Source organism: Stenotrophomonas sp. SMYL20 (genome assembly GCF_036320045.1).
Lineage (GTDB): Bacteria > Pseudomonadota > Gammaproteobacteria > Xanthomonadales > Xanthomonadaceae > Stenotrophomonas > Stenotrophomonas maltophilia_A.
On the sequence record NZ_JAWIRT010000016.1, the window covers coordinates 57,253 to 113,762 of the forward strand.

General features: G+C 66.7%; 51 protein-coding genes and 2 tRNA genes (2 of these 53 only partly in view). 26 read left to right on the top strand and 27 right to left on the bottom strand.

The genetic code is table 11. The features are described 5' to 3' along the window. The 9 genes from V3B48_RS13525 to V3B48_RS13565 form a co-directional block, all read left to right on the top strand. On the top strand, positions 1 to 1,017 hold the 3' portion of the coding sequence (locus tag V3B48_RS13525) for an argininosuccinate synthase (protein WP_049401153.1). It extends 180 nt beyond the left edge of the window; the window shows 1,017 of its 1,197 coding nt (coding positions 181-1,197); its start codon lies off the left edge, out of view; it ends in the stop codon at positions 1,015 to 1,017. A 216-nt stretch (positions 1,018 to 1,233) separates the two neighbouring features. Then, the gene (locus V3B48_RS13530; protein ID WP_032129400.1) at positions 1,234 to 2,322 is read left to right on the top strand and encodes an acetylornithine deacetylase; all 1,089 of its coding nucleotides are present in this window, start codon (positions 1,234 to 1,236) and stop codon (positions 2,320 to 2,322) included. Between the two features lie 75 nt (positions 2,323 to 2,397). After that, positions 2,398 to 3,726 carry an acetylglutamate kinase gene (locus V3B48_RS13535; RefSeq protein WP_032129401.1) on the top strand — a complete coding sequence of 443 codons (1,329 nt, stop codon included), beginning with the start codon at positions 2,398 to 2,400 and terminating at the stop codon, positions 3,724 to 3,726. Positions 3,727 to 3,729: 3 nt separating this feature from the next. Next, the gene (locus V3B48_RS13540) at positions 3,730 to 4,332 is read left to right on the top strand and encodes a GNAT family N-acetyltransferase (protein WP_197616056.1); all 603 of its coding nucleotides are present in this window, start codon (positions 3,730 to 3,732) and stop codon (positions 4,330 to 4,332) included. Continuing rightward, a complete protein-coding gene (gene argC / locus V3B48_RS13545) occupies positions 4,329 to 5,282 on the top strand; it encodes an N-acetyl-gamma-glutamyl-phosphate reductase (protein WP_032129402.1) in 954 nt (317 codons plus the stop codon). The genes V3B48_RS13540 and argC overlap by 4 nt, the downstream gene beginning before the upstream one ends. 20 nt (positions 5,283 to 5,302) lie before the next feature. Next, complete coding sequence (gene argH / locus V3B48_RS13550) at positions 5,303 to 6,598, top strand: argininosuccinate lyase (RefSeq protein WP_197616055.1); 1,296 nt, start codon at positions 5,303 to 5,305, stop codon at positions 6,596 to 6,598. Continuing rightward, positions 6,598 to 6,861 carry a YciI family protein gene (locus V3B48_RS13555; protein ID WP_032129404.1) on the top strand — a complete coding sequence of 88 codons (264 nt, stop codon included), beginning with the start codon at positions 6,598 to 6,600 and terminating at the stop codon, positions 6,859 to 6,861. Before argH ends, V3B48_RS13555 begins: the two co-directional genes overlap by 1 nt. 11 nt (positions 6,862 to 6,872) lie before the next feature. Further along, positions 6,873 to 8,030, top strand: a complete 1,158-nt coding sequence (gene proB / locus V3B48_RS13560) for a glutamate 5-kinase (protein WP_049401148.1) — start codon at positions 6,873 to 6,875, stop codon at positions 8,028 to 8,030. Then, entirely contained in the window at positions 8,027 to 9,298 is a 1,272-nt protein-coding gene (locus V3B48_RS13565) for a glutamate-5-semialdehyde dehydrogenase (RefSeq protein WP_329893882.1), read from the top strand. Before proB ends, V3B48_RS13565 begins: the two co-directional genes overlap by 4 nt. A 138-nt stretch (positions 9,299 to 9,436) precedes the next feature. Here V3B48_RS13565 and pgaD read toward each other — a convergent pair whose 3' ends face one another. From pgaD to V3B48_RS13615, 10 genes are all read right to left on the bottom strand, one after another. Then, positions 9,437 to 9,907 carry a poly-beta-1,6-N-acetyl-D-glucosamine biosynthesis protein PgaD gene (pgaD, locus tag V3B48_RS13570; RefSeq protein ID WP_032129407.1) on the bottom strand — a complete coding sequence of 157 codons (471 nt, stop codon included), beginning with the start codon at positions 9,905 to 9,907 and terminating at the stop codon, positions 9,437 to 9,439. Continuing rightward, positions 9,904 to 11,160 (bottom strand): poly-beta-1,6-N-acetyl-D-glucosamine synthase, encoded by a 1,257-nt coding sequence (gene pgaC / locus V3B48_RS13575; RefSeq protein ID WP_010486660.1) that lies wholly within the window; start codon positions 11,158 to 11,160, stop codon positions 9,904 to 9,906. The genes pgaD and pgaC overlap by 4 nt, the downstream gene beginning before the upstream one ends. A gap of 1 nt (position 11,161) precedes the next feature. Next, a complete protein-coding gene (pgaB, locus tag V3B48_RS13580) occupies positions 11,162 to 13,048 on the bottom strand; it encodes a poly-beta-1,6-N-acetyl-D-glucosamine N-deacetylase PgaB (RefSeq protein WP_032129408.1) in 1,887 nt (628 codons plus the stop codon). 1 nt (position 13,049) lies between these two features. Continuing rightward, positions 13,050 to 15,077 (bottom strand): poly-beta-1,6 N-acetyl-D-glucosamine export porin PgaA, encoded by a 2,028-nt coding sequence (gene pgaA, locus V3B48_RS13585; protein WP_071229724.1) that lies wholly within the window; start codon positions 15,075 to 15,077, stop codon positions 13,050 to 13,052. Between the two features lie 343 nt (positions 15,078 to 15,420). Then, the gene (locus tag V3B48_RS13590) at positions 15,421 to 16,626 is read right to left on the bottom strand and encodes an MFS transporter (RefSeq protein WP_032129410.1); all 1,206 of its coding nucleotides are present in this window, start codon (positions 16,624 to 16,626) and stop codon (positions 15,421 to 15,423) included. Positions 16,627 to 16,848: 222 nt separating this feature from the next. Then, positions 16,849 to 16,925 (bottom strand) — tRNA-Pro (locus V3B48_RS13595). A 140-nt stretch (positions 16,926 to 17,065) separates the two neighbouring features. Then, a tRNA-Pro gene (locus tag V3B48_RS13600) sits at positions 17,066 to 17,142 on the bottom strand. Positions 17,143 to 17,198: 56 nt separating this feature from the next. Then, a complete protein-coding gene (gene cydX / locus V3B48_RS13605) occupies positions 17,199 to 17,312 on the bottom strand; it encodes a cytochrome bd-I oxidase subunit CydX (RefSeq protein WP_032129411.1) in 114 nt (37 codons plus the stop codon). A 54-nt stretch (positions 17,313 to 17,366) separates the two neighbouring features. Next, entirely contained in the window at positions 17,367 to 18,521 is a 1,155-nt protein-coding gene (gene cydB, locus V3B48_RS13610; RefSeq protein WP_329893883.1) for a cytochrome d ubiquinol oxidase subunit II, read from the bottom strand. A gap of 15 nt (positions 18,522 to 18,536) precedes the next feature. Continuing rightward, on the bottom strand, positions 18,537 to 20,120 hold the full coding sequence (locus tag V3B48_RS13615; protein WP_032129413.1) for a cytochrome ubiquinol oxidase subunit I: 1,584 nt from the start codon (positions 20,118 to 20,120) through the stop codon (positions 18,537 to 18,539). A 228-nt stretch (positions 20,121 to 20,348) separates the two neighbouring features. Here V3B48_RS13615 and cydD point away from each other — a divergent pair, with 228 nt between their 5' ends. Next, the gene (cydD, locus tag V3B48_RS13620) at positions 20,349 to 22,094 is read left to right on the top strand and encodes a thiol reductant ABC exporter subunit CydD (RefSeq protein WP_329893884.1); all 1,746 of its coding nucleotides are present in this window, start codon (positions 20,349 to 20,351) and stop codon (positions 22,092 to 22,094) included. Beyond that, a complete protein-coding gene (gene cydC / locus V3B48_RS13625) occupies positions 22,091 to 23,764 on the top strand; it encodes a thiol reductant ABC exporter subunit CydC (RefSeq protein WP_329893885.1) in 1,674 nt (557 codons plus the stop codon). Before cydD ends, cydC begins: the two co-directional genes overlap by 4 nt. 91 nt (positions 23,765 to 23,855) lie before the next feature. On the opposite strand, the gene V3B48_RS13630 is transcribed toward cydC, so the two are convergent. The 11 genes from V3B48_RS13630 to ccmA all read right to left on the bottom strand — a co-directional run bounded on the left by V3B48_RS13630 (position 23,856) and on the right by ccmA (position 32,273). After that, positions 23,856 to 24,200 (bottom strand): DUF1294 domain-containing protein, encoded by a 345-nt coding sequence (locus tag V3B48_RS13630; RefSeq protein WP_329893886.1) that lies wholly within the window; start codon positions 24,198 to 24,200, stop codon positions 23,856 to 23,858. Next, on the bottom strand, positions 24,201 to 25,313 hold the full coding sequence (locus V3B48_RS13635; protein ID WP_049423967.1) for a homoserine O-acetyltransferase: 1,113 nt from the start codon (positions 25,311 to 25,313) through the stop codon (positions 24,201 to 24,203). It abuts the gene before it with no gap. Between the two features lie 198 nt (positions 25,314 to 25,511). Beyond that, a complete protein-coding gene (locus V3B48_RS13640; RefSeq protein ID WP_121505071.1) occupies positions 25,512 to 26,501 on the bottom strand; it encodes a cytochrome C biogenesis protein in 990 nt (329 codons plus the stop codon). Next, on the bottom strand, positions 26,495 to 26,944 hold the full coding sequence (locus V3B48_RS13645; RefSeq protein WP_121505072.1) for a cytochrome c-type biogenesis protein: 450 nt from the start codon (positions 26,942 to 26,944) through the stop codon (positions 26,495 to 26,497). The genes V3B48_RS13640 and V3B48_RS13645 overlap by 7 nt, the downstream gene beginning before the upstream one ends. 4 nt (positions 26,945 to 26,948) lie before the next feature. Beyond that, positions 26,949 to 27,566, bottom strand: coding sequence for a DsbE family thiol:disulfide interchange protein (locus V3B48_RS13650; RefSeq protein ID WP_121505073.1), 618 nt, complete (start codon positions 27,564 to 27,566; stop codon positions 26,949 to 26,951). Positions 27,567 to 27,574: 8 nt separating this feature from the next. Then, positions 27,575 to 29,494: a heme lyase CcmF/NrfE family subunit gene (locus V3B48_RS13655; protein ID WP_121505074.1), complete on the bottom strand. Its 1,920-nt coding sequence runs from the start codon at positions 29,492 to 29,494 to the stop codon at positions 27,575 to 27,577. Continuing rightward, positions 29,495 to 29,956: a cytochrome c maturation protein CcmE gene (gene ccmE / locus V3B48_RS13660; RefSeq protein ID WP_100440627.1), complete on the bottom strand. Its 462-nt coding sequence runs from the start codon at positions 29,954 to 29,956 to the stop codon at positions 29,495 to 29,497. It lies immediately after the preceding gene. Further along, on the bottom strand, positions 29,953 to 30,141 hold the full coding sequence (locus tag V3B48_RS13665; RefSeq protein ID WP_032129786.1) for a heme exporter protein CcmD: 189 nt from the start codon (positions 30,139 to 30,141) through the stop codon (positions 29,953 to 29,955). The genes ccmE and V3B48_RS13665 overlap by 4 nt, the downstream gene beginning before the upstream one ends. Beyond that, a complete protein-coding gene (gene ccmC / locus V3B48_RS13670; protein ID WP_329893887.1) occupies positions 30,138 to 30,908 on the bottom strand; it encodes a heme ABC transporter permease CcmC in 771 nt (256 codons plus the stop codon). Before ccmC ends, V3B48_RS13665 begins: the two co-directional genes overlap by 4 nt. Before the next feature lie 43 nt (positions 30,909 to 30,951). Beyond that, entirely contained in the window at positions 30,952 to 31,647 is a 696-nt protein-coding gene (gene ccmB, locus V3B48_RS13675) for a heme exporter protein CcmB (protein WP_032129785.1), read from the bottom strand. Next, positions 31,644 to 32,273, bottom strand: coding sequence for a heme ABC exporter ATP-binding protein CcmA (ccmA, locus tag V3B48_RS13680; RefSeq protein WP_032129784.1), 630 nt, complete (start codon positions 32,271 to 32,273; stop codon positions 31,644 to 31,646). The genes ccmB and ccmA overlap by 4 nt, the downstream gene beginning before the upstream one ends. A 187-nt stretch (positions 32,274 to 32,460) precedes the next feature. Between ccmA and V3B48_RS13685 the strand changes: the two genes are divergently transcribed. From V3B48_RS13685 to V3B48_RS13695, 3 genes are all read left to right on the top strand, one after another. Then, positions 32,461 to 33,609: a pyridoxal phosphate-dependent aminotransferase gene (locus V3B48_RS13685; protein ID WP_164135957.1), complete on the top strand. Its 1,149-nt coding sequence runs from the start codon at positions 32,461 to 32,463 to the stop codon at positions 33,607 to 33,609. Between the two features lie 14 nt (positions 33,610 to 33,623). Beyond that, the gene (locus V3B48_RS13690) at positions 33,624 to 34,430 is read left to right on the top strand and encodes an amidohydrolase (protein WP_125894435.1); all 807 of its coding nucleotides are present in this window, start codon (positions 33,624 to 33,626) and stop codon (positions 34,428 to 34,430) included. A gap of 103 nt (positions 34,431 to 34,533) precedes the next feature. Then, a complete protein-coding gene (locus tag V3B48_RS13695; RefSeq protein ID WP_071229733.1) occupies positions 34,534 to 34,968 on the top strand; it encodes a hypothetical protein in 435 nt (144 codons plus the stop codon). Here the strand turns inward: V3B48_RS13695 and V3B48_RS13700 are convergent. After that, positions 34,955 to 35,248 carry a hypothetical protein gene (locus V3B48_RS13700; RefSeq protein ID WP_121505078.1) on the bottom strand — a complete coding sequence of 98 codons (294 nt, stop codon included), beginning with the start codon at positions 35,246 to 35,248 and terminating at the stop codon, positions 34,955 to 34,957. The two genes, V3B48_RS13695 and V3B48_RS13700, sit on opposite strands and share 14 nt — an antisense overlap. 352 nt (positions 35,249 to 35,600) lie before the next feature. Between V3B48_RS13700 and V3B48_RS13705 the strand changes: the two genes are divergently transcribed. Next, on the top strand, positions 35,601 to 36,008 hold the full coding sequence (locus tag V3B48_RS13705) for a hypothetical protein (protein WP_010486702.1): 408 nt from the start codon (positions 35,601 to 35,603) through the stop codon (positions 36,006 to 36,008). Positions 36,009 to 36,092: 84 nt separating this feature from the next. On the opposite strand, the gene V3B48_RS13710 is transcribed toward V3B48_RS13705, so the two are convergent. Next, on the bottom strand, positions 36,093 to 37,241 hold the full coding sequence (locus V3B48_RS13710) for an MFS transporter (protein WP_329893888.1): 1,149 nt from the start codon (positions 37,239 to 37,241) through the stop codon (positions 36,093 to 36,095). A gap of 90 nt (positions 37,242 to 37,331) precedes the next feature. Here V3B48_RS13710 and V3B48_RS13715 point away from each other — a divergent pair, with 90 nt between their 5' ends. Next, positions 37,332 to 38,120, top strand: a complete 789-nt coding sequence (locus V3B48_RS13715) for a helix-turn-helix domain-containing protein (RefSeq protein WP_197615988.1) — start codon at positions 37,332 to 37,334, stop codon at positions 38,118 to 38,120. 116 nt (positions 38,121 to 38,236) lie between these two features. Here the strand turns inward: V3B48_RS13715 and V3B48_RS13720 are convergent, their stop codons facing one another. The 3 genes from V3B48_RS13720 to V3B48_RS13730 are packed head-to-tail and all read right to left on the bottom strand — an operon-like array spanning position 38,237 to position 41,673. Beyond that, positions 38,237 to 39,886: a pseudouridine synthase gene (locus tag V3B48_RS13720; protein WP_049401107.1), complete on the bottom strand. Its 1,650-nt coding sequence runs from the start codon at positions 39,884 to 39,886 to the stop codon at positions 38,237 to 38,239. Beyond that, positions 39,879 to 40,754, bottom strand: a complete 876-nt coding sequence (gene scpB, locus V3B48_RS13725; RefSeq protein ID WP_329893889.1) for an SMC-Scp complex subunit ScpB — start codon at positions 40,752 to 40,754, stop codon at positions 39,879 to 39,881. The genes V3B48_RS13720 and scpB overlap by 8 nt, the downstream gene beginning before the upstream one ends. Positions 40,755 to 40,767: 13 nt before the next feature. Then, positions 40,768 to 41,673, bottom strand: a complete 906-nt coding sequence (locus tag V3B48_RS13730) for a ScpA family protein (RefSeq protein WP_006456456.1) — start codon at positions 41,671 to 41,673, stop codon at positions 40,768 to 40,770. Positions 41,674 to 42,048: 375 nt separating this feature from the next. Between V3B48_RS13730 and V3B48_RS13735 the strand changes: the two genes are divergently transcribed. The 10 genes from V3B48_RS13735 (at position 42,049) to V3B48_RS13780 (ending at position 55,927) form a co-directional block, all read left to right on the top strand. After that, the gene (locus V3B48_RS13735; RefSeq protein WP_032129789.1) at positions 42,049 to 42,348 is read left to right on the top strand and encodes a YciI family protein; all 300 of its coding nucleotides are present in this window, start codon (positions 42,049 to 42,051) and stop codon (positions 42,346 to 42,348) included. A 20-nt stretch (positions 42,349 to 42,368) separates the two neighbouring features. Next, positions 42,369 to 42,620, top strand: coding sequence for a BolA family protein (locus V3B48_RS13740; protein WP_032129775.1), 252 nt, complete (start codon positions 42,369 to 42,371; stop codon positions 42,618 to 42,620). 149 nt (positions 42,621 to 42,769) lie between these two features. After that, complete coding sequence (locus V3B48_RS13745) at positions 42,770 to 43,807, top strand: LacI family DNA-binding transcriptional regulator (RefSeq protein ID WP_032129774.1); 1,038 nt, start codon at positions 42,770 to 42,772, stop codon at positions 43,805 to 43,807. Positions 43,808 to 43,883: 76 nt separating this feature from the next. Continuing rightward, complete coding sequence (locus V3B48_RS13750) at positions 43,884 to 46,961, top strand: TonB-dependent receptor (RefSeq protein ID WP_329893890.1); 3,078 nt, start codon at positions 43,884 to 43,886, stop codon at positions 46,959 to 46,961. 251 nt (positions 46,962 to 47,212) lie between these two features. After that, positions 47,213 to 48,817 carry a glucoamylase family protein gene (locus V3B48_RS13755; RefSeq protein WP_032129772.1) on the top strand — a complete coding sequence of 535 codons (1,605 nt, stop codon included), beginning with the start codon at positions 47,213 to 47,215 and terminating at the stop codon, positions 48,815 to 48,817. A gap of 4 nt (positions 48,818 to 48,821) precedes the next feature. Then, the gene (locus V3B48_RS13760) at positions 48,822 to 50,162 is read left to right on the top strand and encodes a sugar ABC transporter substrate-binding protein (protein ID WP_329893892.1); all 1,341 of its coding nucleotides are present in this window, start codon (positions 48,822 to 48,824) and stop codon (positions 50,160 to 50,162) included. Continuing rightward, positions 50,159 to 51,040 carry a sugar ABC transporter permease gene (locus V3B48_RS13765; RefSeq protein ID WP_006378065.1) on the top strand — a complete coding sequence of 294 codons (882 nt, stop codon included), beginning with the start codon at positions 50,159 to 50,161 and terminating at the stop codon, positions 51,038 to 51,040. The genes V3B48_RS13760 and V3B48_RS13765 overlap by 4 nt, the downstream gene beginning before the upstream one ends. Further along, a complete protein-coding gene (locus V3B48_RS13770; RefSeq protein ID WP_006378064.1) occupies positions 51,037 to 51,873 on the top strand; it encodes a carbohydrate ABC transporter permease in 837 nt (278 codons plus the stop codon). Before V3B48_RS13765 ends, V3B48_RS13770 begins: the two co-directional genes overlap by 4 nt. Then, positions 51,870 to 55,037, top strand: a complete 3,168-nt coding sequence (locus V3B48_RS13775) for a discoidin domain-containing protein (RefSeq protein WP_329893893.1) — start codon at positions 51,870 to 51,872, stop codon at positions 55,035 to 55,037. Before V3B48_RS13770 ends, V3B48_RS13775 begins: the two co-directional genes overlap by 4 nt. A 2-nt stretch (positions 55,038 to 55,039) precedes the next feature. Then, positions 55,040 to 55,927: an endonuclease/exonuclease/phosphatase family protein gene (locus tag V3B48_RS13780; protein WP_329893894.1), complete on the top strand. Its 888-nt coding sequence runs from the start codon at positions 55,040 to 55,042 to the stop codon at positions 55,925 to 55,927. 329 nt (positions 55,928 to 56,256) lie between these two features. Here the strand turns inward: V3B48_RS13780 and rne are convergent, their stop codons facing one another. Then, positions 56,257 to 56,510: the final stretch of a ribonuclease E gene (rne, locus tag V3B48_RS13785; protein ID WP_329893895.1), read on the bottom strand. It continues 3,013 nt past the right edge of the window; only the last 254 of its 3,267 coding nucleotides appear in the window; its start codon lies beyond the right edge, outside the window — the gene reads right to left on this strand; its stop codon occupies positions 56,257 to 56,259.

The window sequence follows — 56,510 nt, forward strand, 5'->3', positions numbered from 1 at the left end:
GTCACCGTCAACGGTGGCCCGGCCATCTGGGAAGGCTTCGTCAAGCCGTTCGTGTGGGCAGGCGAAGGCTATCAGGGCCAGTATCCGCTGCTGGTCTCGGACCGCTACCTGATCGTTGATGCCGCGCTGAAGCGTGCCGCCGAACTGGGCACCAACATCATCGCCCACGGCTGCACCGGCATGGGCAACGATCAGGTCCGCTTCGACCTGGCGGTGAAGGCCCTGGGTGACTACCAGATCATCGCGCCGATCCGCGAGATCCAGAAGGAACACACCCAGACCCGCGCCTACGAGCAGAAGTACCTGGAAGAGCGCGGCTTCGGCGTGCGCGCCAAGCAGCAGGCCTACACGATCAACGAGAACCTGCTGGGCCTGACCATGTCCGGCGGCGAGATCGACCGTTGGGAAGCGCCGGGCGAGGGCGCCCGTGGCTGGTGCGCACCGCGCAGCGAGTGGCCGGAGCAGGCGCTGAACGTGACCCTGAAGTTCGTCGAGGGCGAAGCCGTCGAACTGAACGGCAAGGCGTTGCCGGGCGACCAGATCCTGGCCCAGCTCAACAAGCTGTTCGCCCCGTACGGCGTTGGCCGCGGTGTCTACACCGGCGACACCGTGATCGGCCTGAAGGGTCGCATCGTGTTCGAGGCCCCGGGCCTGGTGTCGCTGCTGGCCGCGCACCGCGCGCTGGAAGATGCCGTGCTGACCAAGCAGCAGAACCGCTTCAAGCCGGACGTGGCGCGCAAGTGGGTGGAGCTGGTCTACGAAGGCTTCTACCACGACCCGCTGAAGACCGACATCGAGGCCTTCCTGAAGTCCTCGCAGGCCAAGGTCAACGGCGAAGTGGTGCTGGAAACCCGCGGCGGCCGCGTCGATGCAGTGGCGGTGAAGTCGCCGCACCTGCTCAACACCAAGGGCGCCACCTACGCGCAGTCGGCCGACTGGGGCGTGGAGGAGGCCGAGGGCTTCATCAAGCTGTTCGGAATGAGCTCCACTGTCTATGCGCAGGTCAATCGCGGTTGACCTGTGACGGGGGTGCCGGCCGCTGGCCGGCGCCTCGCAACGTCAATGGAGGGTAGTGGCGGGGGGGGGGGGGGGGGGGGGGCGCGGGGGGGGGGGGGGGGGGGGGCGCCGGGGGGGGCGCGCGCCCGGCGGCGGGGCGGGGGCCCGGTGTTTTATTGGGGGCCCCGCCCCCCCCCCCGCCACTACCGATTTCGAACCCTACGGATATTCAGACACATGCTTGAACAGACGCTCGATCACCTGCAGGCCCTGGTGTCCTTCGACACCCGCAACCCGCCGCGTGCGATCACCACCGGTGGCATCTTCGATTACCTGCGCGCGAACCTGCCCGGCTTCAACGTCGAGGTGATCGACCATGGCGCCGGTGCGGTCAGCCTGTACGCCGTGCGTGGTACGCCGAAGTACCTGTTCAACGTGCATCTGGATACCGTGCCGGATTCGCCGCACTGGAGTGCCGACCCGCACGTGATGCGGCGTCTGGACGACCGTGTGGTCGGCCTGGGCGTGTGTGACATCAAGGGCGCCGCCGCTGCACTGGTGGCCGCGGCCAACGCCAGTGATGGCGATGCCGCGTTCCTGTTCTCCAGCGACGAAGAAGCCAACGATCCGCGCTGCATCGCCGCGTTCCTGGCCCGTGGCCTGCCATATGAAGCGGTGCTGGTGGCGGAGCCGACCATGAGCGAAGCGGTGCTGGCGCACCGAGGCATCAGCTCGGTGCTGATGCAGTTCGCCGGTCGCGCCGGGCATGCCTCGGGCAAGCAGGATGCGGCCGCCAGCGCACTGCATCAGGCCATGCGCTGGGGCAACCGTGCGCTGGACCATGTGGAATCGCTGGCCTCGGCGCGCTTCGGCGGCCTCACCGGCCTGCGCTTCAACATCGGTCGCGTCGAAGGTGGCATCAAGGCCAACATGATTGCACCGGCCGCCGAAGTGCGGTTCGGGTTCCGTCCGCTGCCGTCGATGGACATCGATGGCCTGCTGGCGACCTTCGCCGGTTTTGCCGAACCGGAAGCCGCACTGTTCACCGAAACCTTCCGTGGCCCCAGCCTGCCGGCCGGTGACATCGCCGAGGCCGAGAACCGCCGCCTGCTGGCACGCGACGTGGCCGATGCGCTGGAACTGCCGATCGGCAACGCGGTGGATTTCTGGACAGAGGCCTCGCTGTTCTCGGCCGGCGGCTACACCACGCTGGTGTTCGGCCCGGGTGACATCGCCCAGGCCCACACCGCCGATGAGTTCGTGACGCTGGAGCAGCTGCAGCGCTACACCGACGCCGTGCACCGCATCATCGCCGCCGGCGCCTGATCGACTCTACAACGCCTCCCGGCCCTGGCCGGGTGGAACTGCAACGCGGCGACCGCCGCCTGTGACGAAACCGAAATGTCTCCTGCCCTCCAGCCCCACCGCCAGACCCGCCAGACCATCGTGCGCCTGCTTTCCAGCATGGCCAGCGCGAAGGAGATCAGCCAGTACCTCAAGCGCTTTTCTCAGTTGGATGCCAAGCGCTTTGCCGTGGTCAAGGTCGGCGGCGCGGTGCTGCGCGACGATCTCGACGCGCTGACCTCTTCGCTGTCGTTCCTGCAGGAAGTCGGCCTGACCCCGATCGTGCTGCACGGCGCCGGCCCGCAGCTGGATGCCGAACTGTCGGCCGCCGGCATCGAAAAGCAGACCGTCAACGGTCTGCGCGTGACCTCGCCGGAGGCACTGGCGATCGTGCGCCGGGTGTTCCAGCAGTCCAACCTGCGCCTGGTCGAAGCCCTGCAGCAGAACGGCGCGCGTGCCACCTCGATCACCGGTGGCGTGTTCGAGGCGGAGTACCTGGACGTGGACACCTACGGCCTGGTCGGTGAAGTGAAGCGGGTCAACCTGGCGCCGATCGAGGCCAGCCTGCGCGCCGGCTCGATCCCGGTCATCACCAGCCTGGGCGAAACCGCGGGTGGCCAGATCCTCAACGTCAACGCCGACTTCGCCGCCAACGAGCTGGTGCAGGAGCTGCAGCCGTACAAGATCATTTTCCTGACCGGCACCGGCGGCCTGCTGGACGAGCAGGGCAGCGTGATCGATTCGATCAACCTGTCCACCGAGTACGACCACCTGATCGCGCAGCCGTGGATCCACGGTGGCATGAAGGTGAAGATCGAACAGATCAAGGATCTGCTCGACCGCCTGCCGCTGGAATCGTCGGTGTCCATCACGCGCCCGGCTGACCTGGCCAAGGAACTGTTCACCCACAAGGGCTCGGGCACGCTGGTGCGCAAGGGCGAGAAGGTGCTGCGCGCCACCGCGTGGAACGAGCTGGACCTGCCACGGCTGAAGGGCCTGATCGAATCCAGCTTCGGCCGCACGCTGGTGCCTGACTATTTCCAGAAGACCAAGCTGCTGCGCGCCTATGTCAGCGAGAACTACCGCACCGCGGTGATCCTCACTGACGAAGCCGAGGGCGTGTACCTGGACAAGTTCGCCGTGCTCGATGATGCACAGGGTGAAGGCCTCGGCCGCGCGGTGTGGAACGTGATGCGGGATGAAACGCCGCAGCTGTTCTGGCGTTCGCGCAATGGCAACCCGATCAATCACTTCTACTATGCTGAATCCGATGGCTGCTACAAGCAGGGCCATTGGAAGGTGTTCTGGTACGGCGCCGATGGCATCGACCGGATCAGCACCTATGTCGACCACTGCGCCCAGCGCGCACCGAGCCTGCAGGGCTGAATGATGGACCATTCCGATCACTGGACTACGATTCCCACCCTGCGCGGCCAGCACGTGACACTGCAGCCGCTGCAGCCCGAGCATGTGCCTGGCCTGCGCGCCGCCGTGGAGGGCAGTGGCCTGGACCAGCTCTGGTACACCCAGGTGCCTTCGCCGGAGCGGGTCGAGCACTATGTGCAGGCCGCGCTGCAGGCGCAGGTGGAAGGCAAGGTGCTGCCGTTCGTGATCCTCGATGCGGCAGGTGACATCGTGGGGACCACCCGCTTCTACGACCTGGATGCCGGCGTGCCCAAGCTCAGCCTCGGTTACACCTGGTATGCACCGCGCGTGCAGCGTACCGGCGTCAACACCGAAACCAAGCTGTTGCTGCTGCAGCACGCCTTCGAAACCATGGGCTGCATCAGCCTGGTGCTGGAAACCAGCTGGTTCAACTTCACCTCGCGCACCGCCATCGCCCGCCTCGGCGCCAAGCAGGACGGCGTGCTGCGCAACCACAAGCGGCACGCCGACGGCACGCCGCGCGACACCGTCATCTTCTCCATCATCGATACGGAATGGCAGGGCGTGAAGCGCCACCTGCAGTACCGCCTGGACAGCCACGCATGAACGATTCGACTTTCACCCTGGGCATCGTCGGCGCCCGTGGCCATACCGGTGCCGAGCTGATCAAGCTGGTGGCCGCACACCCGCGGCTGAAGCTGGCTTTCGTGTCCTCGCGCGAACGCGCGGGGCAGCGCCTGTCCGACCACCATCCGGAGTTCCAGGGCGAGCTGCAGTACGAGAATCTGGACGCCGACGCCGTGGCCGCCAAGGGCGTGGACGCGGTGATCCTGGCCCTGCCCAACGGCCTGGCCGCACCGTTCGTGGCCGCACTGGAAGCGGCGAAGCCGGACACCGTCATCGTCGACCTGTCGGCCGACTACCGCTTCGACAACAGCTGGTACTACGGCCTGCCGGAGCTGACCCGAGGCCGCTACAACGGCCAGAAGCACATCAGCAACCCGGGCTGCTATGCCACGGCGATGCAGCTGGCGGTGCATCCGCTGCTGGACCTGCTGGCCGGCCCGCCGCAGTGCTTCGGTGTGTCCGGCTATTCCGGCGCCGGCACCACGCCGTCGGACAAGAACAACGTCGAACTGCTCGCCGACAACCTGATGCCGTATGCGCTGACCAACCACGTGCACGAGCGTGAAGTGTCGGTCCAGCTGGGCGTGGCGGTTGAATTCATGCCGCATGTCGCGCCGCATTTCCGCGGCATCACGCTCACCGCCAACCTGTGGCTGAACCGCGTGCAGACCCGCGAACAGATCGTCGAGCGCTTCCAGCAGGCCTATGCGGGCGAACCGCTGATCGAGGTAGTGGATGAAGCGCCGTGGGTCAGCCGCATCGCCGGCCGCCACGGTGCGCAGGTCGGTGGCTTCACCCTGGCCCCGGGCGGCAAGCGGGTGGTGGTGGTGGCGACCCTGGACAACCTGCTGAAGGGCGCGGCCACCCAGGCCATGCAGAACCTCAACCTCGCGCTGGGCATCGACGAACTGACGTCGATCCCGCACTGAACACGTATTCCGGAGCCCCCATGGCAGACCTTCTTTGGCAGAAGCCCGGCGTCGCCGTCGACGCCCAGATCCAGACCTTCCTCGCCGGCGATGACGTGATCCTCGATCGCGAATTCTTCCTGCACGACATCGCCGCCAGCACCGCGCATGCACAGGGCCTGCAGCACATCGGCATCCTCAGCGCCGATGAACTGGCCGGCCTGCTGCGCGAGCTCGACGTGCTGGCGCAGGACTTCCGTGAAGGCCGCTTCGTGCTGGACACGCAGTACGAAGATGGTCACTCGGCGATCGAAGCGCGCCTGACCGAACGCCTCGGCGATGCCGGCCGCAAGATCCACACCGGCCGCAGCCGCAATGACCAGATCCTGGTCGCCACCCGCCTCTGGCTGAAGGAGAAGCTGCAGCGTGTGGCCCAGCTCAGCGCCGAGGTTGCCAAGGTCGCGCTGGACCGTGCGCAGGCCGAGAAGGATCTGCCGATCCCCGGCTACACCCACATCCAGCGTGCCGTGGTGTCCTCGGCCGGCATGTGGTGGGCCGGCTGGGCCGAGGCCTTCATCGACAACGCCATCCGCGCGCGCGACACCCATGCGCTGGTCGACGCCAATCCGCTTGGCACGGCTGCCGGCTACGGTGTGAACCTGCCGCTGGACCGTGAGCACACCACGGCCGCGCTCGGTTTCGCCCGCATGCAGATCTCGCCGATCTACGCGCAGCTGTCGCGCGGCAAGTTCGAACTGGCCGCGCTGGAAGCGCTGGGCGGCGCCACGCTGGACCTGCGCCGCATTGCCTGGGACCTGTCGCTGTTCACCAGCGCCGAGTTCGGCTTCGTCGCGCTGCCGGCGCAGTACACCACCGGCAGTTCGATCATGCCCAACAAGCGCAATCCGGACGTGATCGAGCTGATGCGCGCGACCCACGCCAGCGTCGCCGCCGCGCGTACCGAGATCGAGCAGCTGCTGTCGCTGCCGTCGGGCTATCACCGCGACCTGCAGTCGTCCAAGGGCGCCATCTTCCACGGCTTCGGTCGCGGCCTGTCGGCGCTGGAACTGCTGCCGGCGCTGCTGGCCAACCTGGAATGGCGCGACGACAAGGTTCGCGCGGCAATCGACTCGGGCATGTACGCCACCGATGTGGCGGTGGAAGCGGCCGTGGCCGGTGTGCCGTTCCGCGAGGCCTACAAGGCTGCTGCTGCCGGTGCCGACAGCGCAGGGCAGGGGCGTACCCCGGAAGGCAGCCTGGCCGCACGCGTATCGCCGGGTTCGGCCGCCGACCTGCGCCTGGACGAACTGCACGCGCGCTGGCAGGCGCTGTCCTGATGGCCGGCACCGTCTACCTGGTGCTGGCCATGCGCCGTCCCGATTTCAACGCCGCCGCCGTGCAGCCGCACCGTGACTTTCTCGATGCGTTGCAGGCACAGGGCAAGCTGCAGCTGACCGGCGGTTTTGCCGATGGCAGCGGTGGCGCCTATGTGCTGTGCAACGTGGACAGCCTGGCGCAGGCGCAGGCCATCGTCGCCACCGATCCGCTGGTGACGATGCAGGCCTCCGCGCTGACCGTGCACGAATGGAACACCCGCTGAGAGCCTGACCGATGATCCAGCACGCTGCCCACGTCGCCTCGCCGTTCCCCGAACAAGCGCTGCCGCCGTGGCGGCGTGCGGTGCTGAAAGTCGGCAGCAGCCTGCTGGCCGCCGATGGCGGCGGCCTGTCACCTCGCCACGCGCTGGGCCTGGCACAGTTCGTGTCGGCCAATGTACTGGCCGGGCGTGAGGTGGTGATCGTGTCTTCCGGCGCGGTCGCTGCCGGGCGCGCGATCCTGCCGCGGGCCGATGAGCCGGGCGCAGCGATGGCAGCGCGGCAGGCGCTGGCTGCGCTCGGTCAGGCCCAGCTGATCGGGCTCTGGCAGCGCTTCTTCGAGCGCCCCGTGGCGCAGGTGCTGCTGACCCACGACGACCTGCGCAACCGCCGCCGCTACCTCAACGCACGCGCCACGCTCAATGAGTTGCTGCGGCTGGGCGCGTTGCCGGTGGTCAACGAGAACGACACCGTGTCGGTGGACGAACTCAAGCTCGGCGACAACGACAACCTGGCCGCCACCGTGGCCGCGCTGGTCGATGCCGATGCACTGTTCATTGCCACCGACATCGACGGCCTGTACAGCGCGGACCCGCGCACCGTGGCCGATGCGCGGCCACTGCACGACGTGCCGGAACTGAGTGACGAGGTGCTGGCGATGGCCGGCGGCGCAGGGTCGCGCGCCGGCACCGGCGGCATGCGGACCAAGCTTGAGGCGGCGGCCAAGGCGGGTCGTCTCGGCATCGAGACCTACCTTTTCAACGGCCGCAGCAGCGACGTGGTGCGTGCACTGGCGCAGGACCGCCTGTTCGGCACCCGCATCCACGCCGCGCGCAGCCGCGAGGCGGCCCGCAAGCACTGGCTGCGGCATGCACCGCTGACCGAAGGCGCGATCGTGATCGACGCCGGTGCGGCACAGGCCATGCGTGAGAAGGGCGCCTCGTTGCTGCCTGGTGGCATCACCGGTGCGGAGGGCGCGTTCCGGCGTGGCGATATGGTGCAGGTGTGCTGGAATGCACCACAGGGCCGTGTCTGCATCGCCCGCGGTGTCAGCCAGTACGCCGCCGATGATGTGCGCCGGATCGCCGGTCGCCATTCGCGCGACATCGAGGCCGTGCTGGGCTACAACTACGGTGGCAGTGTCGTCCATCGCGACGATCTGGTGCTGCCATGACCGGTTTGAAGGACACCCCGATGAGCGAAATCGAAGCGCAGGCGCGTGCCTGCCGTGACGCGGCCCAGATCGTTGCCGGCCTCGACAGTGCGGCGCGCCGCACGCTGCTGCTGGCAATGGCGCAGGCACTGGAAGTGAATGCCCGGCTGATCCTGGCCGGCAATGCGCGTGACCTTGCTGCCGCGCGCGACAAGGGCGTTGGCAGTGCCATGCTCGACCGCCTGGCGCTGGACCCGGCACGCCTGTTCGCGATGGCCGAAGCCGTGCGTGAGGTCGCCGCGCTGCCCGATCCGGTCGGCCAGATCACCCGCGACGATGTGCGTCCAAACGGCATCCGGGTGCAGAAGGTGCGCGTTCCGCTGGGGGTGATCGCGATGATCTACGAAGCCCGCCCGAACGTGACCGCCGAAGCTGCGGCCCTGTGCCTGAAGGCCGGCAATGGCGTGATCCTGCGCGGTGGTTCCGAGGCGATCCACTCCAACACCGCCATCGCCCAGGCGCTGTCCGGCGCATTGAAGGCCAACGGCGTACCGCCGGCTGCGGTGACCGTGCTGACCGACCTGCGCCGCGAAGCGATGCTGGGACTGCTGCAGTTGCATGAGCTGATCGACCTGGCCATTCCGCGTGGCGGCGAAGGCCTGATCCGCTTCGTCGCCGAGCATGCGCGGGTGCCGGTGATCAAGCATTACAAGGGCGTGTGCCATCTGTTCGTGGATGCCAGCGCCGACCTCGGCAAGGCCATTGACCTGCTGGTGGATGGCAAGTGCAGCCGCCCTGCAGCCTGCAACTCGCTGGAAACGCTGCTGGTGCACCGCGACGTGGCCGAAACGTTCCTGCCGCGCGTGGCGCAGGCGCTGGGCGAGCGCGGCGTGCAGCTGCGCGCCGATGCACTGGCGCAACCGCTGCTGCCGGGCAGCACCGCCGCCACCGAAGACGACTATGCCGCCGAGTTCCTCGATCTGGTGCTGGCGGTGCGCGTGGTCGACGACCTCGATGCGGCTATCGCGCACATCCGCACTTATACCTCCGACCACACCGAAGTGATCGCCACCGAAGACGCCGGCCATGCCGAGCGCTTCGTCAACACACTGCGCTCGGCGGTGGTGATGGTCAATGCGTCCTCGCGTTTCTCCGACGGCGGCCAGCTGGGCCTGGGCAGCGAGATCGGCATTTCCACCACGCGCCTGCACGCGTATGGCCCGATGGGGCTGGAGGCACTCACCGTCGAACGCTTCGTGGTGCGCGGCGAAGGGCAGACCCGCACGTAGAGCCACGCCATGCGTGGATGCTCTTCGCGGTAGACCCCGGTGCCGACCAAGGTCGGCACCCACCAGGCCCAAGCGCCGACCAAGGTCGGCATCTACCAAAGCAAGGGCCGACCAGGGTCGGTACCCAGGGCAATCGAGCTACACCACTTCCCGGCGGATGCCGATCGGCCGCGCGTGATCGTCCATGTGCAGCGTGGCGGCCTTGCAGCCCAGCAGGCGCTCGGCCAGCCCGGTGCTGGCCCCCAGGTCGGCAGCCACTTCGTTGAGGCTGGCCAGCGGCCGCGGCAGGCGCCGGTCGTGGCCGCGGAAGCGCGCGCGGTTGTACTCGGCCCAGCCGATCAGCAGTACGCTGGCGCACAGCAGCATCAGCGGCAACGCCACCAGCACATAGGGGTCGAACTGGCTTTGCCGTTCGTACAGCTGCTGCCAGGCCAGCTGGCCGCCGACCAGCCACGACACCAGGGTGACCAGTGGGGCCCACAGGTAGAAGTAGAACCCCCAGAACGCGAGGGTGACGAAGCCCCAGGCGGTGCGCTGGAAGCGTGGTTGGCGATGCGGCTTGCGGATCATCCGCGAGTCGAAGCGGTTGGACGGGCGTTGTGCGTTCATCGGATCCCCCGATCGGGACTGGTCCAGGTGGCGCGCTTGCTGCGACGGCGCAGCAGGGTTTTCGGCAACGCCACCAGGGTGGTGGAAAGGCTGATCAACCAGTACGCCATCGGGTACCAGATGACCCAGAAGTAGTTGCGTCCAATCTGTGTTTCGTAACGACGGTCGATGATCAGGCTGCTGGCGAACTGCAGCAGGCAGACCAGGGCCAGGATCACGCCATGCCACTCCGGCAGCAGGCTGGCGATATGCAGTTGCGGGGGCAGTTCGATGAACTTGCCCAGCGCCCACAGCACCACGATGAACAACATGGTGTAAGCCCAGATCACGCTGAGCACGTACTCCAGCAGTACGCCCCACATGCGCCGCTCCTTCCAGTGCAGCAGCGAGCGGGCGTGGCGCAGCATCACCTCCACGCCGCCCTGGGCCCAGCGCAGCCGCTGCCGCCACAGTCCCTTCAGGGTTTCCGGCATCAGGATGAAGCATAGTGCGTTGGGTTCGTAGCGGATGTCCCAGTGCGCGCGCTGCAGCCGCCAGCTGATGTCGATGTCTTCGGTCACCATGTCATCGGACCACCAGCCGACCTGGTGCAGGGCGGTGCGGCGGAAGCCGGCGATCACGCCGGAGATGGTGAAGATGCGCCCGTACACCCGCTGCGCGCGCTTGATCATGCCGATGATCGAGGAGAACTCGGCCACCTGCAGGCGTCCGAGCAGGGTGGAGCGGTTGCGGATGCGCGGGTTGCCGGTGACCGCGCCGACCCGGTTGCCGCTGACCAGGTGCCAGATCATCCAGTGCAGCGCGTGTTCTTCCAGCATCGCGTCGCCGTCGATGCACACCAGGTATTCCGAGCGTGCGGCGAGCGCCCCCATGCGCAGCGCATTGGCCTTGCCGAGGTTGCGGTCCAGGTGCAGCACACGCAGGCGTGGGTGCTTTGCCGCCAGGGCGTCCAGCCGCGCACCCGTGTCGTCGCTGCTGCCGTCGTCGATGGCGATCACCTCATAGTCGGCCGGGTAGCGCTGGGCCAGCGCCGCGCCGAGTGTGTCGTCGAGGTTTGCCGACTCGTTGTGGCAGGGAATCAGCAGGCTCGCGAACGGTGGATCGACCATCAGCGGCGGGTCGTTGCGTGGGCGCGAATGGCGTTCGCGCCGGAAGTAGTAATACAGGCCGCCCGACATCCAGAAGAATGCCATCACCATCGGGTAGTAGAAGGCGAACTGGAACAGGACCTGCAGCAACGGATGCATGTCCATGTCACTTCTCCGGGTACGGGAAGTTGCCGGCGGACATTGCCGCGCGGGCATCGCGGGTGGAGGGCTGGTCGGCGATGAAGTCGTCCGGGTACCAGGCGAAGTGGTGCACGCCCTGCGCCTGCAGCTGGCGGATCTGCGCGCGCAGGCGCTCGGCAGGAATCGGTTGCCCGCTGCGCCAATCGACGGTCTGCAGTTCGAACAGGGTGTGCTGCAGCTGTGGGTCATGTGCACGCACCGCGGCCAGCAGCTGGTCGAGCCAGCGTTCCGGATGCTTGCTGCCTTCCATCCACGGCATCGCCATCAGTGCGGTCTGGTCGTAGGCCTTGTTGAACAGGTCCAGGCGCTGCGCGAACCAGGCTTCGCTCTGCGGGCGCAGCACCGGCTCCGCGTACAGGTTGCGCACCGTGGCCAGCTTCGGCCGCCAGCGCTGCGCGCTGTTGCGCAGCGCCAGGGTGAAGTCGATCAACGCCTGCGTGCGTGCGCTGCCCCCATCGCCGGCCGCCAGCGTGGGCAGCTCGGTATCGCGCAGGTACCCATCGTCATGGAACAGCAGGCCCTCGAAGTAGGAGTTGACCGCCAGATCCTCGTAGAGGTCGAGCATGACCTGGCGCGCCTGGGGATTGGTGAAGTCCAGCCGGTACATGCCATCGGCATCGCCGTTGCGGATCGCCAGCGCCTTGCGCTGCACCGGGTCGGGCAGCTCGAAGCCGAGTACCGGCAGCCATGCGTAGACCTTCACCCCCGCACGCGATTTCAGCTGCCAGGCGACGCGACTGAACAGGTCCGCGCGCATCGGCATGTGGCGGTTGGGGAAGTACAGTGCATCGGCGGTGTTGTTGCCGTCCGGGTCGGCGAACGCCTGCAGGTAGACGTGCGTCGGTGCGATGCGCTTGACCCGCTCGATCAGTGCATCCAGATTGCGCGCCTGCTGTGCGGGCTCCGGATCGTAGACATCATCCAGGTCGATCTGCAGGGCACGGATGCCATCGAGCGCGACGTCGCGGCGCAGCTCGTAGGCCAGCCCCTCCACGGTCGGGTTGTCGCTGACCAGGAAGCGCGCCAGGCCATGCAGGTCGCTGGCCACCGGCGTGCTGCGGCCCTCCAGATCGAAGGACACCGGCATGCCCAGCTGCTCGGCGATGTCGTTGCTCAACTGGTTGTAGGCCGCGTATGGCCAGACGATGGCGCGCGGGCGCACGCCCAGATGCTGCTCGATGCGCTGCACGCTGCGCGAGAGATCGGCGCGCAGGCGTTGCGCGTACTGCGCCTCGCTCTCATAGCTGCGCGTGGCGGGGTTGTAAACGCGGGTCACGACAGCGGGGGTGGAGTTCCCCTGTGGGTTGGCGAGCACCCCGTGGTGCAGGTCGTCGGTATGGCTGGCCACTTCGATCAGGCCGCTGTCGTGCATCTGCTTCAGCTGTGCCCAGGTGATGAAGTCGTCGCGGCCGAACGGCCGGTAGCCATAGTCGATGGTGCGGCCAGGTGCCATGTCCACATAGTCGGTGATCACCGCCACCAGCGCCGGATAGCGGTAAGCTTGCAGCAACGGGAAGGCCTTGTCGTAGACGCTGCGCAGGCCGTCATCGAAGGTCAGCAGTACCGGTTTCGGTGGCAGCGTGGCGCGTCCCCGGGAGGCGTCGATCACCTGCGACAGCGACACCGGGTGGTAACCGTGTGCCCCCAGCCAGTCCAGATGGGCGGCGAAGTTCTGCGTGCTCACCGCATAGGTATCGGCATCCCCCTTGGCTGCGACCTGGTCGCGGATGTCGTGGTAGCTGAGGATCAGCAGGCCGTTGTCGATCGCATCGAGATGCAGGGCCTGCTGCGCGAAGGCCGGCGGCGCAGCCGACAGCAGCAGGAGCACGATCAGGCGCAGGATGCGGGTCATGTCAGTCTCCCCAGCGCAGTGCGGCTTCGAAGCCGATATGGCGTTCGCGATGGCCGTCGTAGACCGGCCGCGACCAGCGCACGCCATACTCGAACACGCGGCCCTGGCCCAGCTGCCACTCGTGCATGTATGACACCGACGGCACCAGTGCACTGCCGAAGCCGTCCTGCCAGTAATCGCCCAGCGAGACGGTCAGCCGGTGGCGGAAGTGGCGTTCGTAGTGGCGCCACAACTGCTGGTCGATGCGCAGGCCGATCTCGACCATGCGATCACGCTTCGGGTTGAAGTAGGGAGCATCATCACGGCTGCCGCGACTGGTGTAGGCACTGCCCAGGCCATCGATCAGCCACCGTGGGCGTGTCAGCAGCCGCTGCTCGACGCTGGTGCTGAACAGTTCGCGATGGTTGCCATCGTCGTAGCGGAAGCGGCTGGCGCCGAACATCCAGTGCGTGCGTTCGCTGCGCCGGTAGTCGACCTGCGCGCTGACGCTGTCGGCAGTGATGCCGGCCACGCGCGCCTGCATTGATGCATCCGGATCATTGCGTGCGGCGGTCAGTCCGGCATGCCAGTGGTCGTTGAACTGCCAGCCCACGCCGACGCGCAGGCCGGTATCACCGATGTGGTCGTTGGCGCGCAGCACTGCAGCTTCCGCATCCAGACGGCCGAATCGGTAGCGTACGCCCGCGCCCAGCCACAGCGGGTCGATGCGCTGGTCCTGGAAATCGACCGAGCGCCGGTCAGCGAAGGCGAACAGCCGCCAGCGATCGTCGAGTACGGGTGTCTGGACTTCCATGCCATAGCGGCGGTCGTCGTTGCCCAGTGGCGAGGTGCCACCACCGCCGGAACTGCGCCCGATGTCGGTCCATGCCTTCAGCTGCCAACCGCGGTGCGCGCGCCAGGCCTGGTCCATGCGTTCGACGGCGGGCTGGGTGGGGTAGCGCGCGACCAGATCGTCGTGCAGCGGTCGCGCCAGGTCATCGCGCTGCAGGGCGACGTAGGCTTCCTGCATGCCCAGCCGTGGCTCGATGTCGCGCGGGTCCAGCGCATGCGCCATCTGTTGCCGTTGCAGCGCCCTGCGTGGCCAGCCGCGCATCATGTACACGCTGCCCAGCGCGCTCTGCAGGCCGCCGTTGCCCGGTGCGATGTCGACCATCGATTCCAGATCGCGCTGCGCGGTGGGCAGGTCACCGCTGTAGGCGCGCACCATCGCCAGGTTGAGGTCGGCTTCGTAGCGCGACCAGTTTGGATACGGCGACTTGCCGTTGCTCCAGCGCCAGGCAGGTTCCTTGTCGCGCCACGCCTGCAGCAGGTCGACGGCCTTTTCCTGCTGCTCGCTTTCCAGGTAGGCGTAAGCCAGTTCCGAATGCGAGGCGTCGCGCGTCGGATCGCCTGCGACGGCCGCCTGCAGCACCGGAATGGCTTCTTCCGGATGCAGCGTGCCCATCAGCGAATCGCCGACCGCAGGCAGAACATAGTCGGGCAGGGCATGGCCTTCAGCCTGCAGTGCGCGGGCTTCCTCTCGCACCTGCGCATGGCGGCCCAGCCGGTTGAGCAGGATCAGCCGGTCCATGCGGATGCGCAATGGCGCCTGCACAGGTGGGGTGCCTTCGCTGCCCAGATAGCGCTGCATGCGCGCCAGGGTCGATTCGGCTTCTTCCAGCCGGCTGTCTTCGCTGCTGCTGTAGGCCAGGCTCCAGACCACCAGCTTGGCCAGGTAGTCGCCTTCGATGCGTTGCTTCTGAGCAGCGTCGAACAGTTGCGGGCGCTGCTGGTACAGCTCCCAGGCGCGCCAGGCATTGCCGATGTCGCCCAGGGTCAGGACGCGCAGCTTGAACAGCAGGTCGTCGTTGGGCTGCTGCTGGCTGGCGCGCTCGATCGCGCCGAGCGCATCCAGCCAACGGGCCTGGTCGCGGTAGCGGCCGATCTCGGCCAGGGCCGCCTCGCGGTCAGGCGGGGCAGCGCTGCTGGCCCAGGCCAGGGCGGTACAGGCAAGGCCGACGCAGAGCGCCAGCCGGCGGTGGACAACCATTGGGGACCCCCTTGGCTTCCGAACCAGACAACCTGAAAAATGTGACGCACATCACATGCCAGATTTTGGGATGGCCGTGGCCTGCGTCACTCCCCTCGCGAACTCCCATCCAGCAGGGATGGGCGAAACCAGGACAGCGACCTGCAATGTCTTGTCTGAAACGAGAGTCCCCCGCACACCGAGTGGTGGCCTGGGCGGCGCTGCCGCCCCCATGCCCGATGCCGGCACGCGGCAAGGATGGGCATTCGTGGGCACTATCCGCCCGGAATTGTCAGCCCGGCGTCAAAATGCGCAGACGGGCTGACGAGCGGTAGGTGGGGCCGGTTGCGAGGCCCCACGTGGCTTACCAGAGGTCTTCCAGCTTGCGCGGCTTGCAGGCCACCCAGGAGGCGCACAGCATCAGGGTGGCGCAGCCGAACAGGAAGCTGAATGGGATCGTCCAGCCGTCGCTGACGGTGTGCAGCCAGCCGACCAGGAACGGCCCCAGGCAGCTGAAGCTGTAGCCCACGCCCTGCATGAACCCGGACAGCGCGGCCGAGCCGGTGGGGGTGCGGGTGCGCAGGTTGATCAGGGTCAGCGCCAGCGGGAAGGTGGACGGACCGACGCCGAGCAGGCAGGCCCACAGCAGCGGCGCCTTCATCGGGGCCACAAGCAGGCCGGTGAAGGCGATCACGAACGAGAAGAAACCGATCAGCACCAGCGGGAACGGGTTCTGCAGGCGCACCGCCATCGACGGAATGACCAGCGACGGCAGCAGGCCCAGTGCCGAGAACACGGCGACCATCACGCCGCCGAACGCGGGCGTGCCACCGGCCTCGACCACGATGCGCGGCAGCCAGGTGAACATCGAATAGGTCATCAGCGAGGTCATGCCGAACATGAGCGTCATGCTCCAGCCCAGCGACGTGCGCCAGACCTTGCCGTGCGGCTGTGCGGTGGGATCGGTGGCGTCGGCCTGCGGCTTCGGTGCGCGCCTGGCCAGCAGCAGCCACGGCAGGGCGGCGGCCAGCGCCAGCAGCGCCCACATGCCCAGCGACACGCGCCAGCCCGCAGCATTCGCCACCGGCACTGCCAGCAGCGCCGGCAGCATCGTGCCCAGCTGCAGCACGCTGATGTACAGCGTGCTCATGGTGCCAACCTTGTTGGCGAAATAGCGCTTCACCAGCGGCGGCACCACCACGTTGCCGATGCCCATGCCGGCCAGTGCAACCACCGAACCGAGCAGCAGCGTGCCGACGTTGCCGGCGCTGGAACGCAGCAGCAGGCCGGCCATCGCCATCACCATCGCCAGCAGCGTGGTGCGTTCCAGGCCCAGGCGCCGCGCCAATGCCGGCGTGGCCACGCCGAACAGCGCGAACGAGGCGGTCGGCAGCATGCCCAGCACGCCGGTCATGGTGGTGCCGAAGCCGAACTGCTGGCCGAGCACGTCCAGCAGCGGGGTGATCGAGGTGACCGCAGTGCGCAGGTTGACCGCTGCCAGCAGGATCGCGGCAAACGCGAGGACACGGCCGTGCAGCAGCGACGGCGAATCGGAAGGGGAGGAACTCATCGGTGGTCCTTGCAGGTGTCGCACGCCGCAGCAACGGCATGCAGCGCCGGCATCGGTCTACGCCGAAGCGGCAGGTGGGGGTGGGGGCTGCAGGAGGGCCGGCAGCGCGGCCATTGTACGTGCGCTGCGCGGCAAGGTCCCGTCACGCGGGCGGCCTGGCGCTTGATACAAAAAAACCCGGAGGACAGTGATGTCTTCCAGGCTTCTTGGTGACCACCGAAGTGGTCGGGGAGACAGGATTCGAACCTGCGACCTCTACGTCCCGAACGTAGCGCTCTACCAGACTGAGCTACACCCCGAAGGGAGCCGCCTATTCTAGCGATTCACCCCGATGGCGGCAAGGGGTGAATGCTGTTTTCTTCACACTGCCGAAGCAGTGCCACTTCAGGGAACAAAAAAGCCTGGACGACTTCACCAGGCTTCAATGCGACCACTTGAGTGGTCGGGGAGACAGGATTCGAACCTGCGACCTCTACGTCCCGAACGTAGCGCTCTACCAGACTGAGCTACACCCCGAAGGAGCCGCCTAAGATACCGTGTGAAGGCCCTGTCGGCAACCCTTTTTTACAGTTTCAATGCACGTCGTTGTCGGTGCGGGCGCTTTCGCGCGCTTCGAACCACATCCCGTTGAGGATGGCCACGACCGAGGCCAGTCCGGCACCGAGAATCCAGGCGAAATACCACATGGTCAATCTCCTATGTTCAAGGGATGTGCCGACCGTAGGCCGGCACACCGGCAATCAGTAAGCGTTGGGGTTGTCGCCCATTTCCTCGACCGTCGTCTTGCCCTTCAGTACGCGGTACACCCAGGTGGTGTAAGCGATGATGATCGGCAGGAAGATGGCCGTGGCCAGCAGCATGACCCACAGCGTCAGATGGCTGGACGAGCTGTCCCAGACAGTCAGGCTGGAGGTGGGCTGGCTGGAGGACGGCAGCAGGAACGGGAAGATCGCAAAGCCGACGGTCAGGATGATGCCGGCGATCGAGGCGCCCGAGGCGATGAAGGCCAGGCCACCACGACGTGCGCGCAGCAGTACCGCGCTGGCCAGTGCGCCCAGCAGGCCCAGCACCGGGAACACCAGCGTCGCCGGCATGGAGCTGTAGTTGCGCAGCCAGCCACCGGCGGCCGTGCCCAGTTCGGCGGTCTTCAGCAGCGGATTGGTCGGGCCATCGGTGACCACCTGCGAGGTGATCTGGTAACCCGGCAGGCCGAAGGCCACCCAGGCACCGGCCACGGCGAACAGCACGAAGCTGACGATGGCGGCGACGCTGCCGTAACGTGCGGCACGTTCGGCCACCGGGCCGTCGGTCTTGATCACCAGCATGGCCGCACCATGCGAAACCAGCATGGCCACGCTGATCAGGCCGGCGATGAGCGCGAACGGGGTGAGCAGGCCGAAGAACGAACCGGTGTAGGTCACGCGCAGGGTGTCATCGAAGTGGAACGGCACACCCAGCAGCACGTTGCCCACGGCGACGCCGGCAATCAGGCCCGGCAGCAGGCCGCCGATGAACAGCACGCGGTCCCAGTTGTCGCGCCAGCGCTTGGACGGCAGCTTGCTGCGGTACTTGAAGCCGACCGGGCGCAGGATCAGCCCGAACAGCATCGCAAACACCGCCAGGTAGAAGCCGGAGAAGCTGACCGCATACAGCGGCGGCCATGCGGCGAAGATCGCGCCACCACCCAGCACCAGCCAGACCTGGTTGCCTTCCCACACCGGGCCGACGGTGTTGATCACCAGCCGGCGTTCTTCATCGGTCTTGGCCACGAACGGCAGCAGCGTGCCGACACCAAGATCGAAACCATCCATCACGGCCCAGCCGATCAGCAGGATGCCGAGCAGCAGCCACCAGATCACGCGGAGCGTGGTGTAATCAAGTGCAATGAATTCCATCTGGATTCTCCTGCCTCAGGCCTGGCCGGGGGCGACTGCATTGGGGGAAGCGGGGCGGATATCGGCCTGCAGCGAGGGCAGGATGTCGTCCGGACCCTTGCGGACCGCCTTCAGCATCAGCTTGATCTCGATGATCAGCAGCACCGTGTACAAGCTGGTGAACACCGCCAGCGTGGTCAGGATTTCATGCAGTGCCAGGCCCGATGCCGCGTAGAAGGTGGGCAGCACACCATCCACCGCCCACGGCTGGCGGCCGTACTCGGCGACGAACCAACCGCACTCGATCGCGATCCACGGTGCCGGCAGCGACCACACGGCCAGCTTCAGGAACCAGCGCTTGTCCTGGAAGTTGTTGCGGCACGAGAAGTAGAACGCCAGTGCGAAGAAGGCGATCAGGTAGAAGCCCAGGCCCGCCATGATGCGGAAGGTCCAGAACAGCGGGGCCACGCGCGGGACGGTATCCATCGCGGCCTTGGAGATTTCCTCCGGCGTCGCGTTGAGGATGTCTTCGCGGTAGCGCTTCAGCAGCAGGCCGTGGCCGAGATCCTGCCAGTGGCGATCGAACATCTCGCGTGCTTCGAGGTCGTTCCGGTTCTTCTTCACGCGTTCCAGTGCGCCATAGGCGATCTGGCCGCCGCGGATGCGGTGCTCGGCACGCTCCACCAGTTCCAGGATGCCCGGGATCGGCTGGTCCAGCGAACGGGTGGCGATCAGGCCCATCAGGTACGGGATCTTCACCGCGTAGTCGTTCTGGTGGGTGTCCTGGTTGGGAATGCCGAAGGCGGTGAAGTCGGCCGGTGCACGCTCGGTTTCCCACATTGCTTCGATCGCGGCCAGCTTCATCTTCTGGTGTTCGCTGGCGGCGTAACCACTCTCGTCACCCAGCACCACCACCGACAGCGAGGACAGCAGGCCGAAGGCTGCGGCCACCGCGAACGAACGGCGGGCCATGTCCCGATGCTTGTTGCGCAGCAGGTACAGGGCGCTGATCGACATCACGAAGATCGCACCGGTCACGTAGCCGGCACTGACGGTGTGCACGAACTTGGCCTGGGCCACCGGGTTCAGCAGAACCGCAGCGAAGTCGACCACTTCCATGCGCATCGTTTCCGGGTTGAACACCGCACCGGTCGGGTTCTGCATCCAGCCGTTGGCGATCAGGATCCACACCGCCGACAGGTTGGTGCCCAGCGCCATCAGCCAGGTCACAGTAAGGTGCTTGACCGGGCTCAGGCGCTTCCAGCCGAAGAAGAACAGGCCGATGAAGGTCGCTTCCAGGAAGAACGCCATCAGGCCTTCGATGGCCAGCGGCGCACCGAAGATGTCGCCCACGTAGTGGCTGTAGTAGGACCAGTTCATGCCGAACTGGAACTCCATCACCAGGCCGGTGGCCACGCCGATGGCGAAGTTGATGCCGAACAGGGTGCCCCAGAACAGGGTCATCTGCCGCCAGACCTGCTTGCGGGTCATGACGTACACGCTCTCCATGATGGCCACCATGAAGGACAGGCCAAGCGTGAGCGGGACGAATAGGAAGTGGTACATCGCGGTCAGAGCGAATTGCAGCCGCGACAGTTCTACGACTGTCTGATCAATCATGGCCTGGCTACCTCGTTGGATAGTGCCGTTGCAGGTGGCGGGAAGGGTGGTCTACGGGGTGAATGATGTGACCGACTACTTCAAACAGCCTTGATCCAGATCAATGTATGAATGGGTATTCAGGAGGATCGTATGCCAACCCGATGAAGACTGCGACCGCCGGCCGCAGGGGGAGGCTGTTGCCTGCGCCTACAATGCCGTGTCTCCCCTGTTACCCGTGAAGACCCCTTGAGCGCTGCCGAAACGACCCCTGACGGCCTTTCCCCGGAAGCCGAAACGACCCGCCAGCGGCGTGCCCGCACCGCCTGGCTGGCCGATCTTGCGCGCTCCGCTCGAGGTCGCCAGCGGCTGGCGGCGCTGTGCATCAGCCTGTCCGGGGCGCTGCTGATCGGCCAGGCCGCTGCCATCGCCTGGCTGGTGCAGCAGGTGCTGGTGGAGCGCGCACCGCTGGCGTCGGGCCTGCCGGTGCTCGCTGGGCTGGCGGTGATCCTGGTGCTGCGCACGCTGCTGGGCAGCGCCACCCAGGCGGCTGCCGGTGATGTGGCCGATGCCGCGCGGTTGGCGCTGCGCGAGCGTGTGTTCGCGCGCCTGCTTGGGCATGGGCCGCTGTGGCTGCGCCAGCGCCGCACCGGCGAGCTGGGCGAACTGATGCTGCATCACGGTGATGCGATCGAGAGCTATTACAGCGGCTTCCTGCCGGTGCGCACCGAAGTGGTGGTGGTGCCGCTGCTGATCCTGGCCGCAGTGGCCTGGGTGGATTGGGTGGTGGCGCTGATCCTGCTGTTCACCGCACCGCTGGTGCCGTTCTTCATGATGCTGGTGGGCTGGGGCGCTGAAGCCGCCGGCCGTGCGCAGCTGGGCGAGCTGGCGCGGATGAGCGGCCACTTCGCCGACCGCATCAAGGGGCTGGGCCTGCTGCGCCTGTATGGCCGCGGCGAGGCCGAACTGGACGGCATCGCGGCCGCCGCCGAAGGCGTGCGCGTGCGTACGATGAAGGTGCTGCGCATCGCCTTCCTGTCGTCCACGGTGCTGGAATTCTTCGCCTCGGTGAGCGTGGCGATGGTTGCGCTGTACCTGGGCCTGAGTTATCTGGGCCTGATGACGCTGCATGCAGCAGTGCCGACGCTGGGCGCTGGGCTGTTCTGCCTGCTGCTGGCGCCGGAGTTCTACGCGCCGCTACGGCGTCTGGCCGCGCACTACCACGATCGTGCCAACGCACTGGCTGCCGCCGCCGAGGTGGAGCGCCTGCTGCAGTCGCTGCCCGATGAGCAGGGCCTGATCGAGAACGAGATCGCGCCGCTGGCGGTGGAGCCGGCCGAGGCCGCATTGCCGCCGCTGCAGGCGCAGGGGCTGGTGCTGCGCCCGTTGGGCGCGCCGCACGACGTGCTGCAGGATCTGGATGTGCTGCTGGAACCGGGCCAGCGCCTGGCCCTGGTCGGCCCCAGCGGATCCGGCAAGAGCACGCTGCTGGAAGCACTGGCCGGATGGTTGCCGCCGCGTGCCGGCAAGCTGCAGCTGCGTCCCGGCGTGCAGGTGGCCTATGCCAGCCAGCGGCCGTACCTCTTCCACGGCAGCATCGCCGACAACCTGCGCCTGGCCGATCCCGGTGCCAGCGATGCGCGGTTGCGCGCAGTGGCCGAGGCCTCGCAGGTGCTGCAGTTCGCACAGCGCCTGCCGCAGGGGCTGGATACCGTGATCGGCGAGCGCGGCTTCGGCCTGTCCGGTGGTGAAGCACGCCGCATCGGTCTGGCCCGCCTGCTGCTGCGCGACCCGCAGGTGCTGCTGCTGGACGAACCGACTGCGTTCCTCGATGCCGATACCGAAGCCGCGCTGCTGCGCAGCCTGGCCGCCTATGCACGTGGACGTACCGTGGTGGTCGCCACCCACAGCCCTGCGGTGATCGCGTGGGCTGACCGTTGCCTGCTGTTGCCGGAAGGCCGCCTGGTCGAGCCGGCACAGGCGGTGCGCGCATGAGCCGTTCGCCTGATTCGCTGCGCGCGGTGTTCCTGCGCCATCGCCCGCGTCTGCTGCTGACCGTGCTGCTGCTGTGGATCACGATGCTGGCCGGCACCGCCCTGCTGGGCCTGTCCGGTGGCTTCCTGACCGCCGCTGCGCTGGCCGGTGCGGCCGGGCTGGCGCAGGGCTTCAACTTCTTTTCGCCGTCGGCCGGCATCCGCGGCCTGACCATGGCGCGCATCGTGTCGCGTTACTTCGAAAAGCTGGTCGGCCACGATGCCACCCTGCGCATCGCCCGCGACCTGCGCGTGTGGTTCTTCCGCCGCGCGCTGCCACTGGCACCGGCTCGGCTGGGGGCCACGCGTACCGGCGAACTGCTGGCACGCCTGCTGGGTGACATCAATGAGGTGGATGGCCTGCTGGTGCGTGCGATCGGGCCGCTGGTGGCGCTGGGTGTGCTGTCACTGGTGGCGATCGCCTCGGCCGCTGTGATCCTGCCGTCTGCGGCGGTACTGCTGGCGGTGCTGGCGTTGCTGATCGCCTTCGGTGTGCCGTGGCTGGGCGTGCGTGGTCGCGACGATGAGGAGGCCGACCGTGCCGCGCATCGTGCTGCCCTGCGTACCGCAGCCTTCGAAGGACTGGAGGGCGCGGGTGATCTGGCCGCGTTGCATGCCGATGCAGCGTGGCAGTTGAAGGTGCGCGTGGCCGCCAAGCAGCTGGCTTCGCGGGATCGTCGTCGGCGCTGGCGCCTGATCGCGGCCTCGACCCTGCATGGCCTGGTCGCCGGGCTGGGCCTGGTGGCGATGCTGGCATTGGCCCTGCATGCGGCCGAACAGCAGCGCATCGCGCCGGAAATGGCGGCGGGTCTGGTGTTCCTCACCGTGGCACTGATCGAACTGTGGGCCGGCATGGGCCTGGCCTGGCAGTCGCTGCAGTCCGGGCGCATCGCCGCCGATCGCCTGCAGGCCATCGTCGAGCAACCGCCGACGGTGGAGGACCCGCAGGCGCCGCAGGCGGTGCCGCAGGCCGCGCGCGTGCATTGGGATGACGTGCACTTCCAGTGGCCCGGTGCGGCGCGGCCGGTGTTGTCCGGCCTGCAGCTGACCCTGGCGCCGGGTGAGCGGATCGCGATTCGCGGCGACAGCGGCAGTGGCAAGACCACCCTGTCGAGCCTGCTGCTGCGGTTATGGGATCCGCAACAAGGACGGTTGACCTACGGGGGCCGCGACCTGCGTGATTTCGCCCAGGGCGACTGGCACCGGCAACTGGCGTGGCTGCCGCAGAACGCGCCGGTGTTTGCCGGCAGCGTGGCCGAGAACCTGCGATTGGGTGATCCCGATGCCAGTGACGCAGCGTTGTGGGCGGTGCTGCGTCGCGTGCGCCTGGGTGAGTGGGCCGAGCGCAACGGTGGCCTGCAGACCTGGGTGGGCGAGAACGGCGCGACGATGTCGGCCGGCCAGGCACGACGCCTGGCGCTGGCGCGCGCGCTGCTGCGCAATGCGCCGATCCTGCTGCTGGACGAACCGACCGAAGGCCTGGATGTGGATACCGCACGTGCGTTGCTGCAGGACCTCTCCGGGTTGCTGGACGGGCGCAGCCTGCTGATGATCACCCACGACGACCTGCCCGACGGCGTGGTGGATGCGCAGTACCGGTTGCGTGATGGGGGAGTGGTGCGCGAAGCGTGAATGGTAGTGCCGGCCGCTGGCCGGCAACCTCATGGCGCTTGATATGGATACGCAATTGCCGGCCAGCGGCCGGCACCACCCATTCGAACGGTTACCACGAGAACTCGCGCAGCATCACCGCGATCGAGGCCACGCTGGCCAGCACGCACAGCCAGAACACCCACTGGAATTCGGCTTTGCGATGCTTGTGGCGGAACAGCGCCTGGCCCAGCAGCCCGCCCGGCCAACCGCCGGCAAAAGCCAGCAACTGCAGTGTGCGCTCGGGAATCCGCCACTGCTTTCGCTGCGCCGCGCGCTTGTCGTGGCCGTACAGGCCGAACGACACCGCGCTGGCGAGCAGGCACCAACCGCCCAGCCACAGCGGCAGCACGCCGCTGACCGTCAGTGCGATCAACGCACCGAATGCGGCCAGCGCGAGGTTACGCCGCCATGCCACTTACAGCGCGTCGAGGAAGCCGCGCACGGCCGGGCCGAAACGCTCGAAATCGACGAGGAAGGCGTCATGGCCCTGCGGCGACTCCAGGCCGATGAAGCGCGCATCGGCACCGCCTGCGCGCAGGCCGTCGGCGACCTGTTGCTGCTGCTGCACCGGGAACAGGATGTCGGTGTTGGCGCCGATCGCCAGCGCCTTCTCCACCCGGATCTTCGCCAGCCCGGCCAGCACATCACCGTCGGCGTATTCGGCCAGGTCGAACCAGTCCATCGAACGGCTCAGGTACAGATAGCAGTTCGGATCGAAGAAGCGCACGAAGCGCCGGGCATGGCCTTCCAGGTAGCTTTCCACCTGGAATTCCAGGCCGAACGGATCGTCGTCGGCCTGGTCCGAATCCAGCCGCACGCGGCCGAAGCGGCCATCCCATTCCAGTGCCGAACGGTAGGTGATCACGCCCAGCTTGCGCGCCATGCGCATGCCGGACTCGGGATACTCGGCATCGTCGTAGTGACCGCCATTCCAGCGCGGATCAAGACGGATTGCCTCGCGCTGCAGTGAACGGATCGCGATCGAGAACGGCAGTGCCTGCGCACTGCCGGAAATGTTGACGTGGCTGCGCGCAATGCCCGGGTGCAGCATCAGTACCGCGAGTGCGGTCATGCCGCCCATTGAATTGCCGACCACGCAGGCAAGCTGTTCGATGCCCAGTGCACGCACGACTTCGATCGCGGCGCGTGCGCCGTCTTCGATCGACAGCTCGGGGAAGTCGAGGCGATACGGTTGGCCCGTGGCCGGGTTGAGCGAGGCGGGACCGGTCGAGCCCTTGCAGCTGCCCAGCGAATTCACGCAGACCACGAACCAGCGGTCGGTATCGATCGGCTTGCCGGGGCCGACCATGCCTTCCCACCAGCCCGGTGCGGAGTTGGCGTCATTGGCCGCGGCGTGTGCATCCGGCGACAGGCCGGTCACGATCAGGATCGCGTTGCTGGCGTCGGCCGCCAGCGTTCCCCAGGTTTCGTAGGCCACGCGTGCGCCGTGCAGGGCGCCACCGCGCTTGAATGGGAACGGCGAGGGCAGGGCGTGGAAGCGGGTGCCGGGCGGGATGAATTCGGTCATGCAGTCATTCTAGCTGGGCCGCATGTGGAGCTGGCGACACGCTGGTTTCCATCGGCGATGCACCGGGTAGTGGCGGGGGGGGGGGGGGGCCCCCCCCCCCCCGGCGGGGGGGGGCGGGGGGGGGGGGCGCGCGCCGCGCGCCCCCGCCCCACTACTCTGTGGGCGGCCCGCGGGGGGGCGCCCCCCCCCCCCCCGCCACTACGGGAACCGCAGCTCCACCACGCCTTCATGCGGCAGGCTCACCTTCACCGGCACGCTCTGCAGATCGTCCTCGCTGCGGTTGGCACTGCCGCTGCGCGAGATGCGTGCCAGCACTTCTACTTCGCGATGCGCGGACAACGGTGCGGTCGGCATCGGGCTGTCTGCGTCGCCCAGCCCGACCGTGGCCGGGAAACCGGCCAGAGGCAGCTTGCGTGCGGCCACCGGCATCGGCGGTCCACCCACGGCGCGGGCCAGCACGAATACCTGGGTGCTGGCGGGCCACTCGGCGTTGTTCAGCGCAGGCAGTTGCACGCGCACCTGCAGCAGCGCCGGTGGCGCCGCAGCGGCAGCATCGGGCGCCTGGCCGGCGGCTTCGCGGGCGATGGCGATCTGCGCCTGCAGCGCCTGCGCGGCGCCGGGCTCAAGCCGTGGCAGCAGGCCGCCCCAGATGTCGGCAGCCTCGGCATTCTTTCCGCGCTGGCGCAGGGCGATGCCCAGCAGCCAGCTGGCGCGCTCTGCATCGGGCGCCAGCGCACGGGCCTGCTGCAACCAGGCCATCGCGGTGTCATCGAACTGCTTGCCGGCATCGGCCTGCGCACGTGCCTGCGCCGCTTCCACCAGCACGCCGGGGTCTTCCGGGGCGAGAGCGGCAGCACGTGCGAAGGCGTCCGCGGCGGCTGCGGCGTTGCCCAGTTCGGCCTGCGACCGGCCCAGCAGCGTCCAGCCATCGGCTCGCTGCGGGTCTCGCTTCAGTGCATCCTGCAGGGCCTGCACGCCATCGCGCAGGGTGGCTACCGACGGGGTCGGTTGTACCTGTGCGGCACGCGGATCACCAACCAGCAGATACAGGCAGGCTCCGGCCACGCCCAGCGCGAGCACGCCCACCACGAAACCGCGGCGACCGTGGTGGCGCAGCGGCCACAGCACCAGCGCCGCCATCAGTGCGGCCACCAGTCCAGCCAGCATCGCCAGCCAATGGCTCACCATCCGTCTCCTTCATCGGTCTTGCTGGCGGGGGCGGCAGCAACCGTGCGGCCACGGCGGCGGACGATGCCCAGTACCACCAGCGCGCCGGCGCCCAGCACCAGCAGCGGACCGCCCCACAGCAGCCAGGTGCCCGGCTGCAGAGGCGGTTGATAGAGCACGAACTCACCGTAGCGCGCGACCAGGAACTGCTTGATCTGTGCGTCGTCGCGGCCCTGCTGCATCAGCTGCAGCACCTCGCGGCGCAGGTCCTGCGCGATCTGCGCGTTCGAGTCGGCCAACGACTGGTTCTGGCACTGCACGCAGCGCAGCTGCGCGGCCAGGTCGTGGAAGCGGCGTTCCTCGGCGCCATCGCGGAACTGCAGCGGCTGCGGGTCGTGCAGCGGCTGCTGGGCCAGCGCGGCCAACGGCAGCATCAGGAGCAGCAGCGCCAGCAGCCAGCGCATCGGTTCAGGGCGCCGTATGCAGGGTGTTGCCGGCATTGCCCTGGGCCTTCTCGATCTTCTCCAGTGCCGGGATCAGCTTCTCGTCGACCACGCGCTGGGTCATCGCACCGCTGTACTTCCAGCGCACGATGCCGCTGCCATCGACCAGGAAGGTCTCCGGTGCGGCGGTCACGCCCCAGTCGATCGCGGTGCGGCCTTCCACGTCGCTGAGCACGACCATGAACGGGTTGCCCAGCTGTTCCAGCCAATGCAGGGCATCGGTCGGTTCATCCTTCCAGTTGTAGCCGATCACGCGCACGCGCTTGCTCTCGGCGAAACGGGTCAGCACCGGGTGTTCCTCGCGGCAGGCCGCGCACCAGCTGCCCCACACGTTCAACAGGTAAGGCGCGCCGCGCAGATCGTCGCTGTGCACGATCATTTCCGGGTCGTGCAGCACCGGCAGCGCGAACGCCGGCGCCGGCTTGTCGATCAGCGCCGATGGCAGCACGTCGCGCTGCGGGTCACCCGATTTCATCACCCCGTAGATCATCAGCCCGAGCAGGCCGAAGAAGAACAGCACGCCGATCACGATGGCTACCGGCGGCAGCGGGCGGGAGGGGCGCGGGGCGGGGGACTCGGACATGGAAACTCCTACGGACGACGGAAGCGGCGGTCGGCGGCGGTGATGAATCCGCCCAGGGCCATCAACAGCGCGCCCAGCCAGATCCAGCGCACGAACGGCTTGATGTGCACCCGGACCGCCCATGCATTGTTGCCCAGCGGCTCGCCCAATGCCACGTAGACATCACCATCGAGGCGTGCATCGATGCCGGCCTCGGTCATCACCTGGCCGCCGCTGGCGTACTGGCGCTTTTCCGGATGCAGCAGGGCCAGCTCGCGGCCGTTGCGGAACACGCGCAGGTGGCCGCGGTCGGCGATGAAGTTCGGTCCTTCACGATGGTCCACGCCCTCGAAGCGCACCTCGTGGCGGCCGACCACAACCTGTTGGCCCGGTGCCAGCGCCACTTCACGCTGTACGTTCAGGGCTTCCACCAGCAGCGCACCGGCCAGGAACACGGCGATGCCGGCATGGGCGACGATCATGCCGAGCATTTCGGCGGTGAAGCGGCCATTGCCGCGCAGTCGCTGCCAGACGAAACGTGCGGTACCGAAGCCGACCCAGACCGCGGCAGCGACACCGAGACCGGCCTTCCAGCCGTTCTGCGGCGCCTGCCACCAGGCCAGCGCACCCAGCAGCACCGCCAGCCCCAGCCAGGGTGCCAGCAGCGCGAACGCGCGCGAGGGCTGGTCGCGCTGCCACTTCACCAGCGGGCCGAACGGCAGCAGCAGAATCATCGGCGCCATCAGCAGCAGGAACAGGCTGCCGAAGTAGGGCGGGCCGACCGAGATCTTGCCCAGCGACAGCGCATCGGCCAGCAGCGGGTACAGCGTGCCGAGCAGCACCATCGCGCAGGCGGTGGCCAGCAGCAGGTTGTTGGCCAGCAGCAGGGTCTCGCGCGAGGTGGCGGTGAAGCCACGGCGCGGATCGTCGGCGTCCACGCTCAGCTGGCTGGCACGCAACGCGTAAAGCAGCAGGCTGCCGCCGACCAGCACCGACAGGAACACCAGGATGAACAGGCCGCGCGAGGGATCGGCGGCGAACGAATGCACGCTGGTCAGCACACCGGAGCGCACCAGGAAGGTGCCGAGCAGCGACAGCGCGAAGGCCGCGATCGCCAGCAGCAGAGTCCAGCTGCCGAAGGTGCCGCGCTTCTCAGTGACCGCCTGCGAATGGATCAGTGCCGCACCGACCAGCCACGGCATGAAGCTGGCATTTTCCACCGGGTCCCAGAACCACCAGCCGCCCCAGCCCAGCTCGTAATACGCCCACCAGCTGCCCAGCGCGATGCCCAGGGTCAGGAAGCCCCAGGCGATGTTGGTCCACGGCCGCGTCCAGCGTAGCCAGCGCGCGTCGACGCGGCCTTCCAGCAGTGCCGCCACCGCGAACGCGAACGGCACAGCAAAGCCCACGTAACCGATGTACAGCATCGGCGGATGGATGATCAGGCCCGGGTCCTGCAGCAGCGGGTTGAGATCACGGCCTTCCAGCGGGGCCGGATTCAGGCGCAGGAACGGGTTGGAGGTGAAGATCAGGAAGGCGAGGAATCCGACGCTGACGATGCCCATCACCGCCAGTACACGCGCCTGCACCGGTGCCGGCAGGTGCCGCGAGAACAGCGCCACTGCGCCGGTCCACAGCGCCAGCACCAGCGCCCACATCAGCAGTGAGCCCTCGTGCGCACCCCACACCGCCGAGTAGCGGTAGATCATCGGCAGCAGCGAATTGGAGTTCTCGGCCACGTAGCGCACCGAGAAGTCCTGCTGCACGAACGCAGCGGTGAGCACCGCGAAGGCGCCGGCGACCAGCAGCAGCTGCGCGAACGCGGCAGGTCGTGCCACCGCCATCCACGCGTTGTTGTTGCGCTGCGCGCCGACCAGCGGCAGGCCGGCCTGCAGCAGCGAGGCCAGCAACGCGCACAGCAGCAGGATCTGACCCAGTTCGGGCAGCACTCAGCGCACCTCGGGTGCCGTCACCGGCACGTCGTGCTTGCGATGGGCGTCGCCCATCTTGTCGGCCACTTCCTTCGGCACGTATTTTTCATCGTGCTTGGCCAGCACCTCGTCGGCGACGAAGGTGCCGTCCTGCATGCGGCCGCTGGCAACCACCGCCGTGCCTTCGGCGAACATGTCCGGCAGGATCCGCGACGTGGTCACCGCCAGCTGGGCATCGCCGTCGGTCACTTCAAAACGTGCTTCCAGCGAACCGACCGGGCGGTTGAAGGAGCCCTTCACCACCATGCCGCCCAGGCGGAACCGCGACTGCGCATCGACATCGCCGCGCAGCACTTCCGAAGGCGTGTACAGGTAGGCGATGTTGCGTTCCAGCGCCATCGCCACCAGCGCGGTGGCCAGCCCGGAGGCGAGCAGGGCCAGCAGTACCCAGACCAGGCGGCGACGTTGTACCGGCGTCATCGTTCCAGCTCCGTCGACAGCGGCGCCGCAGCGTCCTGTTTGACGGCGCGGGTCTGCTGCCGCTGCTGGCGTGCCAGCGCCAACCGGCGTGCCACGCGCAGGCGCAGCCACGAACCGATGGCATCGGCGCCGAGTACCAGCACGAACACGGCGTAGGCGCCGATCACATAGGGCAGGTGGGTCATGATTGGGCCTCCCCGGCCGCACGTGCGGCATCGACGCGACCACCGACCCAGGCCTTGCCGGCCTCGCGGTCGAGATTGTCGGCGCGGGCCTTGGCCAGCACCGAACCAGCGAACCAGAACTTGGTGCCGATCACCATCCACCACAGTGGCGCGATCATCGAGCTGCTGATCGCCGATTCACCGAACACGTTGATCGACTGGCGCTGGTGCAGGCCGCCCCACCAGTCCACCGAATAGCGGATCACCGGCAGCAGGCTGACTCCGACGATGGCCAGCAGGCCGGCTGCGCGTGCGGCGCTGCGGCGGTCTTCGATGGCGTGATACAGGCCGATCACGCCCAGGTACAGGAACAGCAGCACCAGCTCGCTGGTCATGCGCGGGTCCCAGTCCCACCAGGTGCCCCAGGTACCCTTGCCCCAGATGCTGCCGGTGAGCAGGGTGATCAGGGTGAAGCCGGCACCCATCGGCGCGCAGGCCATGGCCAGGATCTCGCAGACCTTGATCCGCCAGATCAGGGCGATGGCCGCATACAACGCCATCAGCGCGAACACGAACAGGCTCATCCAGGCACTGGGCACGTGGATGTAGAGGATGCGGAAGCTGTCCAGCTGCTTGGCTTCCGGCGGCACCACCAGCAGCGCCTGCCACATGCCGACCAGCAGCACCGGCACCGCCGCGAGGTAGAACACCCGCGACCAGCGGGCAGCGAATCGGTCGAACGTGGGGGGCGAACCGAGTTGGTGGAACCAGCGGACAATCGGATTCATGCGTGGCGGCTATCCAGCAGGGGTGGATTGGCTCTCAGCTCGGTCAACTCAGAGAAATACGTATTGCAGCGGCGGTGGCCAACGGCGCCAGCACCAGCGCGACCAGCAGGCCGGCGCCCAGCATCAGCAGCGCACCGACCGGATCCTGTCCGCGTCCCGCCGCTGCCAGGCTGCCTGCACCGAACACCAGCACCGGCACGTACAGCGGCAACGACAGCAACGCCACGAGAATACCAGAGCGCCGGATGCCTACGGTCAGTGCAGCGACCACGCCACCGATCAGGCTCAGCAACGGTGTTCCCAGCAGCAACGATGCCAGCAACATCGGCAGCTGGTCATGCGGCAGATGCAGCATTTCGGCCAGCAATGGGCTGACCACGATCAGCGGCAGCGCAGTGGTGGCCCAGTGCAGCAGCACGCGCACCAGCACCAGCCAGGCCAGCGGCACCGGCGCCAGCAGCCATTGTTCCAGCGAGCCGTCTTCGGCATCGGAGCGGAACAGTGAATCCAGTGACAGCTGGCCGGCCAGCAGCACGGCCAGCCACAGCACCGCGCCGGCGGTGGCGGCCAGTAGTTGCGGTTCGCGGCCCTGGGCGAGCGCGAACAGCACCACCACCAGTACCGCGAACAGCAGCGGCTGCAGCGCATCGCCGCGGCGGCGCCAGAGCAGGCGCAGGTCGCGCTTGAGCAGGGCCGCTGCGGTCTGCCACAGGCCCGGTTCGGTGCCTGGCGCGATCATGCGGTACCGCCGAGGTCGAGCTGGCGGGTACGCACCGGCGGTGCGGCATAGGCGCCGTGGGTGGTGACCAGCGCCGCGCCACCGGCGCGGAGGTGCGCGGAAATCATCCGGTTGACCAGGGTGATGCCCTCCAGGTCGAGGTTGGCATAGGGTTCGTCGAGCAGCCACAGCGGCGCCGGCGACAGCCAGATGCGTGCCAGTGCCAGCCGCCGCTTCTGCCCGGCGGACAGATGCCGAACAAGGGTGTCCTCATAACCGGCCAGGCCGACGATGGCCAGCGCGTTGCCGGGCATCTGCCGCGCACGGCGGCCGTGCAGGCCACACAGGAAGTGCAGGTTCTCCAGCGTGTCCAGATCGGGCTTCAATGCGGGCAGGTGGCTGAGGTAGGCGACGTAACGCGCGCGCTCGGCATTGCCGGCCGGCCTGCCATCGATCTGCACCTGCCCGGCACCAGGCCGGGCCAGGCCCGCCAGCACGCGCAGCAGGGTGGTCTTGCCGGCGCCATTGCCGCCCTGCACCAGCAGGGCTTCGCCGGCGTCCACATGGAAGTCCAGCGGGCCGAACACCGGCTCGTCATTGCGGGAAAAGCTCAGGCCGCTGGCGGCCAGCAATGCAGGGGTGTTCAAGGGGCAAAGGTCTTCATGCCGGAGTGCGGCGGCAATTGTAGCGGTGAATTCACAGGGTAGTACCGGCCGCTGGCCGGCAGGTGCGACCCAGCGTCGCAGATTGCCTGGGGTTGCCGGCCAGCGGCCGGCACTACCGAAGCAGGGATTGCGTAAACTCAGGGGTCTGTCTCCCCATATCCCCAGGCCGATGCAACCCACCACCAAGCTGCCCAAGGTCGGTACCACGATCTTCACCGTGATGTCCCAGCTCGCCGCCGAACACGGCGCAGTCAACCTCGGTCAGGGGTTCCCGGACTTTTCCGCACCGCAGCGCCTGATCGATGAAACCGCCAGGGCGATGGCCGCCGGGCTGAACCAGTACCCGCCGATGACGGGTGTGGCGCCGCTGCGCCAGGCCATCGCGCAGAAGGCGCTGGACTGCTACGGCGCGCAGGTCGACGCGGACAGCGAAATCACCGTCACCAGCGGCGGCACCGAGGCCATCTTCAACGCCATCCATGCCGTGGTGCGTGCGGGCGAGGAAGTGATCGTGCTCGACCCGGCGTATGACTGCTATGAACCGGCGATCGATCTGGCCGGCGCCAGGGCCGTGCATGTGTCGCTGGATCCGCAGACCTTCGCCGTCGACTGGGACCGCGTGCGTGCGGCGATCACCCCGCGTACCCGCATGCTGATCGTCAACACCCCGCACAATCCGTCCGGTGCGATGCTGTCGGCGCAGGACATGCAGGCGCTGGCCGAGCTGCTGCGCGGCACGCAGATCTACCTGATCTCCGATGAGGTGTACGAACACATCATCTATGACGGTCGCCGCCACGAGTCGGCGCTGCGCTACCCGGAACTGCGCGAGCGCGCGTTCGTCATCTCCAGTTTCGGCAAGACCTACCACTGCACTGGCTGGAAGATCGGCTATGCGATCGCCCCGCCGGCGCTGACCGCCGAGTTCCGCAAGGTGCACCAGTACAACACCTTCACCAGCTTCGGCCCGGCGCAGTACGGCTTCGCCGCGATGATCCGCGATGAGCCCGAACACCACCTGGAGCTGGGTGCGTTCTACCAGGCCAAGCGCGACCGTTTCCGCGAACAGCTGGCCAGCACCCGGCTGAAGGCGCTGCCGGTGCCGGGCGGTTACTTCCAGCTGGTCGACTACTCGGCCATCAGCGACCTGCCGGACCATGAGTTCGTGAAGTGGCTGACCATCGAGAAGGGCGTCACTGCCATTCCGCTGTCGCCGTTCTACGAGAACCCGCCGGCCGGCCAGCGCCTGGTGCGCCTGTGCTTCGCCAAGAATGAAGCAACGATGGACGCGGCGATCGAACGCCTGCGCCTGCTCTGAGCGGAGGCGTGAACATGCAGGACCTGCGCATTTCCCTCGTCCAGGGCGACACCCGCTGGCATGACCCGGCGGGCAACCGTGAGTACTACGGCGCGCTGCTGGCACCGCTGGCCGGCACCACCGATCTGGTGATCCTGCCGGAGACCTTCACCAGTGGCTTCTCCAACGACGCCATCGCCCAGGCCGAAGGCATGGACGGCCCGACCGTGGCCTGGGTGCGCGAGCAGGCCAAGGCCTTGAACGCGGCGGTCATCGGCAGCGTGCAGCTGCGCGAGGGCGAGGGCGTCTACAACCGCCTGCTGTTCGCCACGCCCGACGGCGAGCTGCAGTACTACGACAAGCGCCACTTGTTCCGCTATGGCGGCGAGCACGAGCGCTATGCGGCCGGTCGCGAGCGCCTGAGCGTGGAATGGAAGGGCTGGCGGATCAATCCGCAGGTCTGCTACGACCTGCGTTTCCCGGTGTTCTGCCGCAACCGCTACAACGTTGAACGTCCACAGCAGCTGGATTTCGACCTGCAGATATTCGTCGCCAACTGGCCGTCGGCACGTGCCTATGCGTGGAAGACACTGCTGCGTGCACGTGCGATCGAGAATCTGTGCTTCGTTGCCGCGGTGAACCGTGTCGGCGTCGATGGCAACCAGCTGCATTACGCCGGTGACAGCGCGGTGATCGACTTCCTCGGCCAGCCACAGGTGGAAATCCGCGAGCGCGAACAGGTGGTCACCACCACCATCTCGGCCGAGGCCCTGGCCGCACACCGTGCGCGCTTTCCGGCGATGCTTGATGCCGATGCCTTCCACCTGGACGAGCAGGCCTGAGCGATGGCCTGAACGCCGCCGCACCAGCACGCGCGCCTGCATTCAACGTGCACGCGCGCGCTGCTAGATTCGCCGCCAGTCCGACCGAACTGGAAGTCCTGCCATGAACACGTCCTTCGCCCTGCTGCTGGCCCTGTCCGCCGCATCGCTGGCCCCGGCCGCGCACGCCGCCGGCAACCTCGATTGCCAGCTGCGCTACAACCTGTCCGGCTGGTCGCTGATCTACAAGACCGCCTCCGGCAATGGCACGGTCACCTGCAGCAACGGCGCCAGCATGCCGGTGCGCATCCAGATGAAGGGCGGCGGCCTGACCGTGGGCAAGTCGAAGATCACCAACGGGCGTGGCAGCTTCACCGGCGCGGTCAGCGTCAACGAACTGCTGGGTACTTACGCCTCGGTCGGCGCGCATGCCGGTGCGGTGAAGTCCAGCAACGCGCAGGTGATGACCAAGGGCGACATCTCGCTGGCCCTGTCCGGTACCGGCAAGGGCTGGGACCTGGGCGTGGACGGCACCGCGTTCACCCTCAGCCGGCGCTGAGGCGCGACGGCTCGGCAGATCCCCAGCTGATGCGGATGTAGTGCTGTTCGGAATCGCTCAACAACCGTTCGACATCGAAACCATTCTTGAGCAGTTGTGCGGTCACATCTTCGACAAGCTGCTCGCTGGCCATCACCTGGCTGAAGCCGAACACGAGATAGCGGCGGCCATTCTCCGAGCCGATCTGGATCGAGTTGTCGAGGTCGCGGTAGAACTGTTCGATCGGGCGCTTGGCGGCATCGGCGTTGGCGCGGGCCTGTTCGGCGGTAATGGTGATCATGGGCATCTGCCTGGTGTGGGAGAGCGCGCACGATAGCCAGCGCCCTGATGTGAATTCCGGGCGTGGCGCACAATGCCTCGTGTTTGCAGCAATTCCTAACATGCGGTTTGAGCGTCGATCCGCGCTGGAAAAGTGCCGCGCGACGGTGAGCATCCTGCATCGACATGAAGTCATCGGGCAGGGATGGGTTCCAACGGCAGTGGAGGCGTGAAACGCGCCGCCCACAGGGGATCCTGCGGCCATCCGATGCTGTGGGCGCTCATGCATTTACGTTTCCTTGACCCTGCAGTAACCCCGCAATGCCTAACAGGGACGTCCCAGCGATTCTGCTGGGATCATTGGAGACGCTGGAATGGAGTTCAGAACGTCCGTGCTGCTCGTGGCCCTCATCGCCACGCCCGCCATCGCCCACGCCGAGGTCTGCCTGTCTGACAGCGGACTCGTTGTGCCGTGTCCTAGCCTGTTGCCGCATCCGGTGACGGCCAGATTCGAGATCGGCACCCTGCCGCGTGTGGCTGGCTCGCCGTCGGAAATCTACATCACAGGCGGCGGCCAGGTGGATGGAACGAGTAATTTCTCGGTCTATGCCAATGGTCAGTTCCTGTGCCGTACCAATGACAATTACGACGGTGGCAACACCACGCCCATCCGCCATTGCACCGCGACCATCGCAACACCCGGGACCTATGTGATCTCGGCGTCGCGCAACAGTCCTGGCAACTTCCTCGCGCCGATGGACGAAGTGATCAACGTGCAGTAACCCGCTGTTCTCTGATCCAGGCCCCGGGGCAGGGACCTCGGGGCCACTGCTGCCCGCGTGGCAGCAGGAGCGAGTCTTTCATCGTTACGATCGGCAGCCAGGCCTTCCGCCGTCGACTGACCGATCCCGCTGCAGCCACAAGGGCAGCAGGCCACACACGATGAGGGTCGGTGCCAGCAGCTGCACTGCACCGACCAACGCCATTGCCGCGCCGATCAACAGGTAGTAAAGCAGGCCGAACAGCGCGCCTGCGCTGCCGAGACAGTGTGGATAGCCGCGCAGGGCCTGGCCGAGCACATTGGGAATGGCAAGGCCGAAGCCAGTCACCACCGGCACCATCGCCGCGACCAGGGCAGGGTGATCATGCAGCAGCGCGGCCAGCAGGCCTCCCGTCAGAACCAGGCCTGCGGCGATGCGGATGCGCGTGGTTGCGGCAACGCCTGCACGCAGCAGGCGGCCATTGCCCCACGCGCCCAGTGCCGAGCCCAATGCCAGCACCGCGCCGCTGGCGCCGAACCAGGTGGCTGGCCAGTGCAGGCGCGCAAACAGGAAGGGGCCGAGTGCATACCAGCTGTACATCGCCACGTTGAAGGCCATCACCAGCAACGCGTGTGACCAGATCCAGCGATCGTGCAGCAGTTCCCGCAGCAGCGGCAGCATGGGCGTGTGCGGGATATGTGCAGGGCGGCTTTCGCGCAGGCCAGCCAGGCATGCGACTGCCAGCAGGACAGCTATCAGCAGCAGGCCGGACTGTACGCCGAGATAGCCATTGGCGGCGACCAGCAGCGTGCCCAGTGCAAGACCGATGGCCGGGCTCAGGGCCAGGGCCATGCCGATCCAGGAGAATGCCTGGGCCAACGCTGGCCCCTGCAGATGGTCGCGCAGCACGGTCTGGGTCACCACCGAAGCGGCGGCGGCGCCGACTGCGGCCAACGCCTGGGCCAGCAGCACGTGGCCGAAGCTGCCAGCCACCAGCCCGCCCAATGCGCCCGCTGCGAAAACGCCGAGGCCACAGAGAAGGGCAGGGCGACGACCGATACGATCGGCCAGACGCCCCCACAGCAGCACGCCTGCAGCGAAGCCGAACAGGTACAGGCTCATGGCCTGGCTGGCGGCACTCGGCGGCAGGGCGAAGCGTTCGGCCAGATCGGCCAGGGCCGGGCTGTACAGGGTCTGTGCCAACTGCGGAAACATCAGCAGTGCAATGGTGAGCAGCAACAGGCGGCGCGACATGCGGGCGCTCCAGGAACAGGGCCGCGCATTGTGGTCGCGTCCGCAATGGCGCACTCTGTATATCCTGTCATCGAATACATGAAATAAGACATGGCCTGGTTGCAGCCGGATGCACACTTCGACGCCGATGCCTGGGGCGCTCCGGTGCTGGGTATCGCGGCCTCATTGGCGGATCACGACTCGGGTTGGCACCAGCATGCGCGCGCGCAGCTGCTGTACACCCGGCAGGGCTGTACGCGCCTGACCTATGGTGATCGCGTCAGCCTGCTGCCGCCCGCGCGCGCAGCGTGGATTCCGGGTGGGCTGCGCCATCGCGCGCAGATGCGCCAGGCGGTCGACTACCGTTCGTTGTACTTCGACGCCACCCTGTCGGCCCAGCTGCCCCGCCAGCCGGCCATCATCGGCGTAGGTCCGCTGCTGCAGGCCTTGCTGGAGCCGATCGCGCAGGCACCGTTCGACCATGACTGGCAGTCGCCGCGCGCACACCATCAACTGGCGTTGTGCGTGCTGGAAATCGTCGCTGCACCGGTGGCGCCGATGGACCTGCCTCTGCCGCGTGATCCGCGGATCGCACGTTGTCTGCCGCTGGCCGAACAGTTGCCGCCCGAACTGGGCGAATTGGCCGCGCGTGCGGACCTGAGCGTGCGTACCGTTGGCCGGCTAATGCAGCGTGATACCGGCATGAGCTACCAGGCCTGGCGCCAGCAATGGCGCCTGATGCGGGCCATGGAGCTGCTGCTGCTCGGCCATCGCGTCGCGCATGTGGCGCAGGACACCGGCTTCTCCGCCGAGAGCCCGTTCATCGCCTTCTTCCGCAGCATGACCGGCACCACACCCGCCGCGTTCCAGCGCCACGCAAAAAGGGACGGAGGGGATTAAGTCGCTTTCGCCCCTTCGACACACGCCGTGGCAAAAACGACTTAATCCCCTCCGTCCCCTTTTTAAAGAAAAACCCCGGCCGGAGCTGGGGTTTTTCATTTCAGTCGGATCGCTGATCAGCCGCCGCGCGGGCCGCTGCGGCGCGGGCCGCCCGGACCGCGGTTGCCACCGGGGCCGCCCGGGCCTCGGTTGCCACCCGGACCACCGGGACCACGGTTACCGCCCGGGCCACGGTTGTTGCCACCGCCCGGACCGCGACCGCCCGGACGGGCGCCCTGCGCCGGCTTCGGGCTGCCATACGGGTTGAAGCCCGGGGTGGCGTGGTCGGACGGGAAGCTCGGGGCATTGCCCGGATGGCCGTACGGGTGCTTGTTGCCCTGGCCCTGCGAGCGGTTGCCCGCGCCGGCCGGACGACCTTGGCCGCCTGCGCCGCCACGGCCTTCACCGCCGAAGCCGCCACGGCCCTGGCCGCCACCGGCGCCAGCACCCGGACCCTTCGGCTTGCCGTACGGACGGCCCTGGCCGCCTGCGCCCGGACCACGGGCACCCGGGCCACGTGCGCCCGGACCGGCATTGCGATGTCCGCTCGGGCCGGTGCTCACGCCATCCGGCACGTACCAGGTGCGGAACGCGGCCGGATTGCCTTCCGGCAGCGAACGGTCGTTCTTCTGGGCACGCTGCTTGAACGGCTTCTGCGACTGCTTGGCCGCCGCTTCGCCGCTGACCGTCAGGCCGCCTTTGAAGCCGCCGCCCTTGCCGCCGCGACCACGGCCGCGATCTTCGCGGACGTTGTCGAAGCGACGCAGCTCGCGGCCTTCGTCAGCGGTGTTGTGACCGTTGACGTAGGCGTTGCCGCGGCCACCTTCGCGCACGCGCACGGTGGTCTTGGCGGCGCGGCGCTGGCCGATCACCGGCTGCAGGGTCAGTGCCGACGGTGCGCCTTCTTCCAGCTTCAGCTGCGCACGCAGGGCTTCCACCTGGGCGGTGCCCAGTTCCACCGAATGGCCGCGGGCCAGTTCGCGCGGCAGGCTCACCTTGCCGTAGCGGGTGCGCTTCAGGCGGCTGACCTGGCAGCCCTGCGACTCCCACAGGCGACGCACTTCGCGGTTGCGGCCTTCCTTCACCACGACGCGGAACCAGTCGTGCGAGTCGGTGCCGCCGATGCGTTCGATCTCGTCGAACTTGGCCGGACCGTCTTCCAGCGCGACGCCACGGGTGAGGCGGTCGACGATGGCGTCGGAGACCTTTTCCTCGCCTTCCGGTGCACGCACGCGCACCACGTATTCGCGTTCGACCTCGAACGACGGGTGCATCATGGCGTTGGCCAGTTCACCGTCGGTGGTGGCCAGCAGCAGGCCGGTGGTGTTGATGTCGAGGCGGCCGATCGCGATCCAGCGCGCGCCCTTCAGCGGCGGCAGCGATTCGAACACGGTCGGGCGGCCTTCCGGATCATCGCGGGTGGTCACTTCGCCTTCCGGCTTGTTGTAGACCAGCACGCGCGACGGCTCGGCCAGGGCGGTGGCGACGAAGCCACGGCCATCCAGTTCGATCTTGTCGCCGCTCTTGACCGACATGCCGGTCTGCGCGACTTCACCGTTGACCTTGACCAGGCCTTCGGCAATGCGCTGTTCCAGCGCGCGGCGCGAGCCAAGGCCGGCCTGTGCCAGCACCTTGTGCAGGCGTTCTTCCAACTTGAACTGTTCGGAGGTGGCTTCGCGCTTCAGCGAGAGCTTGTTCAACGACAGCTTGCGAGGGGTGTCACTCATCAGTTTTGCTCCGGCCGACGGTTTCGAGGTCGGCCTCTGGTTCGGAATCGGCTTGGTCAACAGCCACGGTCGTCATCGCGACGGCGTTGTCTTCGCGTTCGTTCACTGGCACCGCGCGCTCGCCCGGCGCGGAATCGGGGTGCCCATCATCGAGGGGCGAAGGTGCTTGCTCATCGGAAGCCGGCGCAGGGGCTGCGTCGGCGGAATCGGGGGTGTCACTGCCGGCCAGGCCGGCATCATCGTTCGCGGCAGCGCCTTCGTCGCCGGCCGAGATGTCAGGACCGTCGGCGCTTGCCGTTGCCGGTGCATCGCGGTCCAGGGACAGCTGGGGTTCCAGCTCGCCCAGGTCCTTCAGTTCCGACAGTGGCGGCAGCTCATCCAATCGCTTCAGGCCGAAATAATCCAGAAAGCCCTTGGTGGTGCCGAACAGCGCCGGCTTGCCGGGTACGTCGCGGTGGCCGACCACGCGGATCCACTCGCGTTCTTCCAGCGCCTGGATGATGTTGCTGCTGACCGCCACGCCGCGCACCTGCTCGATCTCGCCGCGGGTGATCGGCTGCCGGTAGGCGATCAGCGCCAGGGTTTCCAGGGTGGCGCGGGTGTAACGGGTCTTGCGTTCGGTCCATAGCCGGCTGATCCAGCCATGCACTTCGCCGGTGACCTGGTAGCGGAAGCCGGAGGCGACCTCGACCAGTTCCACGCCGCGGCCTTCGCAGGCTTCGCGCAGGCGTTCCAGTGCGCGTTCGATGCTGCCCGGCGGTGCCGGTTCCTCTTCCGGGAACAGGTCCTTCAGCTGGGCCAGGGTGAGCGGCTGGCTGGAGGCCAGCAGCGCACCTTCGACAATGCGGTTGATCAGCAATTGATCCATCGGCAGTCAGCGCTCACTCGTCTGCATTGGCGGCGTCGTTGTCGTCGAACTCGCTGCTGAACTGCAGCGGGGCGTTGGTGTTGCCGGCGGCCAGCGATTTCACGTAGATCGGCGCCAGCGGTTCTTCCTGGACGATGTCCAGCAGCTGTTCCTTGGCCAGTTCCAGCACCGCCAGGAACGTGACCAGCACGCCCAGCTTGCCTTCTTCGGCCGTGAACAAGCCTTCAAAACGATAGAACTTGCCATCTTCCAGGCGTCCCAGCACTTCGCCCATGCGTTGCCGCACGCTCAGTGCCTCACGCTTGATGGCATGGCCGCTGAACAGCTCGGCGCGCTTGAGCACGTCGTGCAGCGCCAGCAGCATCTCCTTCAGATCCACCGGCGGCGGCAGTTTCACCGTAGCGCGTTCGGGCATGAAGGCATGGGCCAGGCTGGTGTCGCGGTCCTGGCGGGGCAGGGCGTCGATGTCCTCGGCGGCCTGCTTGAAGCGTTCGTACTCCTGCAGCCGGCGCACCAGCTCGGCGCGCGGGTCGGCTTCATCGCCTTCCTCGCTGACCGGGCGCGGCAGCAGCATGCGCGACTTCACCTCGGCCAGGATCGCGGCCATCACCAGGTACTCGGCGGCCAGCTCGAAGCGCAGCTCGCGCATCACGGTGATGTATTCCACATACTGCCGGGTGATCTCGGCGACGGGAATGTCCAGGACATCCAGGTTCTGGCGGCGGATCAGGTACAGCAGCAGGTCCAGCGGGCCTTCGAAGGCATCCAGGATGACTTCCAGCGCGTCCGGCGGAATGTACAGGTCCTGCGGAATCTGCAGGACCGGTTGCCCATGCACCACGGCCAGCGGCATTTCCTGCTGCTGGGGGGCGGGCGGCCGGGTTGGCGGGTTCGCGTCGAGCGCGAGTTCGGAAGTCATCTAATGGACATCAGGATTGCAACGGACCAGTCGCGGCACCGGGTTCGCCGGGCCAACGCCACGGAGCCCCAGGGCACCAGACACGCCGGGATCGGCGCGATTCCACACATATCAAACAGCAGGACGCGCCGCAGGAAACGGCAGCGACGGAACTACGGGGAGGTCGTCTACGTGGCCCGGCCAGGTGGTCCGGTTTGAAGCAGCGGGACGGTCGTCGGGGGCTGCGTTGGCCGCAAAAACCGACGGGCTGCTGCATCCAGCCACGTGCAATGGAGTCTAGGGTAAGCCTTTGTTGCGCCAGTGTCCAGCCGGGCCGGGGCAGGGGCCGCATTGGCTAGAATCTGCGGACCCGACAACGCAAGCGAGGAAATGCCGGTGTGGTATGTGATCGAAGGGTATGACGGCCAGGATGTGCTGGCGCAGCGGCTGCAGGCGCGGCCGGAACACCTGGCGCGGTTGCACGCGCTGCGCGACGAGGGACGCCTGCTGCTGGCCGGCCCCTGCCCGGCGGTGGACAGTGAAGACCCCGGTCCGGCCGGTTTCAGCGGCTCGGTGGTGATCGCGCAGTTCGAGTCGCTGCTGCAGGCCCAGGCCTGGGCCGACGCCGACCCGTACGTGGCCGCCGGCGTCTACACCCGCGTGCAGGTGCGACCGTTCCGGAAGGTGTTGCCGTGAACGCGGAACGGATCTCGCGAATGCGTGATGCGCTGCAGCATGCGCTGGCGCCAAGCGTGCTCGAGATCGAGGACGACAGCCATCGCCACGCCGGCCATGCCGGTGCGCGCGATGGCCGCGGCCATTTCAACGTACATGTGGTCAGTGAACGCTTCGCCGGACTGGGCCCGCTGGCCCGGCATCGCGCGGTGTACGCCGCGCTGGGGACGATGATGGAGACCGATATCCACGCGTTGTCCATCCGCGCGCAGACCCCGTCAGAACAGGGCTGAGCCCTTGTCCCACGCTGTCCTGGCGGGTCCCTGCGGGGGCTCGCTGCAGACAGATTTCCATGTCCATTTCGGGACATTCGCCTAACGGACTGTTTACAAGCCCAGATGGAAACGCTTACATTCCGCGCCAATGCTGGTAGGTCCAAGCCGTGGAGGGCGGCTTCGTGAACAAGGCAGCTATCACAATCAAAGACGTCGCTCGCGAAGCCCGGGTCTCCGTGGCCACGGTTTCCCGCGCGCTCAACGGGCATGAAAATGTCGCCGAACCGGTCCGCCAGCTTGTGCTGGAGGTGGCCGCACGGCTGCGTTACACCCCGCACGCCGCCGCCCGCAGCCTGAGCAGCCGCCGCACCAATACGGTGGGCGTGGTACTGCCTGACCTGTACGGCGAATTCTTCTCCGAACTGATGCGTGGCATCGACAATGTCGCCCGTAGCCGTCGCCAGCACCTGCTGGTGTCCAGCTACCACGGTGACCAGGAGCAGCAGGGCGCGGCCCTGCGCGCCATGCGCGGCCGCGTCGACGGCCTGCTGGTGCTCTCGCCCTATGCCGAGAGCCCGGGCTTCCTGACCGACAACCTGCCGCAGTCGTTGCCGACGGTGTTGATCAACACCTATCTGCCCGGGCAGGACCACCCGGTGCTGAGCATCGACGATCATGCCGGTGCGATGGCGATGACCCGCCATCTGCTTGACGCCGGCCACCGTCGCATCGCTTTCATTTCTGGCCCGGATCTCAACTTCGACGCGCGCGAGCGCCTGCGCGGCTTCCGTGACGCGCTGGCGGCTTTTGGCGGTGGCGCCGAGGGCATCGAGCTGCCCGGTGATTTCGACGAAGCTTCCGGCCATCGCGCCGGTCAGGAGTTGCTGGCAGCCGGAGCGCTGCCTGATGCCGTGTTCGCCGCCAACGACATGATGGCCCTGGGATGCCTGTATGCATTCACGCAGGCCGGTGTCCGTGTTCCGACCGATGTCGCCCTGGCGGGTTTCGATGACATTCCACTGGCGCGTTTCGTCCACCCGTCGCTGACCACCATGCAGGTCAGCATCGCCGAGCTCGGCGACCGGGCCATGACGCGCCTGTTGCAGTTGATGGACGGCACCTCCACGGACGGGACAGGGGACAAGCAGACCCTGGTTCCCCGCTTGATAGTTCGCGATTCCACCACTCCGCCATCGGGCCATTGAAGCCAGAGGCGTTCCTTCTTTTTTGATTGATCGCAGGGACCGCGCGAGCGGTCACCGCCACCCGGAGATTGAGTTGATGATGCACACCACCTTCCGCACGCCGGCACGCCGGCTGCTGAGCACCGCACTGGTCAGCTGCCTGATGCTGGCCGCTGCTCCGAACGTCATGGCGCAGTCGGCCAATGCCAGCCTGCGCGGCCAGGTTTCCGGCGCCCAGGCAGGCACCGAAGTCACCGCCACCAACGTAGCCACCGGCACCGTCCGCCGCGGCACTATCCGCGCCGATGGCAGCTATTCACTGATGGGCCTGGATCCGGGCACCTACAACGTGGTCGCCAACGGCCAGTCGCAGAAGGTCACTGTCACCGTGGCCTCGACTGCTACCCTGAACTTCGCCGGTGCCGCCAGCAGCACCCCGGGTTCGACCGCGGCCACCAACCTGGACACCGTCAACGTTGTCGCACCGACCCTGCTGCAGGAAGTGCGCACGTCCGAAGTCGGCAAGACCGTCAGCCTGCAGCAGATCCAGACCACGCCGCAGGTCTCGCGCAACTTCCTGGAATTCGCCGACGCGGTGCCAGGAATGATCTTCACCCGCGATGCCAAGGGCAACACCTCGCTGCGTGGCGGTGCCACCAACTCCGACGGCACCAACGTCTACATCGATGGTGTGGGCCAGAAGAGCTACGTGAAGGGCGGCGGCATTTCCGGCCAGTCCGGCAGCGCGGGCAACCCGTTCCCGCAGCTGGCCATCGGTGAATACAAGGTTATCAGCGGCAACTACAAGGCCGAGTACGGCCAGGTGTCCAGCGCCGCGATCACCGCTGCAACCAAGTCGGGTACCAACGAGTTCAAGGGCGAGACCTTCTACCGTTACACCAACGACAGCATGCGTGCGATGACCCCGGCCGAACGCCAGCCGGGCAAGAGCAAGGAAGAATCGGCAGAGAAGGAATACGGCTTCGCGCTGGGTGGCCCGATCATCAAGGACAAGGCCCACTTCTTCGTCACCTATGAAGCCAAGCGCTTCGACCTGCCGGTGACCATCGCGCCGGATGGTGCGGTGAGTTCGGCGGCCGCCAATCTGCCCGCCGATGGTCTCGCGGGTCTTGGCCCGGCCAGCCAGCCGTTCCAGCAGGACCTGATCTTCGCCAAGATCGACTTCGAGCCGACCGATAACGATCGTATCGAGCTGACGTTCCAGGACCGTGACGAAACCCAGCAGCAGTTCAGCGGTCAGACCGCCAAGGTGCATGGCAAGGTGGTGGACAACACCGACCGCCGTTATGCGCTGCGCTGGAACCACAGCGGTGAGCGTTTCTACAACGAGTTGATGGTGACCCACGAGGAGGCCTTCAACAATCCGTTGCCGCTGACCTACGGCAACGGCATCGTCTACACCGCGCCGGATTTCGGCGATGCTGACCGCAACCAACCCCTCGAAAAGACACTGGTGCAGGTTGGCGCGGCCGATGCATTTGCCTCACAGGTGAAGGGTCAGAAAGGCTGGTCGATTGAAGATAACCTGACCCTGGACGGTCTGCAGTGGGCGGGCGATCACACCATCAAGATGGGTGCAAAGTACAAGCAGATCGACCTGTACGCCTCCGACGCGGCGCAGATCAATCCGCAGTTCTTCTACACCATCGACAACCCGGCGTTCCCGTCGACCACGCCTTACAAGGCGCAGTTCACCAAGGCCAGCACCGGAGTCACTGGCGTGGCGTCGGAAGTGCGCGCCAAGGTCAAGCAGATCGGCCTGTTTATCCAGGATGATTGGCAGGTCAATGATCATCTGCAGTTGAACATCGGCCTGCGCTGGGATTACGAGAAAAACCCGATCTATACTGATTTTGTTACGCCGCCGGAAGTGGTCAACGCGTTGTTCTCGCAGGACAACTTCGCGCCTCCGGGGCAGACCTACGCGCAGACGCTGGCGCTCAGTGGCTTGAACGTCAACGATTACATCAGCACCGGTCACAACCGCAAGAACTTCAAGAACGCTTGGCAGCCGCGCCTGGGCTTCTCTTATGACGTCAACGCCGATGAGCAGCACGTGTTCCACGGTGGCGCCGGCCGTTCCTACGATCGTGACCTGTTCGACAACCTCGCATTGGAAACCACCAAGTTGGCACTGCCGCAGCCGACCATCAATTTCCGCGACCCGGCAACCGGCGCCTGCATTTACGGGAGGACTCCGTGCTTTGACTGGAACCCGAACCTGCTCAATGGCATTGAGAACGTGCAGGCTCTGCTGGGTGCAACCAGCAACCAGGGCATGGAAATCGATCTGCTGAACAACAACATGAAGGTGCCTTACGCGGATCAGTTCAGCTTGGGCATGAGCAACCAGTTCGGCGAGTGGCTGACAGACGCCACGATTGCTCGCACGCTGACCTATGATGGCTTTGCATTCACGCTGGGGAATCGTTTCCCCAATGGCAACTTCTTCGATATGCAGACGCTGTGTAAGTCGGGGCCGACCTACGGCCAGCCTTGGGACTGCAATGTCCCCGGCTTCGGCAGCCTGATCATCGGCCAGCAGGGCATCAAGACCCGCTCCACCCAGATCCTGCTGTCGGCGCAGAAGCCGTACAGCAAGGAAAGCGGCTGGGGCACCTCGATCGCCTATACCTGGACCAATGCGCGTCATAACCGCAACATCAACGAGCACTATTCGTTCGATCGCGGCACCATCGGTGAATACCCGACCATCAAGTCCAACGGCGCGCCGCGTCATCGCCTGGTGGTTACCGGCTCGTATGACGGTTTCTGGGGCATCACTTTTGGTGGCAAGCTGACCCTGGCCACACCGACCCCAGGAAACGATTGGTCCTGCATCGCGCAGGCCGGCAATTCGAACTGCTTGCCGACCCCGGCTGCCGGCACGCCGTCGGGCAATGGCCACTTCCTGCTCGGCGGCAAGATCTTCGGCTACCGCTCGCTCGACCTGCAGGCGACCAAGACCTTCAAGCTGGCCGGCGATACCGAGCTGTATGCTCGGATCGACATCATCAACGTGCTCAACTTCGACAACTTCTCGAACCTGAACTACGTGAAGAGCGATGGCAAACTGCTGGTCAGCTACAACGAGACCGGCGACATCATCGGTACGCCGCGCCAGGTCAAAGCCGAAGTGGGCTTCCGCTTCTAAGCGGATCCGCCTGAAGCAATACCCCGATGCCGCCGCTCCGCCGGCGGCATCGGCAGGAAGAAAAAAGGCAATGGCCGGCCCCGTGCCGGTCCATTGCCCATGCCGCTGCCGGCCAGGCGGCAGCGGCATGGGCAATGATCGCGGTGTCAAACCACGTTTTTCGTGGTTTTTTCAGAACGCATCTTGTAAACGATTTCAGATCATTGGACGGTATGCTTTCCCATCGATCAGACCACCGGAGAAATCGCGCCATGCAGGCACGCCATCTGTTGTCCGCCGCGGCGTTGAGCCTGGCCGTTGCTGCCTGCCAGCCGGCCCAGCAGGAGCCTGCCAAGCCGCGGCCGCCGGTGATCCTGATCGAGGCCGACGCGCCGCCGCGGCCGATGAAGCCGGTGCTGCCACCGCTGTTCGATGACATCGAGCGCCGTACCTTCCAGTTCTTCTGGGATACCACCAACGAGATCAACGGCCTGACCCCGGACCGCTATCCGTCGCGGCCGTTCGCCAGCATCGCCTCGGTCGGCTTCGCGCTGACCGCCTATCCGATCGGCATCGAGAACGGCTGGGTCAGCCGCAACCAGGCGATCGACCGCACCCTGACCACGCTGAAGTTCTTCCGCGACGTGCCGATGGGCCCGCAGCGCACCGGCAAGGCCGGCTACAAGGGTTTCTACTACCACTTCCTGGACATGCAGGAAGGGCGTCGCTACGACAGCTGGGTTGAACTGTCCTCGGTGGATACCGCGCTGCTGATGATGGGCGTGCTGTTCGCGCAGTCGTACTACGACGGTGACGATCCGCGCGAGAAGGAGATCCGCCAGATCGCCGACACGTTGTACAAGAAGGTCGACTGGCCGTGGCTGCAGCAGCGTGCGCCGCTGATCTCGATGGGCTGGTTCCCGGAGAGCGGCTTCATCGACCACGACTGGATGGGCTACAACGAGGCGATGATGGTCTACATCCTCGCCCTGGGTTCGCCGACGCACCCGGTCAGCCCGGATGCGTGGACGGTGTGGACGCGCACCTACGACAACGACTGGGGCGTCTACCAGGGCCAGGAATACCTGTCGTTCGGCCCGCTGTTCGGCCACCAGTACAGCCATGTCTGGATCGACTTCCGCGATATCCAGGACGCGTACATGCGCGAGCGCGGCAGCACCTACTTCCTCAACAGCCGCTCGGCTGCGCTGGCCCAGCGCGAGTACGCCATCGCCAACCCGATGCAGTGGAAGGACTATGGCGAGAACGTATGGGGCCTGACCGCCAGCGACGGCCCGCAGAACACCACCCAGGAGTACCGCGGCGAGCAGCGCCAGTTCCGCCACTACTCCTCGCGCGGCGCCGGCCTGCGCGAGAACTTCGATGACGGCACCATCGCCCCGACCGCCGCGATCGCCTCGGTGGTGTTCGCGCCCGAGCAGGTGATCCCGGCCACGCTGGAAATGCACAAGCGCTACGGCGACTACATCTATTCCAGCTACGGTTTCCTGGATTCGTTCAACCCCAGCTTCAACTACGACATCCCGATCAAGACCGGCCGCCTGGTGCCGGATCGCGGCTGGGTCGCCAGCGATTACATCGCCATCGACCAGGGCCCGATCCTGACCATGATCGCCAACTACCGCGATGACTTCGTCTGGGAAGTGATGAAGAAGAACCCGTACATCCGCAAGGGCCTGGAACGGGCCGGGTTCAGCGGTGGCTGGCTGGCACCGGAAGGTTCGTTCCAGCCGCTGGAACTGCAGAAAGACGAAAAGGCCGCGGCGGCACGCGCGGTGGGTATCGCCGAATCACGCGCGGCTGCCGCGCAGGAACAGAAGAACAATGCCAACCGCAATACAGGCCAGGGCAAGTAACCCGATGCCGAACTGGATCGACCGCCTGCGCCGCTGGGCGCTGCCTGCCCTGGCCGTATTGGCCGTGGCCGGCTGCGCCCGAACCGAACCGGGCACCACCACCGTGCGCTTCTGGGCGATGGGACGCGAGGCGGAGGTGGTCAGCGAGCTGATCCATGAATTCGAGGCCGAGAATCCGGGCATCAAGGTGGATGTGCAGAACATTCCGTGGACCGCCGCGCACGAGAAGCTGCTGACCGCGTTCGCCGCGGACGGCCTGCCGGACGTGTGCCAGCTGGGCAACACCTGGGTGCCGGAGTTCGCCGAACTGGACGCGCTGACGCCGCTGCAGCCGTTCGTGCAGCGTTCGTCCGTGGTCGACCCGAAGGACTATTTCCAGGGCATCTGGGATACCAATGTGATCCACGGCGAACTGGTAGGCGTGCCGTGGTATGTCGATACCCGCCTGATCTACTACCGCAAGGACCTGCTGGCCAAGGCCGGCTATGACCACCCGCCGCGCACCTGGCAGGAGTGGAACGAGCAGATGGCGGCGATCAAGCGCATGCAGGGCCCGAACCGCTATGCGGTGCTGATGCCGATCAACGAGTTCGAGCAGCAACTGTCGCTGGCCCTGCAGCAGCCGGATCCGCTGCTGCGCGACGACGACACCCGTGGCAATTTCTCCAGCCCCGGCTTCCGTCGCACGCTGGGCTTCTACGCCAACATGTTCGAGCAGGGCTGGGCGCCGAAGATGTCCGAGACGCAGATCTCCAACGTCTGGGACGAGTTCTTCCGTGGCTTCAACGTGTTCTACATTTCCGGCCCCTGGAACATCCGCGAGTTCAAGAAGCTGCAGCCGAAGGAGCTGGAAGGGCAGTGGGGCACCGCCGCGCTGCCGGGTCCGGACGGCCCGGGCGCGGGCATCGCCGGTGGCACCAGCCTGGTGATCTTCCGCAAGTCGCAGCAGAAGGAGGCCTCCTGGAAGCTGATCGAGTTCCTGTCGCGACCCGAAATCCAGGCGCGCTTCCATTCGATCATCGGCGACCTGCCGCCGCGCCGCAGTACCTGGAACGCGCCGTCGCTGGCCAACGATCCGCTGGCCGCTGCGTTCCGTGACCAGCTGGAGCGGGTCAAGCCGACGCCGAAGGTGCTTGAATGGGAGCGCATCGTGCAGGAAATGCGCATCGTCACCGAGAAGGTGGTGCGCGGCGGGCTGCCGCAGGACAAGGCCGTGGAAGAACTGGACCAGCGCGTGGACAAGGTGCTGGCCAAGCGCCGCTGGATGCATGAACAACAACGCCTGCAGCAGCGCGTGCCGTCGCCGCAATCGAGCAGTGCCGTGGCCGCCGGGAGCGCGCAATGAAACGTACCTCGCTTGCCGGCTGGATTTTCGCCGGTCCCTCGCTGATCGTGCTGGGCATGTTCTTCGGCCTGCCGGTCGCCTCGGCGCTGGCGCTGAGCGTGACCGATTTCGACCTGTATGCCTTGGCCGACAGCAGCAACCTGCGCTTCGTCGGCCTCGGCAACTACATCGATCTGCTGCAGACGCCGATGTTCTGGAAGTCGCTGTGGAACACCACCTACTTCGTGTTGATCGGCGTGCCCTTGTCGATCGGTGTGTCGCTGGGCGCAGCCATGCTGTTGAATGCACCTGCCGCGCGTTTCAAGGCGCTGTTCCGCACCGCGCTGTTCGCGCCGGTGGTGACCACACTGGTGGCGGTGGCGGTGATCTGGCGCTACCTGTTCCATACCAGCTACGGCCTGGTGAACTACGGCCTGGGCCACCTGGGCATCAGCCCGATCGACTGGCTGGGTGATCCCAACTGGGCGATGCCGACCATCATGCTGTTCGCAGTGTGGAAGAACTTTGGCTACAACATGGTGATCTTCCTGGCCGGCCTGCAGGCCATCCCGCATGACCTGTACGAGGCCGCCCGCATCGACGGTGCCTCGCGCTGGAAGCAGTTCCTGCACATCACCCTGCCGATGCTCGGCCCGGTGCTGCTGGTGGTCGGTGTGATCACCGTGTCCGGCTACTTCCAGCTGTTCGCCGAACCGTATGTGATGACCCGCGGCGACCCACTGCAGAGCACCGTCAGCGTGCTGTATTTCATGTTCGAGGAAGGCTTCAAGTGGTGGAACCTGGGACGCGCCTCCGCGGTGGCGTTCCTGCTGTTCCTGATCATCCTGGCGGTGACCACCGTGATGCTGCGTTTCGGCCGCAAGAGGCAGTTGGTATGAGTCGTGAAATCGGCCAGTCGCGCTGGTACCCGTGGTTGATCAATGGTGCGTTGCTGGTGCTGGCCCTGGTCAGCCTGGCACCGCTGCTGTGGATGCTCTCGGTTTCGTTCATGCCACAGGGCGAGGCGACCCATTTCCCGCCGCCGCTGCTGCCGTCCAGCATCACCACGCGCAACTACCATGAGTTGTTCGCGCGCACCGGCATGGGCGGCAATTTCGCCAACAGCCTGCTGGTGTCGGTCGGCATCACCCTGGGTTCGCTGCTGCTCAACACTATGGCCGGCTATGCCTTCGCCAAGCTGAACTTCGTCGGCCGCGAGCGCCTGTTCCAGGTGCTGATGGCGGCGCTGGTGATTCCGGCCCAGGTGGCGATGCTGCCGCTGTTCCTGCTGATGAAGCAGCTCGGTCTGGTCAACAGTTTCGGCGGCGTGATCGTGCCGGCGCTGGCCAGCGTGTTCGGCATCTTCCTGGTGCGCCAGTACGCGCGTTCCATTCCGGACGAACTGCTGGAAGCGGCCCGCATCGACGGGGCAGGGGAGCTGCGGATCTTCTTCCAGATCGTGCTGCCGATGCTCAAGCCGGTGCTGGTGACCCTGGCGATCTTCACCTTCATGGGCGCATGGAACGATTTCATGTGGCCGTTGATCGTGTTGACCGACCAGGAGCACTACACTTTGCCGGTGGCGCTGGCCACCCTCTCGCGCGAGCACATCATGGACGTGGAAATGATGATGGCCGGCGCGGTGGTCACCGTGGTTCCGGTGCTGGCGCTGTTCCTGGTGCTGCAGCGGTACTACATCCAAGGTCTGTTGCTGGGGAGCGTCAAAGGATGAAGCGAGCGATCGCCGTTGGACTGGGCCTGTTGTGGACCTCCCTGGCGATCGCCGCACCACCGGCGCTGCCGGCACCGAAGGTGCTGGACGACTTCGACGACATCGCAGCCTGGAAGCTGGTGCTGTCCGACCAGGTCAGCGGATCGCTGCGACCGGTCAGCGGCGCCGGTGGTGGCCGCGCGCTGTGCCTGGACTATGACTTCCACGATGTCTCCGGTTACGTCGGCATCCGCCGCGCGCTGAACATCGAATACCCGGTCAATTACCGTTTCGGTTTCCAGCTGCGCGGTGATTCACCGGGCAACGACCTGCAGTTCAAGCTGATCGATGCCAGCGGCGACAACGTCTGGTGGGTCAATCGTCCCGGCTACAGTTTCCCCAAGGCGTGGACGCCGGTCGAGTATCGCCGTCGCCAGATCGACAAGGCGTGGGGGCCGTCGCCCGAGAAAGAGATGGCACGCAGCGCTGCGGTCGAGTTCACGATCTACAGCAAGGTCGGCGGCCGCGGCACAGTGTGCTTCGACAAGCTGACCCTGCAGGGCCTGCCAGTCCAGGATGACTCGGCGCTGGTGCCGTCGGTGATCGCCGATACCGCCACCGCGCTGCAGGACCGCATGATCGACGGCAAGAGCGATACGTTCTGGATCAGCGGTGGCGTCAAGCAGCAGACCATCAGCCTGGACCTGCACAAGAGCCGCGAGATCGGTGGTGCGGTGATCGACTGGCTGCCGAACCTGGAAGCCCGCCGCTACACCGTGCGCACCTCCGAGGATGGCCGCGACTGGCGCACCGTGCGCGAAGTCACCAGTGGTGCCGGTGGCCGCGACTGGCTGGCGCTGCCGGACATCGATGCGCGCTACGTGCGCTTCGATCTGCAGGACGGCCCGAACTGGCGCTACGGCATCCGCGACATCGCGCTCAAGCCGCTGGCCTTTGCTTCCACCCCGAACGCATTCCTGTCCTCGGTCGCCGCCGACCTGCCACGGGGCTCGCTGCCTCGTGCCTATGTGGGCGAGCAGCCGTACTGGACCCTGCTCGGCCTTGATGGTGGCCAGGAACAGGCATTGATCAGCGAGGATGGCGCACTGGAGCCGGCCAAAGGCAGCTTCAGCATCGAGCCGTTCATCCGCCTCGATGGCAAGCTGCTGGACTGGTCGAAGGTGGCCATCACCCAGTCGCTGCAGGATCACTACCTGCCGATCGCCAACGTCGACTGGGTCCATGAGAAGGTCGGCCTGGCAGTGACCAGCTTCGTGCAGGGTACGCCGGAGCGCGCGCAGCTGATCGGCCGCTACCGTCTGAGCAATCCGGACAAGGTCGCGCACGAGTACACCCTGGCGCTGGCGATCCGCCCGTGGCAGGTCAACCCGCCCACCCAGTTCCTCAACACCGTCGGTGGTTTCAGCCGCATCGATGCATTGGACGTGGGTGAGCAGCTGGTGCGGGTCAACGGTGAGCCGCGCATCTACCCGCTGCAGGTGCCGGACGCGCGCTTTGCCAGTACGTTCGACGGCAAGCTTGATGCGATGCATCTGGAAAGCGGCACGTACCCGGCGACCACAGCGGTGAAGGACAGTACCGGCATGGCGTCGGGTGCGCTGATGTACACGATCAAGCTGGAGCCTGGCCAGAGCCGTGAAGTAGCGGTGGTGCTGCCACAGACCGGTGGCTGGGCACCGCAGGCGCTGGACGTGGCCAAGGCGCAGGCGCAGGTGGCCGAGCAGTGGCGCAAGAAGCTGGGCGTGGTCTCGCTGCAGGTGCCGGCTGCGGGCCAGGCGCTGGTGGATACCCTGCGCACCGCGGTCGCGCACATGCTGATCTCGCGCGTCGGCCCACGCCTGCAGCCGGGCACGCGTTCGTATGCGCGCAGCTGGATCCGCGATGGCGCGATGATTTCCGAGGGCCTGTTGCGCATGGGCCGCAGTGATGCGGTGCGCGACTACATCAACTGGTATGCGCCGTATCAGTTCGAGAACGGCAAGGTGCCGTGCTGCGTCGATGCCCGCGGCAGCGACCCGGTGCCGGAGAACGACAGCCATGGCGAGTTGATCTACAGCATCGCCGAGTACGGGCGCTACACCGGCGACAGCACTTTCACCGAGCTGATGTGGCCGCATGTGCAGGGCGCCTACGGCTACATGGAGCAGCTGCGCGCCAGCGAGCGCACCGAGGAGAACCGGGCACGCAACCCGGCCTTCTACGGCATGATGCCGGCCTCGATCAGCCACGAAGGCTATTCGGCCAAGCCGATGCACTCGTACTGGGACAACTTCTGGGCACTGCGCGGCTACAAGGACGCGGCCCTGCTGGCGACCCAGCTGGGCAAGGTCGAGGCGATGCAGATCGCCGAGTCGCGCGACCAGTTCCGGGATGATCTGCAGGCCTCGCTGCTGTCCGCGATGCAGCAGCACAACATCGACTACCTGCCGGGCTCGGCCGAGCTGGGTGACTTCGACGCGACGTCGACGACCATCGCACTGGCCCCGGGCGGCGAACAGGGCAGGTTGCCGCAGCCGGCGCTGGAGGCGACCTTCGAACGCTACTGGAACGAGTTCGTTGCCCGTCGCGACGGCAAGCGCGAGTGGAAGGACTACACCCCGTACGAGTGGCGCAACGTGGCCGCGTTCGTGCGCCTGGGCTGGCGCGATCGCGCTTGGCAGGCCACCGAGTTCTTCTTCAAGGACCGCGCACCGCAGGCCTGGAACCAGTGGGCCGAAGTGGTTTCGCGCACGCCGCGCAGGCCGTTCTTCGTCGGTGACCTGCCGCATGCCTGGGTGGCCTCGGACTTCGTGCGCTCGGCCTTGGACATGTTCGCCTACAACCGCGACATGGACGAGTCACTGGTGCTGGCCGCCGGCGTACCGACCGCGTGGCTGCAGGGCGAGGGCATCGCCGTGCAAGGCCTGCGTACGCCGCAGGGCCAGCTCAACTACCGCCTGCAGCGCAGCGACAAACAGCTGGTGCTGGAGGTGCAGCCGGGCCTGGTGCCACCGGTGGGAGGCGTGGTGTTGCCGTGGCCATACGCCGGTGAACCGGGCGAGGCGAGTATCAACGGCGAAGCAGCCGAGTGGGTCAACAAGGAACTGCACGTGCACCAGCTGCCGGCGCGGGTTGAGATCGACGTACCGAGCGCAGTGCGCCGCGCCGAACGCAAGGGGCAGTAACGATGAAGCAACAGGGGGCAAGGGTGCGCACGTCGGTGCGTGCCCTGGGGCTGGCAATTGCATTGGCAGTGCCGGGCGCGGTGATGGCGGCCGAGCCGGCTGCCGCGAACGCGGCGCCCGACGTTGCCAGCGCAGCGGGCATGAGCATGGTCACCTTCAACCTGCATCATGACCGCGAAGACTGGCCGAGCCGGCGCCGCACCATCCTGGCCGAGCTCAAGCGCCTGCAGCCGGATGCGGTTGCCCTGCAGGAGGTGATCCAGCGCCGCAACGTGCGAAACCAGGCGCAATGGCTGGCCAGCCAACTCGGCTACAAGTACGTGTTCGTATCCACCGATCCGATGGACGCACCGAAGCGCTACGGCAATGCGTTGCTGACCCGGCGGCCGATCCTCGCCCGTGGTGATCATCTGCTGCTGCCGTTGGACGACTACCGCACCGTGGCTCACCTGCGCATCGACGTCGACGGCACGCCGGTGAACGTCTACGCCACGCATCTGAACGAGCGCAGCGATGAGAGTGGGCAGCGCATCCGTCGCACCCAGGTCGAGGACCTGCTGCGCTTCATCACAACGACGTCGGCCGGTGCGCCGGTGGTGATCGCGGGCGACTTCAATGCGCTGGTGGATGCTGGCGACCTGAGCGAGCTGCGCAGCCACTACGGCGACAGCTACGGTAGCGTGCACGTCAATACCGACCTGTCCGGGGTCAGTACGCTCAACCGCCACTATTACCAGGCGCCTTCGCGGATCGACCACATCTTCTTCCAGCAGGACGAGATGGTCGCGCGCGAGGCGAAGCTGCTGTTCGACCAGCCCGATGACAGCGGACGCTGGGCCTCGGACCACTACGGCGTGTGGACCCGCCTGCAGTTCGCACCGAAGCCCTGACGGAGCAGGCTCCGGCAGGTGCCAACCTTGGTTGGCACGAACGTGTCCGCGTGCACTGAATCAACGGCGCCAACCAAGGTTGGCCTCTACCAAAGCAGTGACCGTGCGCGGGTTGTGCGCTGGTTGGCCTCCACCAATGCAGTGACCGTGCGCGGGGTGTGCCCTGGTGGGTGCCAACCTTGGTTGGCACGGACGTGTCCGCGTTCGCTCAATCAACGGCGCCAACCAAGGTTGGCTTCTACCAAAGCGAAGCCAGCGCCAAACGCACACACAAAAACGGCGGGGATCATTGATCCCCGCCGTTTCGTTTTCACGCGATCAAGGAGCGATCAGTTCGCCGGCGGCGTGCGCTTGGCGGCCTCTTCGTCTTCTTCATCGGTCTTGGCTTCTGCTGCCTGGGCCGCAGCGTCGGCATGGCCATCGGCGACCGGGTCGATCGACGGCGTCACCACCGCTTCGGCGACCGGGGCAGCGGCCTCGATCGGTGCGGCTTCCACCGCCACCGGAGCGACCGGCTGTTCGGCGGCCGCGACGGGCTCGACGACCGGCTTGGCTTCAACCACCGGCGTGGCCTCAACGGCCA

What these genes read in the sequence shown, in the direction of transcription:
- V3B48_RS13530 (WP_032129400.1), top strand. Translation starts at nt 1,234, where the DNA reads ATGCTTGAACAGACGCTCGATCACCTGCAGGCCCTGGTGTCCTTCGAC.
- V3B48_RS13535 (WP_032129401.1), top strand. Translation starts at nt 2,398, where the DNA reads ATGTCTCCTGCCCTCCAGCCCCACCGCCAGACCCGCCAGACCATCGTG.
- V3B48_RS13540 (WP_197616056.1), top strand. Translation starts at nt 3,730, where the DNA reads ATGGACCATTCCGATCACTGGACTACGATTCCCACCCTGCGCGGCCAG.
- argC (WP_032129402.1), top strand. Translation starts at nt 4,329, where the DNA reads ATGAACGATTCGACTTTCACCCTGGGCATCGTCGGCGCCCGTGGCCAT.
- argH (WP_197616055.1), top strand. Translation starts at nt 5,303, where the DNA reads ATGGCAGACCTTCTTTGGCAGAAGCCCGGCGTCGCCGTCGACGCCCAG.
- V3B48_RS13555 (WP_032129404.1), top strand. Translation starts at nt 6,598, where the DNA reads ATGGCCGGCACCGTCTACCTGGTGCTGGCCATGCGCCGTCCCGATTTC.
- proB (WP_049401148.1), top strand. Translation starts at nt 6,873, where the DNA reads ATGATCCAGCACGCTGCCCACGTCGCCTCGCCGTTCCCCGAACAAGCG.
- V3B48_RS13565 (WP_329893882.1), top strand. Translation starts at nt 8,027, where the DNA reads ATGACCGGTTTGAAGGACACCCCGATGAGCGAAATCGAAGCGCAGGCG.
- pgaD (WP_032129407.1), bottom strand. Translation starts at nt 9,907, where the DNA reads ATGAACGCACAACGCCCGTCCAACCGCTTCGACTCGCGGATGATCCGC.
- pgaC (WP_010486660.1), bottom strand. Translation starts at nt 11,160, where the DNA reads ATGGACATGCATCCGTTGCTGCAGGTCCTGTTCCAGTTCGCCTTCTAC.
- pgaB (WP_032129408.1), bottom strand. Translation starts at nt 13,048, where the DNA reads ATGACCCGCATCCTGCGCCTGATCGTGCTCCTGCTGCTGTCGGCTGCG.
- pgaA (WP_071229724.1), bottom strand. Translation starts at nt 15,077, where the DNA reads ATGGTTGTCCACCGCCGGCTGGCGCTCTGCGTCGGCCTTGCCTGTACC.
- V3B48_RS13590 (WP_032129410.1), bottom strand. Translation starts at nt 16,626, where the DNA reads ATGAGTTCCTCCCCTTCCGATTCGCCGTCGCTGCTGCACGGCCGTGTC.
- cydX (WP_032129411.1), bottom strand. Translation starts at nt 17,312, where the DNA reads ATGTGGTATTTCGCCTGGATTCTCGGTGCCGGACTGGCCTCGGTCGTG.
- cydB (WP_329893883.1), bottom strand. Translation starts at nt 18,521, where the DNA reads ATGGAATTCATTGCACTTGATTACACCACGCTCCGCGTGATCTGGTGG.
- V3B48_RS13615 (WP_032129413.1), bottom strand. Translation starts at nt 20,120, where the DNA reads ATGATTGATCAGACAGTCGTAGAACTGTCGCGGCTGCAATTCGCTCTG.
- cydC (WP_329893885.1), top strand. Translation starts at nt 22,091, where the DNA reads ATGAGCCGTTCGCCTGATTCGCTGCGCGCGGTGTTCCTGCGCCATCGC.
- V3B48_RS13635 (WP_049423967.1), bottom strand. Translation starts at nt 25,313, where the DNA reads ATGACCGAATTCATCCCGCCCGGCACCCGCTTCCACGCCCTGCCCTCG.
- V3B48_RS13640 (WP_121505071.1), bottom strand. Translation starts at nt 26,501, where the DNA reads ATGGTGAGCCATTGGCTGGCGATGCTGGCTGGACTGGTGGCCGCACTG.
- V3B48_RS13645 (WP_121505072.1), bottom strand. Translation starts at nt 26,944, where the DNA reads ATGCGCTGGCTGCTGGCGCTGCTGCTCCTGATGCTGCCGTTGGCCGCG.
- V3B48_RS13650 (WP_121505073.1), bottom strand. Translation starts at nt 27,566, where the DNA reads ATGTCCGAGTCCCCCGCCCCGCGCCCCTCCCGCCCGCTGCCGCCGGTA.
- ccmE (WP_100440627.1), bottom strand. Translation starts at nt 29,956, where the DNA reads ATGACGCCGGTACAACGTCGCCGCCTGGTCTGGGTACTGCTGGCCCTG.
- V3B48_RS13665 (WP_032129786.1), bottom strand. Translation starts at nt 30,141, where the DNA reads ATGACCCACCTGCCCTATGTGATCGGCGCCTACGCCGTGTTCGTGCTG.
- ccmC (WP_329893887.1), bottom strand. Translation starts at nt 30,908, where the DNA reads ATGAATCCGATTGTCCGCTGGTTCCACCAACTCGGTTCGCCCCCCACG.
- ccmB (WP_032129785.1), bottom strand. Translation starts at nt 31,647, where the DNA reads ATGATCGCGCCAGGCACCGAACCGGGCCTGTGGCAGACCGCAGCGGCC.
- V3B48_RS13685 (WP_164135957.1), top strand. Translation starts at nt 32,461, where the DNA reads ATGCAACCCACCACCAAGCTGCCCAAGGTCGGTACCACGATCTTCACC.
- V3B48_RS13690 (WP_125894435.1), top strand. Translation starts at nt 33,624, where the DNA reads ATGCAGGACCTGCGCATTTCCCTCGTCCAGGGCGACACCCGCTGGCAT.
- V3B48_RS13695 (WP_071229733.1), top strand. Translation starts at nt 34,534, where the DNA reads ATGAACACGTCCTTCGCCCTGCTGCTGGCCCTGTCCGCCGCATCGCTG.
- V3B48_RS13700 (WP_121505078.1), bottom strand. Translation starts at nt 35,248, where the DNA reads ATGATCACCATTACCGCCGAACAGGCCCGCGCCAACGCCGATGCCGCC.
- V3B48_RS13705 (WP_010486702.1), top strand. Translation starts at nt 35,601, where the DNA reads ATGGAGTTCAGAACGTCCGTGCTGCTCGTGGCCCTCATCGCCACGCCC.
- V3B48_RS13710 (WP_329893888.1), bottom strand. Translation starts at nt 37,241, where the DNA reads ATGTCGCGCCGCCTGTTGCTGCTCACCATTGCACTGCTGATGTTTCCG.
- V3B48_RS13715 (WP_197615988.1), top strand. Translation starts at nt 37,332, where the DNA reads ATGGCCTGGTTGCAGCCGGATGCACACTTCGACGCCGATGCCTGGGGC.
- V3B48_RS13720 (WP_049401107.1), bottom strand. Translation starts at nt 39,886, where the DNA reads ATGAGTGACACCCCTCGCAAGCTGTCGTTGAACAAGCTCTCGCTGAAG.
- scpB (WP_329893889.1), bottom strand. Translation starts at nt 40,754, where the DNA reads ATGGATCAATTGCTGATCAACCGCATTGTCGAAGGTGCGCTGCTGGCC.
- V3B48_RS13730 (WP_006456456.1), bottom strand. Translation starts at nt 41,673, where the DNA reads ATGACTTCCGAACTCGCGCTCGACGCGAACCCGCCAACCCGGCCGCCC.
- V3B48_RS13740 (WP_032129775.1), top strand. Translation starts at nt 42,369, where the DNA reads ATGCGTGATGCGCTGCAGCATGCGCTGGCGCCAAGCGTGCTCGAGATC.
- V3B48_RS13750 (WP_329893890.1), top strand. Translation starts at nt 43,884, where the DNA reads ATGATGCACACCACCTTCCGCACGCCGGCACGCCGGCTGCTGAGCACC.
- V3B48_RS13755 (WP_032129772.1), top strand. Translation starts at nt 47,213, where the DNA reads ATGCAGGCACGCCATCTGTTGTCCGCCGCGGCGTTGAGCCTGGCCGTT.
- V3B48_RS13760 (WP_329893892.1), top strand. Translation starts at nt 48,822, where the DNA reads ATGCCGAACTGGATCGACCGCCTGCGCCGCTGGGCGCTGCCTGCCCTG.
- V3B48_RS13765 (WP_006378065.1), top strand. Translation starts at nt 50,159, where the DNA reads ATGAAACGTACCTCGCTTGCCGGCTGGATTTTCGCCGGTCCCTCGCTG.
- V3B48_RS13770 (WP_006378064.1), top strand. Translation starts at nt 51,037, where the DNA reads ATGAGTCGTGAAATCGGCCAGTCGCGCTGGTACCCGTGGTTGATCAAT.
- V3B48_RS13775 (WP_329893893.1), top strand. Translation starts at nt 51,870, where the DNA reads ATGAAGCGAGCGATCGCCGTTGGACTGGGCCTGTTGTGGACCTCCCTG.
- V3B48_RS13780 (WP_329893894.1), top strand. Translation starts at nt 55,040, where the DNA reads ATGAAGCAACAGGGGGCAAGGGTGCGCACGTCGGTGCGTGCCCTGGGG.